At 64.9% G+C, this 55,781-nt stretch carries 55 protein-coding genes and 2 pseudogenes (1 of these 57 running past the window's edge); 27 read left to right on the top strand and 30 right to left on the bottom strand.

The annotated features are described in order from the left end of the window. The 4 genes from GCT19_RS33100 to GCT19_RS33085 form a co-directional block, all read right to left on the bottom strand. Positions 1-2,236, bottom strand: partial view of a DEAD/DEAH box helicase gene (locus GCT19_RS33100; protein ID WP_152854284.1) — the 5' portion only. The gene continues 1,280 nt to the left of window position 1, outside the view; 2,236 of the gene's 3,516 nt are visible here — the first part of the coding sequence; its start codon is at positions 2,234-2,236; its stop codon lies beyond the left edge, outside the window. Positions 2,237-2,455: 219 nt separating this feature from the next. After that, the gene (locus tag GCT19_RS33095; protein ID WP_152854283.1) at positions 2,456-2,995 is read right to left on the bottom strand and encodes a cytochrome b; all 540 of its coding nucleotides are present in this window, start codon (positions 2,993-2,995) and stop codon (positions 2,456-2,458) included. After that, entirely contained in the window at positions 2,992-4,101 is a 1,110-nt protein-coding gene (locus tag GCT19_RS33090) for a catalase family peroxidase (protein ID WP_321576909.1), read from the bottom strand. The genes GCT19_RS33095 and GCT19_RS33090 overlap by 4 nt, the downstream gene beginning before the upstream one ends. A 115-nt stretch (positions 4,102-4,216) precedes the next feature. Then, entirely contained in the window at positions 4,217-4,489 is a 273-nt protein-coding gene (locus GCT19_RS33085; RefSeq protein ID WP_152854282.1) for a DUF4148 domain-containing protein, read from the bottom strand. A gap of 166 nt (positions 4,490-4,655) precedes the next feature. On the opposite strand from GCT19_RS33085, the gene GCT19_RS33080 reads away from it, so the two are divergent. The 3 genes from GCT19_RS33080 (at position 4,656) to GCT19_RS33070 (ending at position 6,915) form a co-directional block, all read left to right on the top strand. Then, a complete protein-coding gene (locus GCT19_RS33080; RefSeq protein ID WP_152854281.1) occupies positions 4,656-5,381 on the top strand; it encodes an anti-sigma factor family protein in 726 nt (241 codons plus the stop codon). A gap of 158 nt (positions 5,382-5,539) precedes the next feature. Then, positions 5,540-6,058 carry a sigma-70 family RNA polymerase sigma factor gene (locus tag GCT19_RS33075; RefSeq protein ID WP_013091604.1) on the top strand — a complete coding sequence of 173 codons (519 nt, stop codon included), beginning with the start codon at positions 5,540-5,542 and terminating at the stop codon, positions 6,056-6,058. Continuing rightward, complete coding sequence (locus GCT19_RS33070) at positions 6,055-6,915, top strand: anti-sigma factor family protein (RefSeq protein WP_152854280.1); 861 nt, start codon at positions 6,055-6,057, stop codon at positions 6,913-6,915. The genes GCT19_RS33075 and GCT19_RS33070 overlap by 4 nt, the downstream gene beginning before the upstream one ends. A gap of 42 nt (positions 6,916-6,957) precedes the next feature. Here GCT19_RS33070 and GCT19_RS33065 read toward each other — a convergent pair whose 3' ends face one another. Continuing rightward, complete coding sequence (locus tag GCT19_RS33065) at positions 6,958-7,869, bottom strand: AraC family transcriptional regulator (RefSeq protein WP_152854279.1); 912 nt, start codon at positions 7,867-7,869, stop codon at positions 6,958-6,960. Between the two features lie 238 nt (positions 7,870-8,107). Between GCT19_RS33065 and GCT19_RS33060 the strand changes: the two genes are divergently transcribed. Both GCT19_RS33060 and GCT19_RS33055 read left to right on the top strand, forming a co-directional pair. Continuing rightward, positions 8,108-9,016, top strand: coding sequence for an NmrA family NAD(P)-binding protein (locus GCT19_RS33060; RefSeq protein ID WP_321576908.1), 909 nt, complete (start codon positions 8,108-8,110; stop codon positions 9,014-9,016). Further along, positions 9,013-9,192 (top strand): hypothetical protein, encoded by a 180-nt coding sequence (locus GCT19_RS33055; protein WP_013091600.1) that lies wholly within the window; start codon positions 9,013-9,015, stop codon positions 9,190-9,192. The genes GCT19_RS33060 and GCT19_RS33055 overlap by 4 nt, the downstream gene beginning before the upstream one ends. 17 nt (positions 9,193-9,209) lie before the next feature. On the opposite strand, the gene ribA is transcribed toward GCT19_RS33055, so the two are convergent. Then, positions 9,210-9,860: a GTP cyclohydrolase II gene (ribA, locus tag GCT19_RS33050; protein WP_026228235.1), complete on the bottom strand. Its 651-nt coding sequence runs from the start codon at positions 9,858-9,860 to the stop codon at positions 9,210-9,212. 336 nt (positions 9,861-10,196) lie between these two features. On the opposite strand from ribA, the gene GCT19_RS33045 reads away from it, so the two are divergent. Next, positions 10,197-10,640 (top strand): CBS domain-containing protein, encoded by a 444-nt coding sequence (locus GCT19_RS33045; protein ID WP_018433186.1) that lies wholly within the window; start codon positions 10,197-10,199, stop codon positions 10,638-10,640. Between the two features lie 273 nt (positions 10,641-10,913). On the opposite strand, the gene GCT19_RS33040 is transcribed toward GCT19_RS33045, so the two are convergent. Together GCT19_RS33040 and GCT19_RS33035 are read right to left on the bottom strand one after the other, a co-directional pair. Next, complete coding sequence (locus GCT19_RS33040) at positions 10,914-11,261, bottom strand: DUF4148 domain-containing protein (RefSeq protein WP_152854277.1); 348 nt, start codon at positions 11,259-11,261, stop codon at positions 10,914-10,916. Positions 11,262-11,479: 218 nt separating this feature from the next. Next, entirely contained in the window at positions 11,480-12,109 is a 630-nt protein-coding gene (locus GCT19_RS33035) for a DNA-3-methyladenine glycosylase (protein WP_026228234.1), read from the bottom strand. Between the two features lie 326 nt (positions 12,110-12,435). Here GCT19_RS33035 and GCT19_RS33030 point away from each other — a divergent pair, with 326 nt between their 5' ends. Both GCT19_RS33030 and GCT19_RS33025 read left to right on the top strand, forming a co-directional pair. Further along, entirely contained in the window at positions 12,436-12,795 is a 360-nt protein-coding gene (locus tag GCT19_RS33030) for a BON domain-containing protein (protein ID WP_018433182.1), read from the top strand. A gap of 295 nt (positions 12,796-13,090) precedes the next feature. Further along, positions 13,091-14,173, top strand: coding sequence for a calcium:proton antiporter (locus GCT19_RS33025; RefSeq protein WP_152854276.1), 1,083 nt, complete (start codon positions 13,091-13,093; stop codon positions 14,171-14,173). Between the two features lie 36 nt (positions 14,174-14,209). Here the strand turns inward: GCT19_RS33025 and GCT19_RS33020 are convergent, their stop codons facing one another. Further along, entirely contained in the window at positions 14,210-15,103 is an 894-nt protein-coding gene (locus tag GCT19_RS33020; RefSeq protein WP_152854275.1) for a LysR substrate-binding domain-containing protein, read from the bottom strand. A 490-nt stretch (positions 15,104-15,593) separates the two neighbouring features. Here GCT19_RS33020 and GCT19_RS33015 point away from each other — a divergent pair, with 490 nt between their 5' ends. The 8 genes from GCT19_RS33015 (at position 15,594) to GCT19_RS32980 (ending at position 22,771) form a co-directional block, all read left to right on the top strand. After that, positions 15,594-16,688 carry an ABC transporter substrate-binding protein gene (locus GCT19_RS33015; RefSeq protein ID WP_018433179.1) on the top strand — a complete coding sequence of 365 codons (1,095 nt, stop codon included), beginning with the start codon at positions 15,594-15,596 and terminating at the stop codon, positions 16,686-16,688. A gap of 5 nt (positions 16,689-16,693) precedes the next feature. Continuing rightward, the gene (locus tag GCT19_RS33010) at positions 16,694-17,677 is read left to right on the top strand and encodes an ABC transporter permease (protein ID WP_152854293.1); all 984 of its coding nucleotides are present in this window, start codon (positions 16,694-16,696) and stop codon (positions 17,675-17,677) included. After that, entirely contained in the window at positions 17,674-18,567 is an 894-nt protein-coding gene (locus GCT19_RS33005; protein ID WP_152854274.1) for an ABC transporter permease, read from the top strand. The genes GCT19_RS33010 and GCT19_RS33005 overlap by 4 nt, the downstream gene beginning before the upstream one ends. Before the next feature lie 25 nt (positions 18,568-18,592). Then, positions 18,593-19,687: an ABC transporter ATP-binding protein gene (locus tag GCT19_RS33000; protein WP_018433176.1), complete on the top strand. Its 1,095-nt coding sequence runs from the start codon at positions 18,593-18,595 to the stop codon at positions 19,685-19,687. A 62-nt stretch (positions 19,688-19,749) separates the two neighbouring features. Beyond that, a complete protein-coding gene (locus GCT19_RS32995; protein WP_152854292.1) occupies positions 19,750-20,562 on the top strand; it encodes a transporter substrate-binding domain-containing protein in 813 nt (270 codons plus the stop codon). A 62-nt stretch (positions 20,563-20,624) separates the two neighbouring features. Then, positions 20,625-21,398, top strand: coding sequence for an amino acid ABC transporter permease (locus GCT19_RS32990; protein ID WP_018433174.1), 774 nt, complete (start codon positions 20,625-20,627; stop codon positions 21,396-21,398). Positions 21,399-21,400: 2 nt separating this feature from the next. Then, a complete protein-coding gene (locus tag GCT19_RS32985) occupies positions 21,401-22,057 on the top strand; it encodes an amino acid ABC transporter permease (protein ID WP_152854273.1) in 657 nt (218 codons plus the stop codon). A 123-nt stretch (positions 22,058-22,180) separates the two neighbouring features. After that, positions 22,181-22,771: a winged helix-turn-helix transcriptional regulator gene (locus GCT19_RS32980; protein WP_152854272.1), complete on the top strand. Its 591-nt coding sequence runs from the start codon at positions 22,181-22,183 to the stop codon at positions 22,769-22,771. A gap of 43 nt (positions 22,772-22,814) precedes the next feature. Here GCT19_RS32980 and GCT19_RS32975 read toward each other — a convergent pair whose 3' ends face one another. The 4 genes from GCT19_RS32975 to GCT19_RS32960 all read right to left on the bottom strand — a co-directional run bounded on the left by GCT19_RS32975 (position 22,815) and on the right by GCT19_RS32960 (position 24,858). Beyond that, positions 22,815-23,273, bottom strand: a complete 459-nt coding sequence (locus tag GCT19_RS32975; protein WP_018433170.1) for a MarR family winged helix-turn-helix transcriptional regulator — start codon at positions 23,271-23,273, stop codon at positions 22,815-22,817. Between the two features lie 267 nt (positions 23,274-23,540). After that, on the bottom strand, positions 23,541-23,813 hold the full coding sequence (locus GCT19_RS32970; RefSeq protein ID WP_018433169.1) for a hypothetical protein: 273 nt from the start codon (positions 23,811-23,813) through the stop codon (positions 23,541-23,543). Positions 23,814-23,882: 69 nt separating this feature from the next. Further along, positions 23,883-24,329, bottom strand: a complete 447-nt coding sequence (locus tag GCT19_RS32965; RefSeq protein WP_152854271.1) for an OsmC family protein — start codon at positions 24,327-24,329, stop codon at positions 23,883-23,885. Positions 24,330-24,411: 82 nt separating this feature from the next. Next, on the bottom strand, positions 24,412-24,858 hold the full coding sequence (locus GCT19_RS32960) for an Ohr family peroxiredoxin (protein ID WP_018433167.1): 447 nt from the start codon (positions 24,856-24,858) through the stop codon (positions 24,412-24,414). Positions 24,859-25,257: 399 nt separating this feature from the next. Between GCT19_RS32960 and GCT19_RS32955 the strand changes: the two genes are divergently transcribed. Beyond that, positions 25,258-25,962, top strand: coding sequence for an SDR family oxidoreductase (locus GCT19_RS32955; protein WP_152854270.1), 705 nt, complete (start codon positions 25,258-25,260; stop codon positions 25,960-25,962). An 88-nt stretch (positions 25,963-26,050) separates the two neighbouring features. On the opposite strand, the gene GCT19_RS32950 is transcribed toward GCT19_RS32955, so the two are convergent. Genes GCT19_RS32950 through GCT19_RS32940 form a run of 3 tightly spaced genes read right to left on the bottom strand, consistent with a single transcriptional unit; the run spans position 26,051 to position 30,082 of the window. After that, positions 26,051-27,355, bottom strand: coding sequence for a c-type cytochrome (locus tag GCT19_RS32950; RefSeq protein WP_152854269.1), 1,305 nt, complete (start codon positions 27,353-27,355; stop codon positions 26,051-26,053). Positions 27,356-27,372: 17 nt separating this feature from the next. Continuing rightward, entirely contained in the window at positions 27,373-29,625 is a 2,253-nt protein-coding gene (locus GCT19_RS32945; protein WP_152854268.1) for a xanthine dehydrogenase family protein molybdopterin-binding subunit, read from the bottom strand. Between the two features lies 1 nt (position 29,626). Beyond that, positions 29,627-30,082, bottom strand: a complete 456-nt coding sequence (locus GCT19_RS32940; RefSeq protein WP_152854267.1) for a (2Fe-2S)-binding protein — start codon at positions 30,080-30,082, stop codon at positions 29,627-29,629. Between the two features lie 361 nt (positions 30,083-30,443). On the opposite strand from GCT19_RS32940, the gene GCT19_RS32935 reads away from it, so the two are divergent. Then, positions 30,444-30,842 carry a hypothetical protein gene (locus GCT19_RS32935; protein ID WP_013091576.1) on the top strand — a complete coding sequence of 133 codons (399 nt, stop codon included), beginning with the start codon at positions 30,444-30,446 and terminating at the stop codon, positions 30,840-30,842. Positions 30,843-31,093: 251 nt separating this feature from the next. Here GCT19_RS32935 and GCT19_RS32930 read toward each other — a convergent pair whose 3' ends face one another. Further along, on the bottom strand, positions 31,094-32,041 hold the full coding sequence (locus tag GCT19_RS32930) for a peptidoglycan DD-metalloendopeptidase family protein (RefSeq protein ID WP_152854266.1): 948 nt from the start codon (positions 32,039-32,041) through the stop codon (positions 31,094-31,096). A 428-nt stretch (positions 32,042-32,469) separates the two neighbouring features. Then, the gene (locus GCT19_RS32925) at positions 32,470-33,648 is read right to left on the bottom strand and encodes a porin (protein ID WP_152854265.1); all 1,179 of its coding nucleotides are present in this window, start codon (positions 33,646-33,648) and stop codon (positions 32,470-32,472) included. A gap of 527 nt (positions 33,649-34,175) precedes the next feature. On the opposite strand from GCT19_RS32925, the gene GCT19_RS32920 reads away from it, so the two are divergent. Next, complete coding sequence (locus GCT19_RS32920; protein ID WP_152854264.1) at positions 34,176-35,288, top strand: OpgC domain-containing protein; 1,113 nt, start codon at positions 34,176-34,178, stop codon at positions 35,286-35,288. A gap of 122 nt (positions 35,289-35,410) precedes the next feature. Next, on the top strand, positions 35,411-36,283 hold the full coding sequence (locus tag GCT19_RS32915) for an alpha/beta hydrolase (protein WP_018433158.1): 873 nt from the start codon (positions 35,411-35,413) through the stop codon (positions 36,281-36,283). 7 nt (positions 36,284-36,290) lie between these two features. On the opposite strand, the gene GCT19_RS32910 is transcribed toward GCT19_RS32915, so the two are convergent. Next, the gene (locus GCT19_RS32910; protein ID WP_018433157.1) at positions 36,291-37,385 is read right to left on the bottom strand and encodes an AI-2E family transporter; all 1,095 of its coding nucleotides are present in this window, start codon (positions 37,383-37,385) and stop codon (positions 36,291-36,293) included. A gap of 342 nt (positions 37,386-37,727) precedes the next feature. Between GCT19_RS32910 and GCT19_RS32905 the strand changes: the two genes are divergently transcribed. After that, positions 37,728-38,015: a DUF3331 domain-containing protein gene (locus tag GCT19_RS32905; protein WP_013091570.1), complete on the top strand. Its 288-nt coding sequence runs from the start codon at positions 37,728-37,730 to the stop codon at positions 38,013-38,015. A gap of 284 nt (positions 38,016-38,299) precedes the next feature. Further along, complete coding sequence (locus GCT19_RS32900) at positions 38,300-40,885, top strand: adenosylcobalamin-dependent ribonucleoside-diphosphate reductase (RefSeq protein ID WP_152854263.1); 2,586 nt, start codon at positions 38,300-38,302, stop codon at positions 40,883-40,885. A gap of 517 nt (positions 40,886-41,402) precedes the next feature. Here the strand turns inward: GCT19_RS32900 and GCT19_RS32895 are convergent. From GCT19_RS32895 to GCT19_RS32865, 7 genes and pseudogenes are all read right to left on the bottom strand, one after another. Beyond that, a complete protein-coding gene (locus GCT19_RS32895) occupies positions 41,403-41,780 on the bottom strand; it encodes a hypothetical protein (protein ID WP_152854262.1) in 378 nt (125 codons plus the stop codon). A 794-nt stretch (positions 41,781-42,574) separates the two neighbouring features. Then, positions 42,575-43,288, bottom strand: a pseudogene (locus tag GCT19_RS32890) (dimethyl sulfoxide reductase anchor subunit family protein); the annotation flags it as partial. Next, positions 43,281-43,490: pseudogene (locus GCT19_RS32885) on the bottom strand (hypothetical protein); the annotation flags it as partial. The pseudogenes GCT19_RS32890 and GCT19_RS32885, both read right to left, overlap by 8 nt. A 131-nt stretch (positions 43,491-43,621) precedes the next feature. Beyond that, positions 43,622-44,620: an Ldh family oxidoreductase gene (locus GCT19_RS32880; RefSeq protein ID WP_152854261.1), complete on the bottom strand. Its 999-nt coding sequence runs from the start codon at positions 44,618-44,620 to the stop codon at positions 43,622-43,624. A gap of 344 nt (positions 44,621-44,964) precedes the next feature. After that, positions 44,965-45,192, bottom strand: a complete 228-nt coding sequence (locus GCT19_RS32875) for a cation:dicarboxylate symporter family transporter (RefSeq protein ID WP_311548584.1) — start codon at positions 45,190-45,192, stop codon at positions 44,965-44,967. Positions 45,193-45,371: 179 nt separating this feature from the next. Continuing rightward, positions 45,372-46,547 (bottom strand): UxaA family hydrolase, encoded by a 1,176-nt coding sequence (locus GCT19_RS32870; protein WP_152854259.1) that lies wholly within the window; start codon positions 46,545-46,547, stop codon positions 45,372-45,374. A 100-nt stretch (positions 46,548-46,647) separates the two neighbouring features. Next, on the bottom strand, positions 46,648-46,989 hold the full coding sequence (locus GCT19_RS32865) for a UxaA family hydrolase (RefSeq protein WP_193727474.1): 342 nt from the start codon (positions 46,987-46,989) through the stop codon (positions 46,648-46,650). A 270-nt stretch (positions 46,990-47,259) separates the two neighbouring features. Here GCT19_RS32865 and GCT19_RS32860 point away from each other — a divergent pair, with 270 nt between their 5' ends. Further along, positions 47,260-48,018: a GntR family transcriptional regulator gene (locus GCT19_RS32860; protein ID WP_152854258.1), complete on the top strand. Its 759-nt coding sequence runs from the start codon at positions 47,260-47,262 to the stop codon at positions 48,016-48,018. Between the two features lie 115 nt (positions 48,019-48,133). After that, on the top strand, positions 48,134-49,612 hold the full coding sequence (locus GCT19_RS32855; protein WP_152854257.1) for a sensor domain-containing diguanylate cyclase: 1,479 nt from the start codon (positions 48,134-48,136) through the stop codon (positions 49,610-49,612). 86 nt (positions 49,613-49,698) lie between these two features. Here the strand turns inward: GCT19_RS32855 and GCT19_RS32850 are convergent, their stop codons facing one another. The 3 genes from GCT19_RS32850 to GCT19_RS32840 form a co-directional block, all read right to left on the bottom strand. Further along, on the bottom strand, positions 49,699-50,001 hold the full coding sequence (locus GCT19_RS32850) for a putative quinol monooxygenase (RefSeq protein WP_013091562.1): 303 nt from the start codon (positions 49,999-50,001) through the stop codon (positions 49,699-49,701). 102 nt (positions 50,002-50,103) lie between these two features. Next, a complete protein-coding gene (locus tag GCT19_RS32845; RefSeq protein ID WP_152854256.1) occupies positions 50,104-51,504 on the bottom strand; it encodes a heavy metal sensor histidine kinase in 1,401 nt (466 codons plus the stop codon). Next, positions 51,501-52,172 (bottom strand): heavy metal response regulator transcription factor, encoded by a 672-nt coding sequence (locus GCT19_RS32840; protein WP_013091560.1) that lies wholly within the window; start codon positions 52,170-52,172, stop codon positions 51,501-51,503. The genes GCT19_RS32845 and GCT19_RS32840 overlap by 4 nt, the downstream gene beginning before the upstream one ends. A gap of 247 nt (positions 52,173-52,419) precedes the next feature. On the opposite strand from GCT19_RS32840, the gene GCT19_RS32835 reads away from it, so the two are divergent. The 3 genes from GCT19_RS32835 to GCT19_RS32825 are packed head-to-tail and all read left to right on the top strand — an operon-like array spanning position 52,420 to position 54,546. After that, entirely contained in the window at positions 52,420-53,049 is a 630-nt protein-coding gene (locus GCT19_RS32835; RefSeq protein WP_375791994.1) for a hypothetical protein, read from the top strand. Positions 53,050-53,092: 43 nt separating this feature from the next. Further along, positions 53,093-53,743, top strand: a complete 651-nt coding sequence (locus GCT19_RS32830; RefSeq protein ID WP_152854254.1) for a cytochrome b/b6 domain-containing protein — start codon at positions 53,093-53,095, stop codon at positions 53,741-53,743. After that, positions 53,740-54,546 (top strand): molybdopterin-dependent oxidoreductase, encoded by an 807-nt coding sequence (locus GCT19_RS32825; protein WP_152854253.1) that lies wholly within the window; start codon positions 53,740-53,742, stop codon positions 54,544-54,546. Before GCT19_RS32830 ends, GCT19_RS32825 begins: the two co-directional genes overlap by 4 nt. Here the strand turns inward: GCT19_RS32825 and GCT19_RS32820 are convergent. After that, positions 54,543-55,511, bottom strand: coding sequence for an AraC family transcriptional regulator (locus tag GCT19_RS32820; protein ID WP_152854252.1), 969 nt, complete (start codon positions 55,509-55,511; stop codon positions 54,543-54,545). The two genes, GCT19_RS32825 and GCT19_RS32820, sit on opposite strands and share 4 nt — an antisense overlap. Between the last annotated feature and the right edge of the window lie 270 nt (positions 55,512-55,781).

The raw sequence follows: 55,781 nt of genomic DNA, 5'->3' as shown, positions 1-55,781 counted from the left end.
CGATCAGCGCGGGCTGCGTAAGTCGTCCCGCTTCCTTCTCCGCGAGAATATGCGCGAGTGTCTGCACGGTTTTGCCGAGCCCCATGTCGTCGGCGAGCACGCCGGCCAGATCCTGTTCGCGCAGGAACTGCATCCAGTTCAGGCCCTGGTGCTGATACGCGCGCAGCTCCGCCTTCAGACCACGCGGCACCGGCACTTCGCGCAAGCCCGGTCCGGCTTGCAGACGGCGCGCGAGGTCGCGGATCGAAGCGTCGCCGCTGAACTGCCAGCGGCCGGTGTCGTGCAGCGCATCGAGACGGCCGGCATCGACCGCGGGCACGCGCAGCGGCGCGCCTTCGGCAAGCGCGCCGCCGAGCGAATCGAACAGATCGACCAGCACCCGCACCACCGGCTTCAGACGATCGGCGCGCAACCGCAGACGCTTGTTCTCCTCGGTCTTCAGCTCGATCGGCTCGTCGTCGCGGATGCTCTCCAGCGCGCCAGACAGCCAGCGCCGGTCGCGCCGGAACAGATCGGCAAGCAGCGGCTCGAGCCGCACGTTGCGCTCGCCGACGCGGATGCCCATCTCCAGATCGAACCAGCCGTCGCCGGCTTGCTGCGCGGTGCCGTCGATCGCGTCGATCTCGATCACGTTGTAGCGGAACTCGGGCGCCATCGTCACGCGCCAGCCCTTCGCGACCAGATCCGGTACCGCGTCGTTGACGAACTCGGACCACGCGTCGCTGTCGGGCAGACCGAGCATCGTGTCAGGCAACAGACGCGCCGCCTGCATATTGCGCGTCGGCACCTTCTGCAGACCGGTCTTGCGCAATTCCAGCAAGCGCTTTTTCTCGGCGTCGTAGCGCCGGCGGATGTGAATCACGTCGCCGCCCGGCAGCGGCACGAGCGTCACGCTGCTGTCGGCGTTGATGCTGACGCCGTCGTAGTCGAAGCTCGCCGCGGCCAGCTCGACCGCGGCGGACTTGCGCTCCGCGGCTTTTGCTGCCTTCGCGGTTTTTGCGGTCTTCGCCGCTTTCATGCCCTTCGCCGTGCCTGGCAGCGCGTGGCTGTTCAGTGTCAGCACCGGCACCGGCTCGACATCGATCACGCGAATCGCGGGCGCGTCATGGGTCGGCGGCAGCGGCAGCTCGGGCGCGATCTCGCGCAGCACCGACGCGACGAGCGGCGCCTCGGCGAGCGAGATCGGCGGCATCGCGAGGTAGTCGGGCAATTGCTGGAACGGCAGCGACAGCGGTACGACGCCCGCCTCGTTGGCGACGCCGTCCACGTACCAGACCGGCTCGGTCGGCAGCACCATGCTCGCGCGCGGTTCGGTGCGCAGCACCGGGCGCAGACGCTCGTCGGCGAGCGGCTCCCATTCGATGCGCCCGGGCCGGTCGGCGGCGCGCGCGAGCGGTGTCGGCCCAGCTTGGCCCGGCGCGGTCCTGAAGTCGAAGAACAGGCGCCCGGTCGCGATCAGCTTTTGCAGCGTTTCCGCGCCACTCGTGCCGCGCAGCACGAACTGGCCCAGGTCCTCGCGCGAGCGGCCGAGCCACAGGCCGCGCAGAATCGACAGGTCTTCGTCGGACACGAAGCGCGGCTGCCTGAGCAGCGCGCCTTCGACGTCGCCCCAGCTGTCGCCGACTTCGACGATCACGCCGTCCGCGTCGCAACGCGCGCGATGCAGCACGACTTCGTGGCGCAGATGAAAACGCGACCAGTTGAGCCGATAGGCGAGCGTCTCCTTGCTCGGGGCCTCCACCTTGCGGGCGGCATTTTTTTCGGCGGCGGCGTCGGCCGCGCGGGCGCGCGCGCGAAAACGTTCGAGCCAGCTGACCAGTTCCGGCCGCACGCCCGGAGATGAAGATGGAGATGGCGCCGGCGGCGGCGCGCCCGGGACCGTGATCCGTCGCGCGACGAACACCTCCGACGTGGCCGGATCGCTGTCTTCCTCGACCTGCGTGATGTGATCCATCTCGTCGTGGTAGTCGAGTTCCGCGAGCAGCAACGCCGCGACGTGCTTGCAATTGCGCCCGACCGGGCACGTGCATTCGCCTTCGGCCCACGGCGACCCGCCATCGGTCCGAAAGCGGACCCGTGTGCGGTAAGGCTGTGGCTGCGAGCCCTGCACGTCGCCCGACAGCGTCTCGCCCTGCCATTTGACGTTGCTGATCGCGCCCACCGAGCGCGCCTTGGCGACGGTCCGCTCACCGAGCCATTCGGCAATGCTGTCCCGATCGAAGAAAACTGACGACATCCGCGTGCATTCCTTTTCAAACCGGCGAAGGCAAACGCGCGCGGACCGAACCAGTGCACCGGGCGACGCTCGCTCGCGACGCCCGGCCGATTCTGTCCAGTTGCGATTTGCCTGTGGTAACCGGCCATTTTACGCGTTGGACGAAAATCGCTGGGCCGGCCGATCCGGTCAGTTTGGGAACGGCCCAAGCGAGCCGCGGCCCGGCCGATTCGGCCGGTATCAGCGTCCTCCGCGGGCCATGCTGCCCCATACGCCGTCGCGCAGAATCAGCCCATGCAACAGCGCCGCGGCCAGATGCAGCAGCACCGTCGCGAACAACGCGAACGCAAGCCACGTATGCAGCGCGCGCAGCAGCGCGAACAGCGCGACGTCGTGCGGCGCGATCGGCGGCAGATGCAGCGGACCGAACAGCGTGACCGGATAGCCGGCCGCCGACAACATCGCCCAGCCGATCAGCGGCATCGCCAGCATCAGCCCGTACAGCACGAGGTGCGACGCATGCGCCGCGATTCGCTGCGGCTTCGACATCCGCTCGGGCAATGGCGGACTGCCGCGCATCATGCGCACCGCGAGCCGCACCAGCACGAGCAGCAGCAACGCGATGCCGAGCGGCCGATGCAACGCGACCAACGCATCATGGGCACGCGATACCGTCGCGACCATGCCCACGCCGATAAACAGCATCGCGACGATCAGCGGCGCCATCGTCCAGTGCAGCAGCCGCGCGAGCGGACTGAAGTGAGTGCGGTCGCGGCTCATGAGTGCTCTCCGTTTGGCTGGGTTCGGTGGACCTCGGGATGCAGCGCCTCCTCGCGGGTGCGGCGTTGGAACGACTGCGCGTAGGCCGCCGAGCGCGCGGCGAGCAGCGGGTCATCCGATGGCGCGATGCCGGCGGGCACGATCGTCGGATCGAAGTTGATGTCGCGGCAGGTGCCGTCTTCCTGCGACGTCGTGCGTTCGATCACGAGCGTCCCCGCGTCGATGTGCTGACGGTCGTCGGGCCATTGCAGCGTCGCGTCGTTCGTCGGGTCGCCAGGCTGCGCGACTGTCAATATCAGATGCCAACGCAAAGGGCCGTGTTGCAGACGCTCGTCGAGATCGGCGGCGAGGAAGTTCTTCTCGGCCTGCTGCGCGGCGGTGAACGGCGCGTACGGCGTGTCGGGCACGACGGCCCAGCGCACCGCGCGCGTCGTGCCGTGGGCTTCGGTAAACAGGAACGCGTCGATGCCGTAGTACGCGGCGTTCGCGAGGCTCGACGACGGTGCGTGCGACTTGACCCAGCGCTGGAACGGCTGCGTCTCGGGATTGGCCGCGTAGAACGCCTTCAGCTTCGCGGGGTCCGGTTTGCCGGTCGCGGGGTCGGGCTTCGAGGCCAGCAACTGCTGATAAAACTGCGCGGGCGTATGCACCGCGAATACCGGCGTCGAGTTCATGCCGGTACGCCACTGTTCGCCATCGTGAAGCCGGAACTGCAGCGCGAGACTGCGCACCGGCGAGCTCGTATCGGGCGCGGACGGATTGCCGCCGGGCACCGCGAAGCGGCCCGACACCGGCGTGCGGCCCGGCGCGAACACTGCCGCGTGCGACAGCGCCACGCCATTGCCGTTGCTGTCGAAATAGCCGTCGACGCATAGGCCTTTGGCGTGATTGCGTCGATAGCCGGGATGCTGGCCCGCGACTGCTTCGAACGTATCGATGATGCGCGGCGCGGTCAGCCGCGCGGGCGTGAGCCAGCCCGCGGTGTACGCGAAGCCGCCCGCAAGCGCGAGCACGACAGCGCCGATCGCGGCGAGCCGGCATGGCACACAGATCGGCCGCGGGTCGGAGCCGGCGGGATGGGGTTTGGGTCGGTAGGGTTGTGTCACGGAAACTCCTTGCCGGATGGATACCAACGTACGGGCAAACACCCCGCGCTACGATGTATTCCATCCGGCACCGGCGCGCCCGTTCAAACCCATTCGCGCGCCGGTGGCCGATGCTTCACCGGGTGCCAACGGCCGGCGCGCCCGCGTTCGCGACGTGGCTCGCGGCGGCCGCCGCTTGCGCGGCAATCGCGATCTTGTGCTGCTCGACCTGACGTGCGAACACGGGGCTGACGTCGGGGTACGACGCGTCGGTGATGTAATCGAGACCGTTCTGCTGGGCCTCGATCAATTCCTGATACACCTGAGCGCGTGTCTTGGCCTGCGCAAACGCGCTCGACGAAGCGGCGAGAACGACGAACGACAAAGCGATGAACGAAAGCTTTTTCATGATCGACTCCAGTGAGTGTTGTGCGGGTTCGCACCAGGGAGAACCACGAGTCGGCGGCGTTTATTCCTGAATTCGCCGCATGAGAAAAACATCGCCGGCGCGGGGAATAAACGGGCAAGCGCCGGTGTTTGTCCTCGGAGAGCAGTAATCAACACCGCGCATCACCATGACCTCGACTCATCGCCCGTCCGGCACTCCTCCGTCCGAAGACGACATCCAGGCTTACGCCGACGGCACGCTGACGCCCGAGCGTGCCGCGGCTCTGCGCGACTATCTCGGCAAGCATCCGGCGGAAGCACGGCGCGTCGCCTTTTACGACCGCTTGAACGCACAGATCCAGGCGACGTTTCAGACCACCGACGAGCCCGCGCATGAGCACCTGCGCGAATCGCGCCGGCTTCGCATGCGCGTGCAACCGACCGGCCCTTGGCGCCGAACGCTCGTCGCGTTCGTAGCCCTCGCGCTGATGCTGATCGCCGTCAGCGGCTGGATCGCGGCGGCTCAGGTGTCGGCACAAGCACTCGACAACGCCGCCGTGATGGCGCTCGCCGAAGCCAGCGCGCAACCCTTTTCGTCGGCATCGCCGACGCGCGTCGATCCCGCCGCGCCGGATCTCGGCGCGATCGGCCTGCGCCTCGTCGAGCAACGCGTGCTGCGGCTCGGGCTATTGCAGCGCGTGGACGAGCTCGTCTATCTGAACGGCGATCAGCAGCCGGTGGTGGTGCTGTCGGCGGCGGCGCCGTTTGCGCGCGAAGAGCCGCAGTGGGCCGCGCGCCGCATCGGCGAGCTGCGGCTGTTGACGTGGACCGCGCGGCGCCAGCGTTTCGTCGTCGCGGGCGATGCGCGCACCCACGGCCTGATGCGCGCCGCCGACGTGATGACCGCGCGCTGACACCGAGGCGCGCGGCCCTCACGGAATAAAATGCGCTGAAAGGTGTTTGCAGTACGAACGCATCGTGCGACGGAAGCCTCCGCGACCGGCCCGGCGCGTATCGATACCGACGCGAGTGAAGCCGATGCCACCCCCACGCCCCCTGAACGGGATCGACCATGGATGTCCGTGACGAGCTGATCGAGCACGTGCCGCGTCTGCGGCGCTATGCGCGGGCGCTGATCAACAATCGCGAACTCGCCGACGACCTCGTGCAGGACACGCTCGAGCGCGCGCTCGGCCGCACCCGTCTGTTCCAGCCGGGCACCGATCTGCGCGCATGGCTGTTCACGATCATGCACAACGTGTTCGCGAATCAGGCGCGCAAGGCGGCGGCGCGCGCGGTCCACGTCGCAGTCGACGACGACAGCATCGCCGAAAGCGAGCTCGCGGTGCCGTCGGGCCAGACGCGTTCGCTCGAAATGCGCGATCTCGACTACGCGCTGCAGCGGCTGCCGGTCGAGCAGCGCGAGGTGGTGCTGCTGGTCGGTCTCGAGGAGATGAGCTATGCCGATGTCGCGCTCGCGCTGAACATTCCGATCGGTACGGTGATGTCGCGGCTGTCGCGCGGACGCGAACGGCTGCGAGCTTTGATGGCGGGCGCCCAGCCCGGTGCGAAATTACAGGTGGTGCGATGAGCGAGCCGCAAATGCCGATCGGCGAAGAAGACTTGCACGCGTACGTGGACGGCACGCTGTCCGGCGAGCGGCGTGACGAGGTCGAGCGCGCGCTCGAACAGAACCCGGAGCTGGCCGCGCGCGTCAGCGATTACTTTTCCCTCAATGGGCTGCTTCACGATCGCTACGACCGCGTGCTCAGCGAGCCCGTGCCAACGCGTCTGCAGAGCGGCGCGCCGCGCCGCGCGCGGGCGGCCGCGAACTGGCCGCGTTATGCCGCGCAGTTCGCGGGAATGGCGGCCGCGCTCGTGCTCGGCCTGGGCATCGGCATGCACAGGAACGATCTGATTCCACCCGTTGCGATCGATCGAACCGACACGGGGGCCGATACTCAAGCCGGCAATCGTGCGGTCAGCGCGGACAGCGCGGACAGCGCCGAGAGCTTCGCGCGCCGGGCGGCGGTCGCGCACGTGGTCTACATGCCGGCGATCGACCGGCCGAGCGACATGAGCGCCGATCACGAGCAGGACTTCGTGCAATGGCTCGCGAACCGGCTCGGCACCGAGGTCCATCCGCCGATGCTGTCGAAGAGCGGTTTCATGCTGTCGGGCGGGCGCCTGCTGCCCGGCGACGATGGCCCAACCGCGCAGTTCATGTATCGCGGACCGAACGGCGAGCGCGTCACGCTGTGCATCTCGCATCGTCGCGAGAACGCGAATACGACGGCGTTCAAGCTGTATCAGGCGGGGCCCGTCAACGTGTTCTATTGGATCGACGGCGATTTTGGCTATGCGGTGTCGGGCGGGATCGATCGCAAGCAGCTGTTGCAGATCGCGCATGATGTCTATGCGCAGTTGACGGGCGCGGTACCTGGTTGAAGCGGATGCGTTGCGCGCCGCGCGGTTCGCGCATCAACGGCATCAACGTAGTGTCTTCTGCTGCCCCGGCGTCGCCGCGTCATCGCGCGCGGCGCCGCGCAGTTCACGCGGCGTTGCACCCAGCAAACGCGACATCCAGTGCGCCATATGGCTCTGATGCGCAAAGCCCGTTTCGAGCGCGATCTGACTTGCGCTGAGGCGTCCTTGCAGCAGCAGCGTTCGCGCGCGCTCTACCCTGCGCTGTACCACGTACTGATGCACGGGCACGCCGAGCGTGTCGCGAAACAGCGCCTTGAAATGCGGCACGCTCAGTTGCGCTTGCATGGCGAGCTCGTCGAGCGTCAGACGCTGATCGAGATGCGCGTCGATGAACTCGATCACGCGCGCGGCCGTGCGCGGCGCGAGCGTGCGCCGCCGGTTCGAGACATTCGGTTCGACGCCGATCAGACGCACCAGCATCGCCGTGCACAGGCTTTCGGCGTACAGCGGATCGGATGCATCGTCCGCTTCGAGCTCCGCGCGCAGCGCCCACGCGAGATGCTGAAAGCGCGGATCGCGCATCTGGAAGCGCGGACGCAGCTGCGCATCGGCCGATTTCAATGCGAGTTGCTCGACGGTCCGTCGCGCAAAGTCCTCGGTAAACCAGACGCTGAAAATCGTGCAGGCGGCGTCATCGTTCCACTGACCTTCGACCCCCGCGGGGATCACGTCCACGTCGCCGTGCGCCTGAATCCGCGTGTGGCGGCGCGCATCGCACAGACAGCGCGCGGTCACCGGCGCGCCGACATGCACGCCCACACGGTGATGGACGAATGCCGCCATCCGATGCAGACCGGCCGACACGTTGACCAGCTCCGCACCGAAGCCTTGCCAGCCGAGCGCCCTGCTCGTGCGCACGGCGATGCGCGAGCCGCTGTGCGGCGCAGGCGCGGGAATCGGGGTGACGGCGTTCATCGCTTGTCTCCTGAATGACCTGAATGACGGCGCGAAGCCTGCATTGTGCGACGTTTTCGGCGGCTTCGCCGGCGTGACGGAATTTCGTAGCTCGCCAACCGCCAACGCGATTCGCGCGGCCTGCGCGGCAGCGCCACAAAAAATCATCCATATCTGCGCAAAGTCATCCGGATCTGAGCGCCTCGCGGGCACCCCGTCCGTACCATCGCGCCATAGCGATCCTCAAACGGAGCACAACGTGTTCGTCATTTTCGGAGCGAGCGGTCACGTGGGACAGGCGAGCGCAACCGCCTTGCGTCGCGCGGGCCATCAAGTACGCGCGGTGGTGCGCGACGCAGCACAAACTGAAGCGCTCGCGGCAATCGGCTGCGAGATCGCGCTCGCCGACCTGAACGATGCGGAGTCGGTCGCGCGCGCGATCGACGGCGCACAGGCGGTGCAATGGCTGTGTCCAGTGCCGCGGGCGCATGACGACCCTGCAGCCGCCATGCGACACATCATCGATGCGGGCGTCGACGCCTTGCGCATGACCACGCCGCCGCGGCTCCTCGCGCTATCCGACTACGGCGCCGAACACCCGGACGGCACCGGCATCACGACGCTGTTCCACTACCTCGAAACGCAGTTGCTGCGCAACGTCGCATCTTCGCTGATTTTGCTGCGCGCCGCCGAGCACATGCAGAACTGGGCGCGCGTGCTACCGGTCGCGCTCGGCCGTGGTGTGCTGCCGAGTCTGCATGATCCGCTCGACAAGCTGTTTCCGACCGTCGCCGCCGAGGACGTCGGCAAACTTGCCGCGCAGTTGCTGCTCGATGAAGCGCCGGCGCGCACGACGCCGCGGGTGGTCAGTATCGAAGGGAAAGAGCGGGTCAGCGCGCTCGACGTCGCGCGCACCCTGGCGGAACTGTCGGGGCGGCCGGTAATCGCCCAGCGGGTGCCGCGCGACGAATGGAGTGCCGTGCTGCGCGGCGCCGGGCTCGGCGAGCGTCACGCGCAACTGATCGTCGATCTGTACGACGCGCACAACGCTGGCCGCATCGACGTGGAGGCGAACGTCAGCGAGCGACGCTTCGGCGCCACGACGTTGCGACAGGTATTGGAGGCGCTGCTATCGCGCGTGGGCGGGATGGAAGCCGCGGCGCGATGAGCCACGTGGACATTCGGCAAACCGACGGCGTGGCGCGAGCAGCGGTGAGCCCAAGCTCACGCGCCGAGTGCTGGCTGCGCGCAGCGATGAAGCTTTCCAGCCTGATCGGCTGCCACGCGCTCGCGAACCTGCTCGCCGCGATTCCCGACAGCAACGACGATTTCGGCGTGTTCTAGGCTGCTGGCGTTCCGGCTTACTCGTTCTCGTCGAAGTAATGCCCGAACTTCAGCTGCTTGGTGCGGATATAGCGCTCGTTTTCCTCGCGCATCGGAATCGCGAGCGCGACACGCTCGCACACCGGAATGCCGTGCTTCGACAACGTGTCGAACTTCTCGGGATTGTTGCTCATCAGCCGCACCGACGTGACCTTCAGCGTACGCAGGATGCCCGCGGCCGAATCGTATTCGCGTGAATCGTCGGGCAGGCCGAGATCGAGGTTGGCCTCGACGGTATCGCGCCCCTGCTCCTGCAGCGCATACGCGCGGATCTTGTTCGACAGGCCGATGCCGCGTCCTTCGTGGCCGCGCAGATACAACAGCACGCCGCAACCCTCAGCCGCGATATAGCGCAGCGCGAGATCGAGCTGCTCGCCGCAGTCGCAGCGATAGGAGCCGAGCACGTCGCCCGTCAGACATTCCGAATGCAGGCGCGTCAGCACGGACGACTGGTTGGCGACATCGCCCATCACGAGCGCGAGATGTTCGGCGCCGCTGTCGACCACGCGAAACACATAGGAAGTGAACGTGCCGTAGCGCGTGGGCAGCGTGGCGGTGGCGTCGAGCACGACGCATTCGCTGGTGACGGCGCCGTCCGCTGCGGGCGATGAATCCTGAGACGTGAGCATGGCGTTGAACAATAGTGCTGGCATGAACCCGGTCGAGCCGGGGATAAGGGTTGGACTGCGAGTTTACCGCTAATCCGCACGCAGCACGTGGATGCCCCTTCGCAGCCGCTGGAAGCTGCGCCGCGACCACCGCCTCGAAGCACCCGCGCGACACAAGACCCGCCACACGCGACAGAAGACAAGCCCGCGCGAACCGCGCGGATTCAGCGCGCGTCGTCCGGCGCGCCCCAGATATTCCTGGTGTACCGCGGGCGCACGTCGCGCCTATACTGGAATCGCCTGTCCCTCACGACAGCGCGCCACTTCGGCGTGCTGCATTGCGAAACGGAGCGCTCCATGACAAGCGTTGCACAGCTTCTTAAAACGAAACCGAACCCCTCCGAGGTCTACACGATCGGCGCCGACGATTCCGTCTACGAGGCAATCCGGTTGATGGCCGAGAAAGGCATCGGCGCGCTGGTGGTGACGGACGGCGACAGCATCGCCGGCATCGTCACGGAGCGCGACTACGCACGCAAGATAGTGCTGATGGACCGCTCGTCGAAGGCGACACCGGTGCGCGACATCATGAGCAAGGCGGTGCGCTTCGTTCGTCCGGACCAGACGACCGAAGACTGCATGGCGCTGATGACCGAGCGGCGTATGCGTCACCTGCCGGTCATCGAGAACGGGCGGCTGATCGGCATGGTGTCGATTGGGGACCTCGTGAAGGACATCATCGCGGAGCAGCAGTTCACGATCCAGCAACTCGAGTTCTATATTCACGGCGAACGGCTCTGACAGGCAGCACGGCTTTCGCTGGGCGAACGCGCATCGATCATCCGCGCGGGACCTGAAGCAAAAAAGGCCCAAACCTCGAAAAGCTTGGGCCAAGCTACCTTGCGGCAGCGGAGGTTCCTTCGGAAAGAGGAACGCAACGCGCGCACGGATGACGCGCGCACGGGCGCATGGGTGCGGCGCGCTCGATTGAAACAGTACCTGGTGTGAAGCGCTGTGCGCCCGCGAAAGCGGCGCACAGCGTAGCTCTGCGTGCGTGCTTGCCCGTTTGCGAAATCAGTTACCGAAATACACGCTCTTCGGGCCGCTCGTCGGCTGCGGCTGCGTCGGGCGACCCGCTTGCGTCGCTCCGCTCATCGGCGCGCCGTAACCGCTGGTATTAGCGGCCGGCTGGGTTTGCGCGACGGCCGGATTCTGCGCTTGCACGCGCTGTTCCGCGGCCTGGACGTCTGCCGGATATTCCGCGTCGTTCGAGGTCGACGGGTTGTAGCCCGCGCGCTCCAACTGGATCAGTTCGCTGCGAACCTGGGCGCGGGTGATCGGCTGCTGGCTCGATTGCGCGAACGAGACGATCGGCGCGGCGACAACGGCTGCAATGGCAACTGCCTTGATAAGCGATTTCATGATGACTTCCCTCCAATGTGGTTTTATCTGCATCGCCGACACCGTGGTGTGCAGCGAATAAGTTCAGTCTAGTCACCACATGAACAAGGGAAAACCCTTAATTGCGAGATATAAAATTGTTCCGTTCGCAACAATGCCATGGGATATCGTGGGGTCGATTCGCCCCGCACGATGTTCCGGGCAACAATTGTCCGGAACGTCCCGGCGCGGCCGGAATGTCATGCGCCCGAATGCGGAATCGTCAGTAGCTTGCGCGGGCCGCTGACGAACGCGCTGCCCGGCTCGAAAAATCGCAGCGGCCGGTGCATCTCGCGCGACAGGCCAATGCGCGTCGTCACGCCGATCGGTGCGTCGCCGGTCTCGATCACGCCGATCCATAGCCCCCGCCCGGCACACAGATCGTGGCCGTCGAACGCCTGGCCGATGCCGAACGCCACCGTCAGCCGGCCGGGTCCGCGGGCGAGATCGCGCAGCGGCACGCCGGGACGGCGCGCTTCCATCAGCGCGAGTCCTTCGAGCGGTTCGATCGCGCGCAGCAGGATGCCGGCGCCGACCCCCTCCGCTTCGGACGACATGTTCAACATGTACGAGACGCCGTAGGTCAGCCGCACATAAGCGTGACCGCGCGCGAGGAACATCGACCCGTTGTACGGACGACGTCCGATAAACGCATGGCTCGTCGAATCGCCGAGCGGATAGGCCTCGGTCTCGACGATGCGTCCGCTCAGGCGTCCTTCGGGCAGATCGTGAACGAGATATTTGCCGACCATGAAGCGCGCGAGCTCGACGGTGTCGAGCGGCAGATCGTTGCGGCGTAACGGCCGGATCGGAAGAGCTTCGTTTCGCATGCGCTGGATGTCCTTTAAGCCGGTGCTGAAATCCCACGTCATCGACCGGTTGCGATCGGCAAATTCGTTGTACCGACGCCTCATTTTCTGCGTCAGCAGGTCAACATGGCACCAATTGCTGTATCGTGTGCTTCCGGCCGGTCACACGGCCGTTTGCATGTTTTGCGCGCGCTTCGCGGCGCGCGGAAAACATGCGTATCGGCTGAAAGTGTTCGCATGGCTGCTGTACCTGTTTCATTCGCATTGAATCCCGCTGTACCCGCTGATGTAAAAAAAATCGACCCCATCCGGGGGATCGACGTTCTACGACAACAGGAGATGGTTGAATGAAAGCATTCTCGGCAATCAAGGTGATCAGCGGCGCGCTGGTCGTTCTCGCTTCCCTCAACGCGTACGCGCAAAGCAGCGATGCGGCCGCGACCGCAGCGCCGGCGGCAGCGGCACCGACCACCAAGGAGGTTAAACAGGCCAATCGCGCTCTGCAGAAGAAGGTCCGCGCGAAGCTCGCACGTACGAAGGGCCTGACCGTCGGCAACATCACCGTGCGCGCACGCAGCGGCGCCGTCACGCTGGAAGGTTCGGTGCCGGAGCAGGCTCAAATCGAAATCGCGACGAACGCCGCTCAAGGCGTGGAAGGCGTGACGTCGGTGAAGAGCGCACTGTCGATCCGCGCAATCGGCCAGTAAGCCGGTCAAACTGCCGAAGAAGTTGCAGTAAAGCAGCAAGCTGGCGTCGACGGCGGAAGGCTCCGTCGCGACGCCAATTTCCCCTCCGATCCATCGCTCGACACGATTGCCCCCGGTGCGCCCCTCGCACCATCCGACGCGGCGATTTTCCCCGCCCTCAGAACCGCAATATTTTGAGCGCACCACTCCGCGAAGTGCCGGTTTATCTCAGCAATTTCCCCTTATGATTTAATAGCTTAACAACACCTGTTAAGATATTACTCCAAGTTTCCACACGCACCGAAAGGAAGGCCGCATGACTTCGCCCGCGACCGTCTTGCCCCGTTGGACCCTCTTCGCGCCGATCATTAGCTGGATCGTGCTCGGTGCCGCCTATGCGATGCCGGGCAACGCGCTGCTGCTCGCGCTGGTCGGCGTGTCGCTGTGCGCGGCCGTGTTTGCCGCCGTCCATCATGCCGAAGTGGTCGCGCATCGTGTCGGCGAGCCGTTTGGCACGCTGGTGCTCGCGGTCGCCGTCACGGTGATCGAAGTGGCGCTGATCGTCTCGGTGATGCTGACGTCCGGTCCCGAGAAAGCCGGCCTCGCGCGCGATACGGTATTCGCGGCCGTGATGATCGTCTGCAACGGGCTCGTCGGGCTATGTCTGCTGGCCGGTGGCATCCGCCATCTGGAACAGGACTTCCAGAGCCGCGGCGCGGCGGCCGCGCTGGCGGTGCTCGCATCGCTGTCGGTGCTGACGCTCGTGATGCCGAACTTCACGACGACCAGCCCCGGGCCGGTCCTGTCGCCGTCGCAGCTCGCGTTTGCCGGTGTATCGTCGCTGGTGCTGTACTGCGTGTTCGTGTTCGTGCAGACGGTGCGCCATCGCGACTACTTCCTCGCCGGCGTGGCCGACGAAGACGTCCATGCCGAGCCGCCGGGCGCGCGCCTCGCGGCCATTAGCGGCGTGCTGCTGCTGGTCAGTCTGGTCGCGGTCGTGCTGCTCGCGAAAGTGCTGTCGCCAGTGGTCGAATCCGCGGTGCTGGGCGCGGGCGCGCCGCCGGCGGTGGTCGGGATCGTGATTGCGTCGCTAGTGCTGTTGCCGGAAGGACTCGCGGCACTGCGCGCGGCGCGCGCCGATCGTCTGCAGACCAGCCTGAACCTCGCGCTCGGCTCGGCGCTGGCGAGTATCGGCCTGACCATTCCCACCGTCGCCGGCGTGTTCCTTTATATCGGTCAGCCCATCGTGCTCGGCATCAACGGCAAGGACATGGTGCTGCTCGCGCTCACGCTGGTGGTCGCCACGCTGACCCTGAGCACCGGACGCACGACGATTCTGCAAGGCGCCGTGCATCTATCGCTATTCGCGGCTTATCTGTTCTTGTCGTTCGCGCCTTGAACTGATGTCCTATCCGACGCTGGGGCGGACGGTGACTCACTCGTCCCAGTGCTCGACCATCCAGTCGCGGAACAGATTCAGCTTCTGCTGTTGCGCGACCGATTCCGGATACACGAAGTAATAGCGCCAGCCGGTCTTCAGCACGGTGTCGAACGGCCGGATCAGGCGCCGCGCCGCGACGTCCTCGTCGATCAGCGCGAGATCGCTGATCGCGATGCCGAAGCCCTGCGCGGCGGCATTGGTCGCCATGTCGAGCGTATCGAAGCTGGGGCCGAGTTCCGCGTCGATCGTGGCGGCACCCGTCGCATCGGTCTCCGCGACTTTCGCGAGCCACATCTTCCAGTCGCGGTGATCGCGCGTCGGATGCAGCAGCGTGTGCCGCGCGAGATCGGCCACCTGCGCGAGCGGCTTGTCCTTCAGCAGCTCGGGCGTGCAGACCGGCGTCAGACGCTCCTCGAACAGCGACACTGCCTGCACGTCCGCACCGGGCGACGAACCGTAGATGATCGCCGCGTCGAACGGCTCGCTCTGGAAATCGACGTCGTGCTGCCAGGTGGTCGTGATCTGCACGTGCAGATCGGGATACTCGGACTGGAAGCGCATGATCTTCGGCAGCATCCAGCGCATCACGCAGGTCGGCACCTTCAGCGCGAGATCGGTGCGCTGTCGCGTCAGGCGCAGCGACATTTCCTCGATCCGCGCGAAGCTCTCCTTGACCGTCGGCAGCAGCATTTCGCCCTCGGCGGTCAGCGTCAGCCCCTTGGCGTGACGCTTGAACAGCGGAAACTTGTAGTACTCCTCGAGCGCGATGATTTGCCGGCTGACCGCGCCTTGCGTCAGGCACAGATGGTCCGCGGCACGCGTGAAGCTGCGATGCCGCGCGACAGTTTCGAAAATCTGCAGCGCGTTGAGCGGCGGTAGGCGTCGCATCGGATGTCGTCCTGGATCAGAAAAAATCATTGCGCGGCTGCGGCAGCGCGCGTCGCCGCCATGCCCGTTATGCCCACAGCATACGCGATTGGCGGCGCGCGCACGAGCCGGCGCGCGGGCGAACCCGTATGCGTTCGGCTCATGGCGCGCGAAAATGCGCGTTCCGGCCGATGTCGCACCGCCGTGGTGCGAAAGACCTGCGGCACCCGCACCAGAACCGAGCTTTCCTCATACCTCGGTGCACCTTGTATTCACCGGTCAAAGATGGACGTTAACCCGCATGCACCGTCGCCCGTAGTCTCCTGTCGCGTCGCTGAACCGCACGCCGCCGCGCCCGCGCACCGCGAGCCATGAGCGCAGGTCATGCCACCCATGCGCATTTTTCGATTGTTGCGTGATTTTGGCAAACCTACAGTGCCTCCACGCACGGTTCATCCGGCAGCGGTCATAGCGATTCATGGGCAACGGGCGTTCATCACAGGAGACCGTCATGCAGCAGATCAAACGCGGTAGAAGGCAGGCCATCAAGACGATCGGTACGGCGCTCGCGGCATCCGCTCTGCCGATGCCGTTCCTCAATCTGCGCGCACAGGAGCACAACTTCAGCGGCAAGACGCTGCGCATCCTGACATGGTCCGACGATACCGGCACGGCCGCGCTGCGCAACATCGCCGCGACCTTCACCGCGAAGACCGGCGCGAAGGTGATCGCCGATCGCGCCGACGGCACCTCCGGCATGGTCGCGAAAGTCAAGGCGGCGGGCGAGCGCCCGACCTACGACGTGATCACGCTCGCCGGCGTCGGCGCGGCCGGCCTCGCCGACGCGAACCTGCTGATGAAGCCCGAGCTCGACCGCCTGCCGAACCTGAAAGACGTCGCGCCGCAATACCGCACCGGCGCGAACGGCTTCGGCGTCGGCTATCTGTTGTGGTCCGACGGCCTCATCTACAACACCGCGACGGTCAAGACGCCGCCTTCGTCTTACGAGGCACTGTGGGACCCGAAATACGGCGGTCGCGTATTCCTGCCGCCGCCCGAGTGGGCCGAAGCGGTCGATCTCGCGATCATCGCCGCGAAGATGAACGGCGGCTCGCAGCAGAACATCGAGCCCGGCTTCAGGAAGCTCGCGCAACTGAAAGACCATGTGATGACGCTCGGCGAGAACCCGAACCAGGTGGCCGACCTGTTCCGCACCGGCTCGCTCGACATCGGCGGCATCTACTCGCCGGCGTTTTTTCCGGACCAGATCCGCAAGCCCGAGTACAAGATGGGCGTCACCTACGGCATGAAGGAAGGCTTCGCGACGCAGCTGATGTTCACGGTGATCCCGAAAGCGCATCCGGGCGACAGCGACCTGATCCACGCGTTCATCAATCATTCGCTCGACGCCGGCGTGCAAGGCCGCATGGCCGCCGACGTGCTGAACGGCCCGGTCAATTCGAAAGCGATGATTCCGGCCGAGAGCCGCGCGTTCGTGCCGAGCCCGCAGCAGATCGCCGAGAAAGCCGTGCTGCATGACGACAAGGCGCTCGCCGTCGTGCAGCCGGCGTGGATCAAGCGCTACACCGAAATCTTCTCGGCGTAACCACGATGCTCGCGCGCTTCCCGCGGCGTGCCGCGATGATGCCGGACGAAGCGGCGCCGGGTCCGACGCCCGGCGGCGCTGCCTGCGCTTCCGTAATCGTCGAGACTGCCTTGACCGCCCCCGCTGGTGGCGCAACGACGCTCGCGAAAGCCCGGCCGTGGCTGCTGCTCGCGCCGATCCTGGTGTTTCTGGCGATCCTCGGCGCGGCCGCGCTGGTCGTGCTGCGCATGAGCTTCGGCACGTCAGGCAACGAATGGCGCAGCTTCACGCTGCAGAACTACGCGGACCTGCTCGACGGCTACTTCCTGAAGTCGTTGTGGCTGACGCTGCGGCTCGCGTTCCAGAGCATGCTGTGCGCGGTCGTGCTCGCGATTCCGGTTGCGCTCGCGATGGCGCGCACGACCTCGCGGCTCGCGCGCCGGCTGCTGCTCGCGGGTGTGCTGCTGCCGCTGCTGGTCAATCTGCTGCTGCAAGGCTATGGCTGGCTGGTGATCCTCGGCCCGGCGGGCCTGCTCAATCACGCGTTGCTCGCGAGCGGGTTCGTCGAGCGTCCGGTCATGTGGCTGTATCGCGAGCATGGCGTACTGCTGGGGCTGATCCAGACCGCGTTTCCGCTCGCCGTTCTGCCGCTGTCCAGCGCGATGCGTGCGGTGTCGATCTCGTACGAGGAAGCCGCCGCGACGCTCGGCGCAACGCGTTGGCAAACGCTGCGCCACGTGCTGTTGCCGCTCGCGATGCCGGGCCTCGTGTCGGGTGCGCTGCTGGTGTTCGCGTATAACGCGAGCGCGTTTGCGGTGCCGCTGCTGCTCGGCGGCCGGCGCGTGCCGATGCTCGCCGTGCTCGTGCACGATCAGGTCGCACCGCTGTTGAACTGGCCGGCGGCCTCCGCTTCGGGCGTCGTGCTGATGGTCGCGACGCTCGCCGTGATGGCGCTCTCGCAACGGCTCGTGCGCCGCACCCAACGTCTGACCGGGGAGCCTCACTCATGAGCACGCCGCTGCCAGCTTCGCGCCTGCCGCGCACCGAACCTCGTTCGCCGCGCTTCCCGCGCCTGCCCGATACGATGCCCGGCCAGCTCCGCCGCGCAACCGCGCTCGTGGCCGGCGTCGTGCTGTTTCTCGCCGCGCTGCCGATCCTGACGATGATCGCGATGTCGTTCAGCGCGGCCGACACGCTCGAATTCCCGCCGCACGCGTACAGCCTGCACTGGTATCGCGCGGCGTGGCACAGCTTCGTGTCGCCGGACGCGACCGATACGCTGTCGATGGGCGCCGCGCTGATCACGAGCCTCATCGTCGCGCTATCGACGATGCTGATGGCGACGCTGGTCTCCGTGCCCGCCGCGTATGCACTGTCGCGCTACCGTTTTCGCGGCAAGCCGGCGGTCGAGCAGCTGGTCGCGCTGCCGCTCGTCTATCCGCTCGTGATGCTCGGCCTGTCGCTGCTGCTGGTGTTCAACGTGCTGCCGGTCGAGCTGGGCGTCGGCCGGCTGATCATCGCGCATGTGATCCTGGCGCTGCCGTTCACGGTGAAGAACTGCGCGGCGTCGGTCGCATCGATCGGCCCCGAGTTCGAGGAAGCCGCGCTCGTGATGGGCGCGAACCCCAGCCGCGCGCTCGTCGACGTGGTGCTGCCGCTGATGCGCCCCGGCATTCTCGCCGGCATGCTGTTCGCGTTCATCGTGTCGTTCAACGAGTTCACGGTTACGTTCTTCCTGTATAGCATCGACACGATGACGCTACCCGTGTGGCTCTATAGCCGCACGGTGTCGTCGCTCGATCCGACCGTGTTCTGTTTCGCGGTGGTCATCGTTGCGATCGACTTCGCGCTGATCTGGCTATTGGAAAAGCTGATCGGCGACGAAGGCGTCGCGCTGTGAACCCGCCACCTTGCTGGAGCCTGCGATGACCCATCTGACCTTGCAAGCCGTCACGCGGCGCTTCGGCGCCGTGCATGCCGTCGACGACGTCGACCTGAGCGTGCCCGACGGCAAGCTCGTCTGCTTCCTCGGCCCGTCAGGCTGCGGCAAGACCACGCTGCTGCGGATGATCGCCGGGCTCGAAACGCCGAGCTCGGGCAGCATCCATTTCGCCGGCCGCGACATCACGTGGCTGCCGGCCAACCGGCGCGACTTCGGCATGGTGTTCCAGTCGCTCGCGCTGTTTCCGCACATGACGGTCGCGCAGAACGTCGCGTATCCGCTGAAGCTGCGCAAGGTCGCAAGAGAGAAGCAAACGCGCCGCGTCGCCGAACTGCTCGAACTGATCCGGCTGCCGCACATGGCGAACCGGCCGGTCACGCAGTTGTCGGGCGGACAGCGTCAGCGCGTCGCGATCGCGCGCGCGATTGCTTCGGAGCCTCAACTGCTGCTGCTCGACGAACCGCTGTCCGCGCTCGACGCCAAGCTGCGCGAAGCGATGCAGGTCGAAATCCGCTTGCTGCAGCAACGCCTCGGCATAACGACGATCATGGTCACGCACGACCAGCGCGAAGCGATGACGATGGCCGACGAGATCGTCGTGATGGAGAAAGGCCGCATCGCGCAGGTCGGCAAGCCCCTCGACATCTACCGCGATCCCGTCAGCGAGTTCGTCGCCGACTTCATCGGGCTCGGCAATATCCTGCCGGTGCAGTACGACGGCGCGGGCGTCGTGAGCCTGCCGGGCGGACGGCGCATCGCGGTGACGCCGAGCCCGAGCGCGCCGCTCGCCGATGCGCGGCAGCCGGTTGCGAGCGGCGACGCGATCCGCCTGTTGATCCGCCCCGAGGACATCTGCGTGAAGGCGGCCACGGAGACACCGGACGCGAACCGGCTGCCCGGCACCGTCATATTCATTCGCGACGTCGGCGCCTCGCTCGAAGCGACGATCGATTGCGCGGGCTTCACGCTGACCGCCGCGACCACGCCGCGCGAAACGCCCGGGCTCGCGCTCGGCATGCCGGTGCTCGCCGAGCTGCCGCCGCACGCCTGCAAGCTGATCGCAGCGCGCACCGCCTGATACCCGAACCCATCCCACACGCTTCGCTTTGATAAAACCGCATGACGACAGAGGACCAGATGATGAACCAGCGCCCCGCTCTCCAATCGACCCGCCGCGTATTCGCGACCCTCGCCGCGACGCTCGCAATCACCGCACTCGCCGCGCTGCCATCGGCCGCGCATGCCGACGCGCTCGACGACATCGCGAAGTCCGGCACCGTGCGCATCGGCGTGTTTGAAGACTATCCGCCGTTCGGCTCGATCGGTCCGGACATGAAGCCGGTCGGGTACGACATCGACGTCGCCAATCTGATCGGCAAGGCGCTCAACGCGAAGGTCGAACTGGTACCGGTGACTGGCGACAACCGCATGGCCTTCCTCGCCGATCGCAAGGCCGACATGCTGCTGTCGGTCGGCCAGACGCCAGAGCGCGAAAAAGTAATCGATTTCTCGCAACCGTACGCGCCGTACTACCTCGCGGTGTTCGGCCCGAAGTCGCTGCCGGTGAAGAACGCCGCCGATCTCGGCGGCAAGTCGATCTCGGTCGCGCGCGGCACGCTCGAAGACCTGAGCGTCACGAAGATCGCGCCGCCGTCGGCGAACATCAAACGTTTCGACGATCCGAACGGCGCTATTTCGGCGTTTCTTTCTGGTCAGGTACAGTTGATGGTGGTCGGCAACGACGTCGGCGCGACGATTCTCGCGCGGCATCCGGCGAACGATCCGGAGCAGAAGTTCGCGCTGTTCAGCTCGCCCGATCACGTCGGTCTGAACAAGAACGAGCCGCGCCTGAAGGCGAAGGTCGACGAAACGATTGCCAAAGCCCGCAAGGACGGCACGATGAACGCGATCTCGCAGAAGTGGCTGCGCGCGCCGCTGCCGGCCGATCTCTGAAACCCGTGGCGCGGTGCTGTGAAGTCCGCGCCGCAAACTGATCCTACGATGGGCACGAGGCCATGACTTACGCGTTCGATTTCACCGGCTTCGGCCTCTATGCGGGGATGCTCGCGCGCGGCGCCGCCGTGACGCTCGGTCTCACCGCCGTGTCGACCCTGGCGGGCGGGCTCGTCGGCATCGCCGGCGCGAGCATTGCGGCGGCGGGGCCGAAGTGGGCGCGCTGGCTGGTCGCGAGCTACGTCGAACTGATCCGCAACACGCCGTTTCTCGTGCAGCTGTTCTTCGTGTTCTTCGGCCTGCCGAGCCTGGGCATTCATATCGACGAGGTTCAGGCGGCGATTCTCGCGATGAGCGTCAATCTCGGCGCGTATGCGACCGAGATCGTGCGCGCCGGCATCGATTCGATTTCGCGCGGCCAGGTGCAGGCCGCCCAGGCGCTCGGCCTGCAGGGACGCCAGGTGTTCCGCTACGTCGTGCTGCCGCAGGCGCTCGCCAACGTGTTTCCCGCGCTGCTCGGCCAGGTGCTGATCGTGATGCTCGGCTCGGCCGTCGTGTCGCAGATTTCGGTGCCCGACCTGACCTATGCCGCGAACTTCATCCAGTCGCGCAACTTCCGCTCGTTCGAGAGCTACGTGATCATCACGGCGACCTATCTGCTGATGTCGATCGTGCTGCGGCAGCTGTTGAACCGCTTCGGGCGCGGGCTGTTCGCGGGCCGCGCGGTCCGTGGCCACAGCGGTAGTAACAACAGTAGCGGCAACGACGGCTTGCCGCGCAACTGGCGCAGCCGCCTGATGTGGCGCGGCGCGCGCACCCTGCCGACGGAGCGCTGATCATGGTCGAATTCACGCTGTGGGATATCGCCCGCAATCTGCTGCTCGCCGCGCGCTGGACGGTGCTGCTGTCGCTGATCGCGTTCGTCGGCGGTGGGGTTGTCGGGCTCGTGCTGCTCGCGATGCGCGTGTCGCCGATCGCGTGGCTGCGCCGCATCGTCGTGCTGTACGTCGAGGTGTTTCAGGGCACGCCGCTCTTGATGCAGCTCTTTCTCGCGTTCTTCGGTTTGCCGCTCATCGGCATCGACGTGTCGCCGTGGGCCGCCGCGGCCGTCACGTTAACGCTCTATACGAGCGCTTATCTGGTCGACATCTGGCGCGGCTGCGTCGAAGCGGTGCCGCGCGGTCAGTGGGCGGCCGGCGCGAGCCTCGGCATGACGTTCGGCCAGCAGTTGCGCTATATCGTGTGGCCGCAGGCACTGAAAATCGCGGTCGCGCCGACCGTCGGTTTTCTCGTGCAGGTGGTGAAGAGCACTGCGCTCGCGTCGATCATCGGCTTTATCGAACTGACGAAGACCGGCACGATGATCACGAATGCCGCGTTCCGGCCGTTTCCGATTTACGGCATGGTCGCGATGATCTACTTCGCGATGTGTTTTCCGCTGACGTGGTATGCGCGCGTGCTAGAGAAGCGGCAGAAGGTAGGGCAGCATCGCTGAGGTGATAGGGAGTCTATGTGCGGCGCCGGCGTGCGCCGCACGACTGCGTTCAGGGCGCAAACCCCCGCCGATATTGCTATGATTATCATACTGACAATCGTGGCAATTTCGATGGAGGTTTGAATGAGTGCATTGCCCGACAAGAGCGATACGCTTTGCCCGATCGCGTTGTCTCAGGCTGTCATCGGCGATCGCTGGGCTGTTCTGATCCTGCGCGAACTGTTTATGGGCAATCGAAGATTCGACAGTCTGGTGGCACAGTCGCAAGCGACGCCTCAGATGCTCTCGTCCCGGCTCAAACGGCTCGAAGCGGACGGCATGATCGAGCGCAGGCGCTACATGACAACGCCCCCACGTTACGAATACGAACTCACCGAAATGGGCCGAGCGTTCTACCCGGTCATGCTGGCGCTTCGCGAATGGGGCGAAAAGTGGCACAAATCGCAGGGCGACGACGTCGCGGTACGCTTCACGCATGTCACCTGTGGCAACGATGCCGGCATTGGCACTGTTTGCCAGGCCTGCGGCGAACCATTGCGGCGCGAAGATCTGAAGACTGAACTGAGCCCTTCCTACGCGCAGGAGCGCGCGACGCGACAGGACGCAGCAAAGACCGGCAAGTCCGCAACTGATCGCACTCGCTCGCCTAAAACAGGTCCCCGCGAGGTTCGATCGACCGTGAAGTCTCCCGTGAGGCGCCCAAAAGTCCGTTGAATGTCCGACTTAGGCGACCCTGCAATGCGCGACCGTTAAGCGTTCATTCGTCGTTCCGGACTGACTTGATAAGGTTGTTCCGCAACGTCACCACCGACGCCTGAACTTTTGCGAACTCGTCGGACGCAAGGCCCGTGTCGACCGGGTTCATCTTCAGTGCTTTTTCGCGCAACCGCCGGCCGCTCTTCGTGAGACTGATCCGCACCTGGCGCTCATCGCCGGGATCGCGTTGCCTTTCCACATAACCCATCGCCTCAAGCTTCTTCAACATTGGCGTAAGCGTGTTGGACTCGAGAAACAGCTTGGCGCCAAGACCGCTGACGGTCTGGTTGTCCTCCTCCCACAACGCAATGATCGCGATGTATTGCGGGTAGGTAAGTCCGAGTTCCTCGAGTATCGGCTTGTATGCCTTGCCGAAAGCCAGGTTCGCGGAGTACACCGCAAAGCACAGGTAATCGGAAAGCATCAGATTTTCGGGTGCCAGTTGATCCCTGGATTTCATGTGTAGCCTCCTTCGCTGGAGCCTGACGTTTCACGAGATATACATCGCATACGATTATATCGCGCTACAACATATGGCGCATCGCGGCCGGAAGACCACAACCCACCGTGAAGGTCTCGCGGCGAAGAGCGCGCAGTACCGCATCGTAGAACCGCTCTGAGCGCTGCTTCTTTCTCCGTGGCGAACTCATCGACCGTCCGATTGCCGTGACCGGCGCGCAGCAGCAACGAGGATGCGCGACGGCCGAGCGACGGAGGGATGGACGATCTAGTGGTGTGCGAAGAGGTTGTCACGCGACGTCGCGGCGACATGACTGCCTGATTCCGACAGCCCGGAAATCGCACCGCCATACGCCTTCTCCCGTGTAGCTTCGTCCGCGCGTTCCGCCGCGACGGTTCGCAGGCTCTGACCGCTTTGCGATGCCGGTGCGCCCACCGAGGGCTTGTAGAACGGGGCCGGTCCATAGCCGCTGGCGAACGCGGGTGCGGTGACGGACGCGGAAACTGCGACGAGCAGTGCAACGATGAGCTTGGTCTTCATGATGAGAATTCCTTCAAAGATGTTCAGTGAAGGGCACCTGCTCCTGGCAGAGACACGTGCCCTGACGTATTACGCCGTGACGATGTTGGTACTGACCTCGATGTTGCCGCGCACCGACTTCGAGTACGGGCAGATCTGATGGGCCAGGTGCGCGATTTTCTCGACGACTTCCCTTTCCACTCCGGGCACGCGGATGTCGAACTCGGCGCCGAGGAGCCACGCCGCACCGGTCTGCCCGATGTTCACCCGGATGTCGACCGAATAGTCGGGCGGCAGCGTGACCTTCTTCAGTTGGGCCGCCATGCCGAACACGGTGGTGTAGCAGGCCGACCAGGCGCCCGCAAACAGCTGCTCGGCTCTCGGGTGGGGCTCGGTGCCGATGTAGTCGAGGGTCTCGACACCTGGCGCGGTCAGCTTCAGGTCGTAGACGCCGTACTCGCCGCGCTGGGCTGCGGGGTCGCGATTGACCGTGGCGTGGGAGTTACCTGCAGCGAGGACGTTTTCGATCTTTTCCATGATGGATTCCTGTGTGTTTGGGGTATTAAGCGGCTATCAAACGTATTTCACTCTCGCGCGATTACATCGCGTACGATATATATCACGCCGTGACGACGTTCAGGCTGACCTCGATGTTGCCGTGCACGGCCTTCGAGTACGGGCAGATCTGGTGGGCGCGGTTCGCGATCGCCTCGACGACTTCCGCTGCCAGACCCGGCGCGCGGATGGTGAACTGCGCGCCGAGACAGAACCCGTTGCCGACCGTGCCGATACTGACGTTGATATCAACGGAATAGTCGGACGGCAGCGTGACCTTCCTCAGCGAGGCCGCAATCCCGAAGGCGCTGATGTAACAGGCTGACCACGCCCCGGCAAACATCTGCTCGGCTCGCGGGTGCAGTTCGGTGGCAATGAAATCGCGGCTTTCACCGTTGAGCGCCGAGAGCTTCAGGTCGAGCACGCCGTGCTCACCGCGCTGGAGCTCGGGGTCGTGATTGACCGTGGCGTGGGAGTTGCCTGAGAAGAGGACTTGATCGATTCGGGCCATGATGTGTTCCTGTGTAAATAAAGGGGTTAAGCGTCTTAGATCGCATGCGATGTAATCGCTTGCGTCGAATAATGGACAAAGACGCGACCGTTGTCAATCGCAAAAGATTTAATCGTATGCGCTATATCGATAGGACGAGCGAATACTTGCCCTGCCGCCTCGCCGCACTTGACGGTATGAATATCATAGTTATATGCTGCGCCCATTGTCATTGCGAAGCGTGAGAGCTCACGAATCGTCCGACAAAAGCCATCCGGCGCCGGCTGCGCGACGCGATCAGCTGCTGCGCGGAAAGGCGCAGCGCAACGGCTCGGTTAGCGAATGCAGCCTCGTTTCCACCGCATCTCACGCGCACCGCGAGCCGGCGCGCATGCGATACACCATGTGAAAGGAAGGACTATGAAGATCGAAGATGCTGTCGTTTTCGTGACGGGCGCGAACCGCGGGCTTGGCCTCGAGTTCGCGAAACAGGCGCTCGAACGAGGGGCGCGAAAGATTTATGCGGGCGCCCGCAATCCGGCCAGCGTGACATTGCCGGGAGTCGTCCCCGTCAAGCTCGACGTGACCGATCCGGCGGCCGTGGCCGCGGCTGCCGATGCGGCTCGCGACGTCACGCTGCTGATCAACAACGCCGGCATCGCGCGACTCGGCAGCCTGACGGACGACGGCGCGCTCGACGCGTTGCGCGATCACTTCGAAACCAATGTCTTCGGCATCTTGGCGATGTCGCGTGCGTTCGCGGGGAGCCTCGCCGCGAACGGCGGCGGTGCGATCCTGAACGTGCTGTCGGTCGCGAGCTGGGTGAACCGGCCGATTCTGTCTGCCTACGGCGTGTCGAAGTCGGCCGCGTGGGCGCTGACCAACGGCCTGCGCCAATCGCTGCGCGAGCAGCGCACGCAGGTCGTCGGGCTGCATGCAGGCTTTATCGATACGGATCTGGTGCGCGACCTGGAAGTGCCGAAGGCAACGCCGGCCGACGTCGTGCGCCAGGCGTACGAAGCTATCGAGGCCGGCTCGGAGGAAGTGTCCACCGACGAATTCACGCGGCAGGTGAAGGCTGGACTGTCGGCAGGGATCTATCTGAACGACTCGACGCCACGCTGATCGCGCCGAAGCGCTCCCGCCAAAAAAAAGCGGCAACCCTGCGCTGCATGGGTTGCCGCTTTTGCGTTCCGCCGCACTTACCTCTCGATCACCGCCCCGCTTGCGTCGACTGGCGCAACTTCGCCACCTCCGCCGCAGCAACGGCCGGCGCGCCGTTGTTCCATCCCGCGCGCACGAAGCTCAGCACGTCGGCGATCTGCTTGTCGTCGAGCACCGCCGCAAAGCCGGGCATCGGAAACGGCGACGGCACGCCGTTGATCACGAGATCGCCGGTGCCGTTCAGCGTCACGTTGATCAGCGACGAAGCGTCCTTCGCGAGCACGTTCGGATTGCCGGCAAGCGGCGCGAGCATCGGCGCGAAGCCGCGTCCGTCGACACCGTGGCAATGCATGCAATACGCGGTATAGACGCGCGCGCCGGCATCGTTCGCGGGGCGATCGAGCGACACCTTCGTCGCCTGCGGATCGTACGTATAGGCGGGCGCGCCGTTGCCGCCGACCGGTGGCAGCGACTTCAGATACTTCGACACCGCCGCCACGTCCTGATCGTTCAGCGCTTGCGTGCTGTTGTTGATCACGCTCGTCATCGCGCCGAACGCCGACGCATGGCGATTCGCGCCGGTCTTCAGGAACGTGCGCAGATCCTCGTCGCTCCAGCGGCCGAGCCCGGTGTTGTGCTCGCCGGTCAGGTTCGACGCGAACCAGCCGTCGAGCAGCGCGCCGCTCAGGAACGCGCTGCCGCTTTCGTCGAGCGCGCTTTCCTGGAACCCAACGCCGCGCGGCGTGTGACACGACCCGCAATGTCCGAGCCCCTGCACCAGATACGCGCCGCGATTCCATGCGACGTCCTTGCCCGGCTTGTCGCGGTACGGACCCTTCTCCAGAAACGCCATGTTCCAGAACATCAGCGGCCAGCGCATGTTCAGCGGCCACTTGATGTCGGACTCGCGATTCGCCTGCTGCACCGGTGCGACGCCGTGCATGAAGAACGCGTACAGCGCCTTCACGTCGCCGTCGTTGACCTTCGCGTAGGACGGATACGGCATCGCCGGATACAGGTTGTGGCCGTCTTTCGCGACGCCCTCACGCAGCGCCCGCGCGAAGTCCGCCTCCGTATAGCCGCCGATGCCGGTCTGCGCATCGGGCGTGATGTTGGTCACGTAGATGCGGCCCATCGGCGTATTCATCGGCAGGCCGCCGGCGAACGGTTTGCCTTTCGGCGCGGTGTGGCAGGCAGCGCAATCGCCGAGTTGAGCGAGATAGGCGCCGCGTTGCACGAGCGCCTGATCGGCTGCGCCGGCACCCGCCGGAGTTGCGGCACCGGCAGGCGCTTGCGCGAGAAACGGCAACGCGACGCACAATGCCGCGCCAAGACCCTTCAGCATGTTTTTCATGTCGGTCTCCTTTCGCTTCACGCGCTGTGCAGTTGACGGCCAACCGGCAATTGCCGCAGCCGCGTGCCGGTGGCCGCATAGATCGCATTGGTCAGCGCGGGCGCGAGCGCGGCGGTGCCCGGTTCGCCGATGCCGCCGGGCGCCTCGCCGCTCTTGACGAGATGCACGTCGATCGGCGGCGTCTCGTTGATGCGCAAAATCCGGTAGTCGGTGAAGTTGTTCTGCTCGACGCGGCCATCCTTGATCGTGATCTCGCTGTACAGCGCAGCCGTGATGCCGAAGATGATGCCGCCCTGCACCTGCGCCTCGATCGTGTTCGGATTGACGTACATCCCGCAATCGACCGCGCAGTTGACGCGCTTGACCGTGACCTCGCCCTGCTCGACCGCGACCTCGACGACGATCGCGAAGAAGCTGCCGAACGCGTGCATCACCGAGATGCCGCGCCCTTGCCCCTTCGGCAGCGCACTGCCCCAGTTGCCGGCTTGCGCGGCCACGTTCAGCACGTTCAGCGCGCGCGGCGATTTGCCGAGCAGATTGCGCCGGTACTGCACCGGATCGATCTTCGCGTGCGCGGCGAGCTCGTCGATGAAGCTCTCGACGACGAATGTGCCGCGCGTCGGCCCGACGCCGCGCCAGAACGCGGTGGGCACCGCGTGCGGTTCCACGCGCACGTAGTCGACCAGCTGGTTCGGCAGGTCGTACGGCAGATCGGCGGCGACTTCCACCGCGTCGGGATCGAGCCCGTTCTTGAACGCGGGCGGCGCAAAGCGCGCCATGATCGACGAACCGGCAATGCGATGCTGCCACGCGATCGGTTTGCCGTTCGCGTCGAGCCCGGCCGAGATCGTGTCGTAGTAGTACGGCCGGTACATGTCGTGCTGGATGTCTTCCTCGCGCGTCCACAGCACCTTGACCGGCGTCGACACCTGTTTGCCGACCTTCACGGCCTGCGTGACCATGTCGATTTCGAGGCGCCGCCCGAAGCCGCCGCCGAGCAGATGGTTGTGCACGATGATCTTGTCGGCAGGCAAGCCGGTGACCGCGGCCGCCGCATCGACGACGCGCGTCGGCACCTGCGAGCCCAGCCAGATTTCGCACGCGTCGCCGCGCACGTGAACCGTGGCGTTGACCGGCTCCATCGTCGCGTGCGCGAGGAACGGCTGCTGGTAGATCGCGTCCACGCGCGACTTCGCATCACCGAACGCGCGGCCGACGTCGCCGTCCTTGCGCGCCACCGCGCCGCCATGTTGCGAGGCCGCCGCGAGATCGTCGACGATGCGCTTCATCGATACCTGCGCGCCCGCGCCTTCGTTCCACTTGATATCGAGCGCCTGCAAGCCGCGCTTCGCGGCCCACGTGTGGTCACCGATCACCGCGACCGCGTTGTCGAGCTTGATGACTTCGCGCACGCCGGGGATCTTCTTCGCATGCGTAGCGTCGACGCTCGCGAGCGTGCCGCCGAACACCGGACAGTTCGCGATCGCCGCGTAGACCATGCCGGGCAAGCGCACGTCGAGGCCAAACTGCGCGGTGCCGTCGACTTTCTCCGGCGAATCGAGACGCTTCGCCGGCGTGCCGATCAGCTTGAAATTCTTCGGGTCTTTCAACGGCACGTTCTGCGGCGCGGGCAGCGCGGCGGCGGCCTGCGCGAGCTGGCCATAGCTCGCGCTGCGATTGCTGGCCGCGTGGATCACCTGCCCGCCTTGCGCATGGCAACTGGCCGGATCGACCTGCCACTGCTGCGCGGCCGCGTTGATCAGCATCACGCGCGCAGTCGCGCCTGCGCGGCGCATCGGCTCCCACGCGAAGCGAATCGACGTCGAGCCGCCGGTCAACTGGCCGCCGAGCAGCGGGTCCATGAAGAGCTTTTCGTTGGGCGGCGCGTGATCGAGCGTGACCGAGTCGAGCGGGACTTCGAGTTCTTCGGCGATCAGCATCGGAATCGATGTATAGACGCCCTGACCCATCTCGACCTTCGGTATCACTAGCGTGACCTTGCCGGCGGTGTCGATCTGGATGAACGCGTTCGGCGCGAACACGCCGCTTTGCGGCGCCTCGTTCGCATCGCCGCCGATCACGCTCTTGCCCGCCTTCTGATCCTGGCTCGCGGCCGGCATGCTGAAGCCGAGCAGCAGACCGCCGCCGGCCGCGGCGCCGACCGTCACGCCGAACTTGAGGAACGTGCGCCGCGAGATGCCGCGCGCACGCGGCGTGTCGGTGTCGGACGGCTGTGCGCCGTTCTGTGCATCGAGCAATCCCTGGGACATGTCAGGCCCCCTTCGCGGCTTGCTTGATCGCCGCGCGCACGCGGTGATAGGTGCCGCAGCGGCAGATGTTGCCCGCCATCGCGGCGTCGATGTCGGCGTCGCTCGGATTGGGATTGCGCGCGAGCAGCGATGCCGCCGACATCACCTGCCCGGACTGACAGTAGCCGCATTGCACGACGTCGAGCTCACGCCAGGCCTGCTGCACTTTCTGGCCGGTGGGCGTCGCGCCGACCGCTTCGATCGTGATGATCTTGCGCTCGCCCACCGCCGCCGCCGGAAACACGCACGACCGCACCGCGACGCCATCGACATGCACGGTGCATGCGCCGCACTGCGCGATGCCGCAGCCGAACTTGGTGCCGGTCAGCCCGACGAGATCGCGCAGCACCCACAGCAGGGGCATGTCGGGCGGGGCATCGACGGTATGGGTTTCGCCGTTGATATTGAGCGTTGTCATGAGCGGCTCCGGTGGGGGATGTTGTTGTGGTCACGCGATTTAGATCGCGACGCCGCACCAGACCGCGAACATGCACCGGTTTTGTTCGGCATGTCGCGCTAATTCGCGATGAAATGCGGTCTGTGATCGAGCGGGTGTCGCCAGAAAACCGGCCGATTGTAGTCGTGTCGAAAGAACTTCGCTTTGGCGGTGCCAGGCGGCACGTCGCATGCTATGCGGGCTGCATCGCATGTGTCGGCGGGGGCGATGCGTTACCATCGATGGATCGATCCGTTAGCGTGATCGCGCGACCCGCTGCATCGCACCGAGTGGTGTTGCGACGCGCGATTCCGTCGAGTCACCTCAGCCGCTGGAGCCGCCGATGAACGACCCGCAATGCACTCAATTCCTCACGGATATTCGCCGACCATTGCTTGCGCTGCACAAGGCGATTCTCGATCACGAACGCGCCGTATACGAAAAGGAGTTCGGCCCGGTGACGCCGGCGGCATTCCTGCAGGTGCTGATCAACGGTTCGGGGTTTCGCTGGCTGACGCCGCTATCGACGGTGATCGCGAGCGTCGACGAAATTCTCGACGACGCGGAAGCGGAGGCCGGCGACCGTCTCGCGACCGCCGAGGCCGTGATCGGACTGTTCTCTCCCGACCAACCGAACAACCACTTCCTGCCGCGTTATCTGCCGCTGTTGCAGGCCGATCCGGCGATCCTGCATTACCACGGCGAGGTAGCGCGATTGCTGCGCGGCGTGCAAACGACGTAACAGCGATTCGCGCAGAGCACGGCGGCGGCGCGTGCGCTGCTTGCCGGCTCCTGCATTTCCTCACCGTTGATGAGCGGCCGCGGGTCGCGCCCGCATCGTCGATGGTCGGTACTTTTGCGTGAATCGAGCGGAATGCGCTGACGTGAAGGTACTTTCGCAGCGATTTATCGACCGCCCAGCGTGAGCGGCCGATCGAATTACCTGGGTTAGCTGAATTAATTCAAGGTGAGCTTTTGCGGGAACGCCGAAGCTCAACTGCGCCCTTGCGGCAGATAGCGCAGCGGATCGACCGGTTTGCCGTCGTGCCGCACTTCGAACCCGACCGACACACGCGAGTTGTTCTCGTCACCCATCTCCGCGATCTGCTGTCCCTTTCGAACGATGTCGCCCATCTTGACCAGCAGCTTGCGGTTGTGCGAATACGCGGTCAGAAAATCCTTGTTGTGTTCGACGATGATCAGGCTGCCATAGCTGTTCAGTCCGGTGCCCGCGTACATGACCTTGCCGTCGGCGGCGGCTCGCACCGGATCGCCCGCTTTGCCGCCGATTTCGATGCCGCGTGTTTCGCCCGGCTGGAACGCTTCGACGACGCTGCCCGCGGCAGGCCACGCGAGTGTCACGCTGCTCGCATGCCGGCGGGTTTCCTGCGTGACCTGGCGGACTTCGGCGGCATCCAGAGCGGGGGCTGCGGACGGCGTCGAAGATTGCGCCGAGGTTTGCGTTGTCGCTTGTGAAGCACCCGGCGCCGCGGCTCGCGCCGCCGCCTTCGCGGCGGCCGCCGCATTGGCCGCCTTCACCGCGCGCACCGTCTCCGGCGACGCGACGTGCAGCACTTGCCCCGGCTTCAGCCGCGCCGACGCCTTCAGCCCATTCCATGCCTGCAACTGCTTGACGCTGATGCGATGATGCTGCGCGACCCGCGCGAGCGTGTCGCCGCGCCTGACCCGATACACGAGCGGCGGCGACTTTTTCAGCGACGCATTATCGCTGGCATCGATCGACAGCGGCGCGGCTGCCGCAGCATCGCCAGACGCTGTTGCCATCGCATTCGCCGCCGGCACGCCGGACGCTGCGTTGGTGCTGTTTGCCACTCCGTTCTGCGCATTCGGCTGCCCGACGTTCGCGCAACCGCTGACCGCCAGCGCGACCCATGCGCCGGCGAGACCGGCCAGGATCGTTCTGTCGAAACGCTTTCTCATTCTGTCCGACTCCTGCTGTATTAGATGCGCAAGCCGGATACGCCGATGCCGCTGACAAGGCGCGCGATCTTCGGCCACGCAGCCTTCCCGACGACACGGCGAAGCTGCCTCGTACGGCGCTCATTCCGTGCCTGCTTGCCGATCAAATTTCTGGCGGAATTCTAAAGTGCCGTTTAATCAAAACGCCCCGCGCCACACACTCTGATACAGACGTTACGAGCCGTATTTCCGCGTTACGACGGCACGTGTTTTGGCACGCCAACGACGCACACATCACCGCTTCGCCGCGGCGCGTTCAGGCTCGTTGACATTCGACTTATCGGCAGACGCGAGGGGAACTTGAATAGTCATGCGCCGAGGCGCAGAGCGCAAAAAAGCCAGCCTTCGAAATTCGAAGGCCGGACGATCTGTATCAGATGAGCGGCGAACTAGAACTTATGCCGGATCGCCGCGCGCACGACGACCTGCTTCGACGTCGACGACGGCGACTGCGTGCCGGGGATGAATGCGAAGTCGAGGATCGACAGTGTGGAATCGCCGGCGACCTGTTGATAGGCGCCCTGCAGATAGAGGTCGGTGCGCTTGGACAGGTTGTAATCGGCCATCAGACCGAACGTATGGATGCGCGGCTTCACACCGCCGTTCGATGCGTCGTAGGTTTCCATCGTGTACACGTACTGCGCGCCGACGAACAGCACCGGCGAGATCTGATACTTGCCGTTGATCTCGAAGTTCTGATACTTGAGCGAGTTCAGCAGCACGCCCGGCGGCGTGACGGGCACGAGCGGCACCAGCGGTTCGATGCCGAGATAGCCGTTTGCGGTCGGCTCCAGATAGTTCGAGTTGCTATAGACGAAACCCGCCGTCGCCGGTCCGAACGTATAGGTGATGCCGCCGCCGAACACGCGCATGCGCGTCGCGACGAAGCCGGCGTCGTTCGTGGCGACCGCGCCGTTCGCGCTGCCGCCCGGATGGTCTGCCTGCAGATAAGCCGCGGCAACCAGCAGCCCGCCATAGGTGTACTGGCCGCCGAAGCTGTACGCGCGATTGTTGGCGAAGCCCGTGTCGTTGCTGAAGCTGTAAGTGCCGCCGAACTGGAAGCCCGAGATCGACGGGCTCGAATACTTGACGGTATTGTTGAGGCGGAACGTGTTGTCGGTGTTGTCGTTGTCGAATGGATGCGAGAACAGCTCGCCGCCCCAATTGCCGTTGGCCGTGGTCTGCGCCAGATAATCGACGACCGAATCGTATTGTCGGCCAAACGTCAGCGTGCCGTACGCCTGCGAGCTGAGTCCGACGAAAGCCTGCCGACCGAACAGGCGAGCGCCCTGTCCGAGCCGCCCGGAATTCAGATCGAAACCATTCTCGAGCTGGAAGATCGCCTTCAGTCCACCACCGAGATCTTCGGAGCCCTTCAGGCCCCAGCGGCTCCCCTGTGCAAGCCCGCTGGCGAGTTCATAAACATGGCCGTGGCCGACGTTGTTCGTATAGTTGATGCCTTCGTCGATCACGCCATACAGCGTGACGCTAGTCTGCGCGGCGGCAGGCACGGCAAGAACGGCAGACGCAGCAATGGAGGCAGCCAGCGCGAACACTTGCTTGTTCATGATGATCTCCCTGCACCTCGAGTGATAGGACAACTCGATCCGGCCGCTTTGTTCTCTTTGCTTTTTATTCTCGTCACTTTCCCAGCAGTTCTGAAGGCTGCTCCCAATGGCTGCGCTTTCCAGAAATCCTCACACGACATCGTCCGGCCGTCCATGAGTGGATGCGCCAAGCATCGGGAATGTTGCTAATTCTCCACTGCGCGTCGTTTCCTCTTTTTTCGTAACGTCGCTTCAGGTAAACGGCAGTCGCTGCTGCCGATCTCGCTGCGTGATTGTCATGAAAGGAAATATAATCCCGTGCCTCTGCTGCTGTGCAACGGAACTCGATGCCGCAGCGAAGGTCATCTTTACAGCCCGCTGACGCGCCGCCTCGAAAAGGCAGCCGAAGTCGGCGACGCGGACCACAGGTGACGCCAGCCCGGATCGCCTTCCCGCCGCAGCACCCAATCCCATATTAAAAAGCCTTGTGAGACGCCCGCCGCGCTGGATCAGCGCGCCGTCGCACGGGGCTGCTTTTGACTCGAACAATGCCTAACAAGCCCTCCTCCCGCCTGATCGAGCTGGACTTTTTCCGCGGACTGGTTCTGCTGATCATCGTCGTCGATCATATTGGCGGCAGCATTCTGTCGCGCGTGACGCTGCACGCGTATGCGCTGTGCGATGCCGCCGAAGTGTTCGTGTTCCTCGGCGGCTTCGCGACCGCCACCGCCTATGCGACGCTCGCCGAGCGGCGCAACGAGACGATCGCGCGTGGCCGCTTCGTGCGCCGCTCGTTCGAGATCTATCGCGCGTTCCTGGTCACCGCCGGGCTGATGCTGCTGGTCAGCGCGGTACTCACCGCATTCAGCATCGACGGGCCGAATCTCGCCACGACCGATCTCGACGACCTGATCGACACGCCGCTTGCCGCGCTGCGCGACATCGTGCTGCTGCGCCGGCAACCGTACCTCGCGTCGGTGCTGCCGATGTACGCGTTCTTCGCGCTGCTGGTCCCCGCAATCCTGCCGCTTGCGCGCAGCAAGCCGTGGCTGCTGGTCGCCGGCAGTGTCGCGCTGTGGGCCGGCGCGCCGGCGATCAGCAAGTACCTGCCCGCCGCGCCCGACATGCACTGGGACTTCAACCCGTTCGCGTGGCAACTGATGTTCGTGCTCGGCGTGCTCACACGCTGCCAGCCGGTGTATCAACGCACCAGCGCGCATCGGTCGGGCTGGCTCGTCAGCGTGCTGGCGTTCGCGGTGGTCGTGGGCGCCGCGTACTACAAGCTCGTGCTGCTGCATGCGCCGCTTGCCGCAAGCTTCAAGGAGAACCTGTCCTACCTGCGCGCGGGCAACTTCCTCGCGATCGCATGGCTCGTCGCCAATCTGATCGAGCTCGGCTGGGCGAAGAAGGTCGCGCGGCGGCTGCCGTGGGTCGGCTTGATCGGCCGTCAGGGCCTGCTGTGCTTCATTGCCGGCGCGGTGATTTCGCTGGTGATCGACTCGGTGCTCTACGCGGCCACCGATGGTTACCTGAACTATCCGCTCGGACTGCTCGCCGACGCGGCCGCGGTCGGCGCGCTGTTCGCCGTCGCGCTGGGCGTGGAACCGCTGAAGCGGATCGTCGGGCGGTTCGTTGACGGACGGCTGCGGACGTCGGGCTGAAGAACTTTGCGCGCATAAAGCGACGTCCGTCCGTCCGCCACTTTCCATCTCAACTCTGGCGTCAATGCTGATAGGATGACGGCCGCGCGCGAATCCCGCGCCAGCCGGCCATCTTCACTGACATGCGTCGATTCTTCAGTTTCGCCCTCGCACTGCTTGCCTTCACCGTCGGCGCGCCCGCGTTCGCGAGCACGGTCGCGAGCCGCAGCTTCCATTCCGATGCGCTCGGCCGCGACTGGAACTACACGGTCTACCTGCCGGCGGGCTATCGCGCGGATGGTCCGCGCCTGCCGGTGCTCTACCTGCTCCACGGCAATAACGGCGACGCCAACGACTGGCTCACGCAAGGTCATCTGCAAAGTACCGCCGACACGCTGATCGAGCGCAAGGAGATCGCGCCGGTCGTCATCGTGATGCCTCAAGGCGGCACGGACTGGTACGTCGACCGGAAGGAAAAGATGGAGAGCGCGTTCTTCGGCGATCTGCTGCCCGAGATTGAAACGCACTACGCGGTCGCGACGCAGCGCGGCGGACGGATGATCGGCGGCGTGTCGATGGGCGGCTTCGGCGCGCTGCGCTATGCGCTGACGCAGCCCGAGATGTTTTGCGGCGCGCTGCTGCTGAGTCCCGCAATCTACGCAAACGAGCCGCCGCGCGCGTCGGCGGCGCGGCGCGTCGGCGTGTTCGGCGAGCACCAGTTCGATCCGCGCATATGGCACGAGCTCAACTATCCGGCGCAGTGGGACCGCTACATGAGCCAGCCGTATCGCCTGCCGATGTTCATCGCATCCGGCGACGACGACCTCGACATCCAGGCCGATGCGTCGCTGCTATACACGCATCTGCGGCTCGCGGGCAATCCGGCGGCGCTGCGGATCATCGACGGCGGCCACACGTGGGACGTATGGAGCGCACTGCTGCCCGCAGCGCTCAAATACACGCTCGGCTGCGTGAAGCCGCCGGCGCAGGAGCATCCGTCGAATCAGCGGCCTTGAGACAGCGCTATTCCACGAGATCGGTCCACAGCACCATCAGCACCGTCATCAACGCGGGCCCGATGAAAATCCCCAGCAGCCCGAACGTCTCCGCGCCGCCGAGAATGCCGAACAGCACGAGCAGAAACGGCAGGCGCGTCGAGTTGCCGATCAGCACCGGCCGCACGAAGTGCTCGGCGACGAACACGACGACCGCGCCGAATACCAGCAGCCCGGCCGCCGCGACCATCGAGCCCTGCACGAGCAGCCACAGCGCGGCGAGACCGAACACGATCGGCGCGCAGAACGGCAGCATCGCCGCGATCGCCGTAACGAAGCCGAGCAGCGCCGCATGCGGCACGCCGGTCACGAAGTACGCGACGCCAAGCAGCAGGCCCTCGCCGACGCCGACCACGATCAGCCCCGACACGGTGCCGCGCACCGCGGTCCCCATATGCGCGACGAGGTCCGCGCCGCTATCGCCGAAACCGCGTCGCGCGGCCTTCAGCAGCGAGCCGGACAGCCGTGGCCCCGCCTGAAAAATCACGAACAGCGTGACCAGCATGAACGCGAACACCATCGCCGCATGCGCGGCGCGCGCGCCGAAATGCCGGCCGAGTGTCATCACCGTTTCGCTGTGCAAGCCTTTCATCGCCGCCGAGCCGCGCAGCGGCTGAGCGAGATTGGCCTGCCACCACGAGCTGATCTGCTGCACACCGAACGGCAGACGGTTGATGAAGTCCGGCAACGGAATGCCATTTTCCTGCGCGCTGCGGAACCACTCGTTCAGATCGTGCGCCTCGCGCAACGCCTGCGCGATGCCGAGCCCGACCGGCAGCAGCACGAGCACGGCGATCACCAGCGTGAAGACGGTCGCGAGCAAGGTCGTGCGTCCCCTGAACCACTGGCTGCTCGCCACCTTGTGCAGCAGCGGCCACAGCGCAATCGCGACGACCGCCGCCCACGCCACCACCACGATGAAATCGCGCACCACCCACAAAGCGAGCAGCACGAGCCCGATATAGAGCGCGACCGATGCGGCCCTCTGCTTTTTCTGGCGCTCGGCGGCGACGGACGACGCTTCGGAAGAGTTGGGCGGAACTGCGGGAGGGCGTGGAATCATGTGAACTCTTGTGTTCTTGAACAGTGTGCGCGCGAGCCGACCTGAAAAATTCAAACCCGCTACACTGACGGCTCAGTTCGCCGCCCGACACTCAACATCTTAAAGGAAGCGTTGCCGCCCTCTTCCGGCCGCCACCCTCGTCGCGTAACAGGCAACACAGCGTTGCAAAAACGCACATTATTAAAAACTCACATAAAAAATGCTTGCGACGCCCGCCATTTCAGCCACTCGGAAATGTCAAGTGTGATTATTGCGGATTCCGGAACGGTGTTTCAACGATGACACAATGGCTATCCGGCGCGCACAGGACTAAATTCGGCACTCCACAATACGGAGTCGATGATGACCCTGGAGTCCATCCCCCTCGACGGTAGCAATGGTGTACGCATCGAAATTCTCGAGAGCTCCGACACGACGCTGGTGATCCGCTGGGTCGAGCCGGGCCGCTGCCACTACGGTGAGCAGCGCTGGCGGCGCCGCTCGGCGCATTCTTCCGGTACTTGCGCGGTGTCGCGCCGCAAAATCCGTCGCGGTGACCCGGTGTTCAAGCCGGCCGAGCGCCCGGCGCCGTCGAATGCGTCCGCGATGATCTGCGCGGAAATTCTCGAACCGCTGCTCGAAGCGGCCTGACGCACGGAACGTTCCCGAGTCCCGCGAGCGGAACGCAAGTTTCGATCCGTTGCCCTCGCGGTCGATCTCCCTCCTGCCCACACGCCTTTAACGATCGCGTGCCCGGCCGCCGCGGCATCGTATGATGCGCCGCCGCGCCGGCCCCGCTCCCGGTTGCCGCCCCGCGCCTCGTGCGTTAAGGTGGATTCGTTGCGCCCGCCCGACCGCCGGCTCGCTATCCGGCGCAGGCTGCGCGCCTTCCACCACCGCGCCGCGCCCGCCGCGACGCCGTTTGAGGGCCGATCATGGCAGAAGACACGCCGCAAACCCGCGCGGCCACCGCCGCTTCCACGCCTCCCGCTTCCCCTGCTCCTCCCGCTTCGCTGATCCCGCCGCAGCAGTTCGCGCTCGACGTGCTGCTCGAAAAGTACGCGAAAGGCGACGAGCAATCAGCCGACGATGTATACCGCCGCGTCGCGCGCGGCGTCGCCGAGGCCGAGCCGCCCGAGTTGCGCGCGTCGGTCGAGGAACAGTTCGTCGACAATATGCGCCACGGTGCGCTCGGCGCGGGCCGCATCATGAGCGCGGCGGGCAGCGGCATCGCCGCGACGCTGATCAACTGCTTCGTGCAGCCGGTCGGCGATTCGATCCAGGGCGTCGATGAACAGGGTTTGCCGGGCATCTACGTGGCGCTGCTGCAGGCGGCCGAGACGATGCGCCGCGGCGGCGGTGTCGGCTACAACTTCTCCGCGATCCGGCCGAAAGGCGCGCGGGTTCACACGACCAGCTCGGCCGCCTCGGGCCCGTGCAGCTACATGGACGTGTTCGACGCATCGTGCCGCACCGTCGAAAGCGCGGGCTCGCGGCGCGGCGCGCAGATGGCGGTGCTCGACTGCAATCATCCCGACCTGCTCGAATTCATCGAGGCCAAGCACTCGAAGGGGCGCTGGAACAACTTCAACGTATCGGTCGGCGTCACCGACGAATTCATGCGCGCGGTCGAGAACGAGGAGCCGTGGCAACTGGTCCATCGCGCCGAGCCGTCGCCGGCGCTGCGCGCGGCCGGCGACGTGCGGCAGCGCGAGGACGGCCTGTGGGTCTATAGCGAACATCCGGCGCGCGCGATCTGGGACCGCATCATGCGCTCGACGTACGACGTCGCCGAGCCCGGCATCGTGTTCATCTCGCGGATGAACGAGGACAACAATCTGCGCGCGGTCGAAACGATCCGCGCGACCAATCCGTGCGGCGAGCAGCCGCTGCCCGCCTACGGCTGCTGCAACCTGGGGCCGCTCAATCTGACGCGCTTCGTCGTCGATCCGTTCGCGCAGTTGCAGGGCCGTCAACCGTCGTTCGACTGGGACGCCCTCGCACGCCGCACCCGCACGCAGGTGCGCTTTCTCGACGACGTGCTCGACGTCACGCTGTGGCCGCTGCCCGAGCAATACGCCGAATCGCGCGCGAAGCGGCGCATCGGCGTCGGCTTTACCGGCCTCGGCGATACGCTCGTGATGATGGGCCTGCGCTACAACTCGCAGGAAGGCCGCGATTTCGCGGTGCGCATCGCGCGGTTGATGCGCGACGAAGCGTATCGCGCGTCGGTCGAACTCGCGAAGGAGCGCGGCGCGTTCGAGCTGTTCGACGCCGCGCGTTACCTGGAAGCCGGCACGTTCGCGTCGCGTCTGCCCGACGACCTCAAGCAGGCGATCCGCCGCGACGGCATCCGCAATAGCCATCTGCTGTCGATCGCGCCGACCGGCACCGTCAGCCTCGCGTTCGCGGACAACGCGTCGAACGGCATCGAGCCGGCGTTCTCGTGGACCTATACGCGCATGAAGGTGATGGCCGACGGCGGCCGCGAATCGTTCGACGTCGAGGACTACGCGTACCGGCTTTATCGCGAGCTCGGCGGCGATGTGACCAGGCTACCGGACTATTTCGTCAGCGCGCTGCAGATGTCCGCGCGCGACCATCTCGACATGATGGCGGCCGTGCAGCCGTACGTCGACACGTCGATCTCGAAGACCGTCAACGTGCCCGCCGACTATCCGTTCGACGCGTTCGAAAGCCTCTACTTCGATGCATGGAAAAGCGGGCTGAAGGGCCTTGCCACCTATCGGCCGAACGACACGCTCGGCGCAGTGCTGAGCGTGTCGTCCGCACAGACCGACGACACGCTCGCCGAGATGGACCAGGACCCGCTGCGTATCGCGATCGATCATCGGCCGAGGGGCGAATTGCCGGCGATCATCGAGAAGGTCGAGTATCTGACGCAGGCCGGCAAGAAGTCCTTGTATGTCGCGGTGTCGTTCATCGAGGTGACGGGGCGGCTCGGCGGCGAGGACGTGACGATCGAGCGGCCGATCGAGTTCTTCATTCCGGTCGGTCAGCGCGACGAGTCGCAGCAATGGATCACCGCGACGATGCGTTCGCTGTCGCTGGCCGCGCGCGGCGGCTTCGTCGCGCGCAATCTGCAGGATATGCGCAAGGTGTCGTGGGATCGCGGACAGGTGCGGCTCGGCGACGTGCAGCGTCTCGACGGTCATCGCGCGCCGCGCTGGCACGATTCCGAAGTGGCGGCGCTCGCGTTCGCGATCCAGCAGATCCTGTATCGGCGCGGCTTTCTCGACGCCGAGGGCAACCAGGTCGCGTCGCGGATGCTCGCGCGTTTGCCGCGTGGGCAAATGAAAACCGACTTGGCGCTGTCCGCCGATTTCGGGCTCCGTGCGAATCCCGCCGATAGCGCTGACACGTTGCTGCAGCCGAATGGCACGCAAGGGCTGCACACGATGCTCGGACGCAAATGCGCTTCATGTGGCGCGAATGCGGTGATTCGCAAGGACGGCTGCGATTTTTGTACCGCGTGCGGGGAGGTGGGGGCGTGCGGGTAGTGTGAGGTTGGGAGCGAGCGGCGTGGATGTGAGTACCCCCATAAGGTCGCAAAGCGACCGTGGCAACTAGTCTAGGCCGCGAGGTCCGAAAAGGTCGCACTCAGCCGCCGCGTCGACCCGGGCTAAAACGATGCGACTGCTGTTCCCCTCGCCGAGATGAATGCAGGATTTTGGCTCGACGACGTGCAGGATAGTTGCCCTGCCGCGTCGGGCCGCGTTGTACGATGGATTCGGCAGCAAACTCTTTTGGGCTTGTCGTTTCGGTATCTGGTTCGCTCATTTTATGGTTATGACGCGGACTGAAGATTTAACTGGAATTTTGTCGAGTGGGCGCTCGCGCATATGGTCGCGAACAAGGTTGATGTGGCCTATCACAAGACTGACCTGCTCGAACAGCGCTGCCCGATGAAGGAAGAGTCGGCGGCGCATGTATCCGGCATGGGGGGTTGATTGTAGAAGCGGTCGAAGAGAGGGGCACAAAAAAGCCGACTTGTGAGGGGCGGCATATTCGTCTCCACTATGCATGTTCCCGGATGATGAACGAATCGAACTCTATAGCGATCGCAAAGCCGGCCGTCGGATGCAGATAGACAATGTGTTGAGCTGTTCTTTTACCCGGCAATGAGCACTTCAACAGATCGCGTGCAAGTGCTTCAACTTGCGTGTTCGGCCGTGCCCTCTCCATCGACAGAACGATATTGACTGTACCGCCGTTCTCGAGGCCTAGACGAGTCACTCCTTGAAAGGTGGCTGTGACTCGACGCGCACCGAGTTTGAGACCCAGAATCAATGTGTCAGGACAAGTCAAGTCAGATTCATTTTGTAGCACGATGCTTTCGACATGCCAGTCATGGAAGTAATCATACGCGTGGAGCGTTGCGTCAATATCTGTCACAGTTTGCCTCACTAAGGGAGAATTGAAACGGGCCAACCTTGATCGCGCACGTTGCCATCCCAGTTATGTGCATGCGGATTAGGCTGCCCGTGGTGGGAATCAAAGTCTATGTCAACCGCTGCCGAGCCATTAGAATCAAACATGCGCCATTGCTTCTTCATACCGGGGCCGCTTTCAATCCAAGAGTTCGGATTACCGGTCATGTTAGGAATGCCAGCAACTTCAAATGTATCGCCATGGGCGGAATGCGGCTGAAAGCGGAACGGCTGCGCATCGCCGAGCAGCGCTGATGCGGCTCTATCGCGAGTTCTGGCTGCGCGCGCAGCGTTCAGCCGGGTTTGCCAGGTGGCTGGATCGTACTTAGAGACTCAACAACCCCGCCAGCGCGTGCAATTGATCGATGCGAATAACAGCAGTGTCGGGAGTCGCGGATCCCTCTGCGCTGAAGAGTGCAGAAAATCAGCCACGACGCCTCATCACGTTGCCGTCCTCGTCGATGCAAGCAAGCACGGCGGCGCGCTCGGCTTTGTGCGTCTTCTGGAATTCCACTTGCGCATCCCCGCCGACGCTCGGGCCCCGTCAACACTTCCATCACTTCTTGCTTGTTGTTAGTCAAAAACACAGCCTTATGCCTACCCGCTATTTCAAGTGGAACACTGTGTCCGGCGATTCGGGGGCCGCTCCATAGGGAACCGGAAAACTTGCTGTGCAAGCACCGTTCCTCCCGCTGCTGCCATTTCAGCTTATGCGTCAAGCCACAGTGGAAGTCCGGCGCGCTCATTGAAGGCTACGCTTCACCCCACCCTCGCGTAATACAGATTCTGCGGATGCTTCGCTTCCGCGAAGAAAAACCAGCGCTCCGCCACGAGCCCCGCATACTGCACGAGACAGGCCGCGGCCAGCAAGCCGAACGACGCGCCAAGCGAACGCAGGCCCGCGCCGAGCACGATCAACACGACCGGCACGACAAACGCGCCCACGAGAAAGCCCCATTTGACACCACGCAACGTCCGCGCCGATTTGCCGTGAAAGAACTCGCGCAGATTGAACGCGCCGGCGGTGAAGCCTCGTGACACTTGCATGAGGTTCGGGTTGCGGATGCCGGTCGCACTCTGCACCGTCGATTTCGGCCGCAAGCGCGCATTGCGCAGCAGCGACGCCGAGCGGCTCGCGCAGCCGGCGAGCGTCAGCATGCACGCGCAGATCGCCAGTCCCATCGTCAGCTCGGGCGCGAACCAGGCACTCAACGCGGTCGCGAGCGTCGCGCCCGATGGGCAGCCGAGCAGCACGAAGTTCACCAGCGTCAGCGGCGTCGCCCACTCCTGCAGAAAGCGCAGGCACGCATAGATCATCGCGGTGCAGACGAACAGCGCGGCGCTAGCGAGCACGCCGAGCCAGCCGAGCGCGAGTGACCACGGCGAGCCGAGCCAGTGCGCGACGCCATTCAGGAACGCGCAGGCGAGAAACGCCGGCAGGCACAGGCATTCGCGCGACAGCCACGAGGTGCGCGGGCGAGTACTGCTTCATGATGCCGGAGGCACCCTTCGCGCAGATGACGCCTTGATTCAGCGGATGCTCCGGATTGCCGTCGATATAGCGCACCTCGCCGTCGCGCAGATGCACGCGGATGCCGCAGCGGCATGCACACATATAGCAGGCGGTGGTCTTGATATCGAGCCGTTCGTTCTGCGTGCGGGCGTGATGGTCCATGGCCATCTCCGTCGCTGCTTCCAGTGGGCCGAAGCGCGGGTCATATAGTTTCGGTTTCGCTTTCAGCTATGCGCTTCTTTCGTTCCCGTGTCCAGTTGCATCGGACTGGTTGCGTACGCTGGGACGCTTGTTCAAGCGCAGCCCTCCAGTTGCGCGATCAGCGCATCCGGAATGTCGACGCCGTCCTCGTATGCCGCCTGCGCAAGCTGCTCTCTTCGATAACCAGGCAAGCGCACGTCATCGTCCATCAGCATCATCTCGATCAGCGCCTCGACGCGCGACAGATACGCGTCGTCGCCGGCCAACGCGCCCGGATCGATCGCCCAGAACAGATGGCCGATGCGCGAGCGCTCCCCCTCCTCGGTCAGGAACGAGCCCGCTTCGTAGCCGAAGTTCGCGCCGGTCAGCGCGGCGGCCAGCAGCTCGACCACCAGCGCCAGCATCGCGCCTTTCGCGCCGCCGAACGGCAGCATCATGCCGTCGAGCGCGGCGCGCGCATCGGTGGTCGGCAGACCGTCTCGCGAGGTCGCCCAGCCTTCGGGGATCGGCTCGCCATCGCGCGCCGCCAGCGCGATCTTGCCGCGCGCGATCTGCGATAGCGCGAGGTCGATGACGAGCGGCGCGCCGTTGCGGCGCGGAAACACGGCGGCGATCGGGTTGGTGCCAAAGAGCGCGCGGCGGCCGCCCCACGCGGGCATCGCGGCCGGCGAATTGCTGAACGCGAGCGCGACCATGCCGGCTTCGCCGAGCGCGGCCAGATGCGCCGCGCCAACGCCGAAATGATGGCTGCGGCAGATGCCCGCGACCGCGCTGCCGTACTGCCGGGCGCGTTCGGCGAGCGTCGCGACCGCCAGATCGCAGGCCGGATAAGCGAGGCCGTCCGCGCCGTCGATCAACACGGCCGCGCCGCGATCCGCGACGATGACGGCTTGCGCGGCCGGATCGACGCGACCGTTGCGCAACTGCGCGCAGTACATCGGCAGACGCGATACGCCGTGCGAAGACAGGCCGCGCACATCGGCATAGACCAGCGCGCGCGCCGTCGATTCGGCGGTCGCCGGCGACGCGTCCGCGCGGCGCAACGCGCCAATCGCCAGCGCGGTGAGCGCGTCGGGAAACAGTCGGGCCATCGGGTATTCCTTTCCTTGGTTCTATTGTCGGCAGCGCATCACTTTGTCATTACCGCGGTGAAGCATCAAGTCCGGCATTGCCGTCGATGCCGCTGCGACGCGATCCTCTTCGCCGCCTTTTCGTACAACCCCGTTGCACGAGGCCGGTTGGATTCTTCCTCGCGCGCCTGCTCCGCTTGCGCCGCCTGCGGCTTGCGCACCGGCTGCGCCAATGCCTGCCACCAGCGTCGCGACGAGGTTGCCGATCATAGCGAAGCGGGATCGATATTGAGCCCAGCGCACGGACGCAGCAAGTTCGCGACGACGAGGCCGAGCACCAGCGCGATGCTGGTGACGATCTCGAACTACAGCAGCGTCTTGAAGCCGACGCGGCCCGCCTGCTTCAGGCTTTCCATGCGCGCGATGCCAACGGAAACCGTGCAGAAGACCACCAGCGTGATCAGCATCTTGATGAGGCGAATGAAGGTGTCGCCGAGCGGTTTCATCTGCACGCCGAACACGGGCGCGAAATGACCGACGAGAATGCCAGCCGCAAGTCCGATCAGGACCTGCACGTGGAGATGTTTGAGCACGCGCAAGATGGTGTCTCCTCCACTAGCTGCTGCCAGATATCGAGCCGGCGCCACTGCCGCATGAGCTGCCGGTCACGGGGAGCATTGTTGGCCGCTTCTGCCGTGCCGGCACGCGCCGGGAAGGTGGTGACCGCGGCGCGCGAGCCGTGAGGCTCGCCGCGGCGGCCGGGCCGTGCGCGTCAGGCGCTTTCGAACAGACGCGTCAGGACGAACTCGCGATGACCAAGCGCTTCGGCTGCGGTGAAACGGCCGTTGATCGTGGCCATCATGCATTGGAGCAGTTTGTCGCCGCTCTGATCGAGGTTTTGCTCGCGCTGCAGAATGCCGGTCACATCGACGTCGATATGCTCGCCCATCGTGCGGACCGTGCGCGGATTCGCGCAGATCTTGATGACCGGCACGATCGGATTGCCGATCACGTTGCCCTGCCCCGTCGGAAAGAAATGCACGACGAAGCCCGATGCCGCGCACAAGGTCACCATCTCGGCCGCGGCCGACGACGAATCCATGAACCACAGTCCCGAATGCGTCGGCTCCTCGGCTTTGTCGAGCACGCCGTCGACCATGCACTTCTTGCCGATCTTCTGGATGTTGCCGAGCGCCTTTTCCTCGATCGTCGTCAGGCCGCCCGCGATATTGCCCTTGGTCGGCTGCGACTCGGACAGGTCGTCGGTTTTCCAGCGATTGATCATGTCCTGATAGCGGTCGAACATGAACTGGAAGCGCTCGCGCACGCCGTCGTTCGCGCAGCGCGCGGCGACGATCTGCTCACCGCCCGTGAGCTCCGAGGTCTCGCCGAACACGAGCGTGGTGCCGAGGCCGTACAGCTTGTCGAACGCATTGCCGACGGTCGGGTTCGAGCCGCAGCCCGACGTGGTGTCCGACTCGCCGCACTTGGTCGACACCCATAGCTCCGAGATCGGGCACGCCTCGCGATCGAGCGACGTCGCGTACTGCACCATGTCCTTCGCGGCCTTCGACGCGCGCATGATCGTGTCGTGATCGCCATGCAGTTCGATGCCGAAGCCCATCACCGGTTTGCCGGTCTTCGCAATCCCATCGACGACACGCTTGGTCCAGCCCTCCTCGATACCGATTACCACCACCGCCGCGACGTTCGGATTGCTGCCTGCGCCGATCAGCGTGCGGAAATGCAGTTCGAGGTCGGCGCCGAATTGCAGCCGCCCATACGGATGCGGCAGCGCCATGGTCCCCTTGATGTTGTGTTCGACCGCTTGCGCCGCGGCATTGGACAGATCGTCGACCGGCAGAATGATCACGTGGTTGCGTACGCCCACGCGGCCATTGTCGCGACGATAGCCGCGAAAAGTCGTATCCAGGTCAATCACGCTCATGGTGTCTCTCTCGTTCGGGTTGATGCCAGTGAGGGGCGGCTCGATGCCGCGAACAGAAAATGCCGCAAAACCGGCGGGAAAACGCGCGGCGCTGCTCTGCCTACCAGCGTTTCGTCTTGATGTTGTGCACGTGCGCGTGCTCGCCGGCCTTGATCGGCGCGACCACCTTGCCGATATCGACGCCGTACTTGAACACCGTGTCGCCGACGGCCATGTCCTTCAGCGCGACCTTGTGACCGATCGGAATGTCCTGCTTCGCCGGCACTGTGACGATTTCGTCGTCGTCCATGATCCATGCGTTGAGCTGCATGCCCGCCTTGATGCCCTCGACCACCGCCACACCGACCGTGTCTTTCGCCTCGTGCAGCACGAGGTGGATCGTTCTGCGTGGCGCGGACGCGCCCGCCGCGGTGTCGTTGATATCTGCCGTGGGATTGCTCATGAGCGTCTCCATTCCTAGTTTGAATGCGGTGAGGGTGCCGCCGGGGCAGCGCAGCCAGGTGCGCCGCGGTGAATCGATACTAGGCGCCCACTTACTCAATGTCAACTAGGTCATATATATGTGTTAGAAGACTGAGAGAGTACGAGCCGGCTGTCGCGCTTCGCCGACAACATACGATTCATCCAGATGTAATGGATGACCTGGTCGTTTAGAATCAGGGCAGGTTCACCCCCCTGCGAGCGGTACGACTCGCGTATCCCAGAGGTTTTCATGAGCACGCTCGCGATCAATGCGCCCGCGCTGGGCGCCACACGGTACAAAGAGGTCAAGAGCGCGATTCTCGCGGCGCTCGCGGCCGGCGAATGGAAAGGCGGCGAATGCATTCCTTCGGAAAAGCGTCTCGCCGAACGCTTCGGCGTGTCGATCGGCACGCTGCGCAAAGCCATCGACGAACTGTGCACCGAGAACATTCTGATCCGTCAGCAGGGGCTCGGCACGTTCGTTTCGATGCATCAGCGCGACCGGCACTTCTTCCGCTTCTTCCGCATCGTGCGGCGCGACGGCGACAAGGCCTATCCGGTCGTCACGCTGATCGGATTCAAGAAGGCGCGTGCATCGCGCGAGGCGGCTGCCGCGCTCGGCATCGACAGCGGCGCGCGCGTGCTGCAGTTCGTCAACGGGCTCGCGCTGCACGGCAAGACCGTGCTGATCGAACATATCACCGTGCCCGAAGCGCTGTTTCCCGGCTTGACGGAAAGCAAGCTGCGCAACCGGCCGAACACGCTGTACAACTTCTATCAGGACGGTTTCGGCATCAACGTGGTCGAGACCGATGAGCGTGTGAGCGTTGCGCTCGCCAATGAGCTCGAAAGCGCGCAGCTTGGCGTCGAAGTTGGCGCGCCGTTACTCGAGATTCGGCGCATCGCGTACTCGTATCACCGCAGCGCCGTGGAACTGCGCATTTCACGGCTCAATACCGAGGAGTACGAGTACATCGGCACGCGCGCGGCGCGCGACGATCAGAAATAACGGACCACGGTCACTCGCCACGCACATCTGCGCAAAAACGACAGGCCAATCGCCTTTCATTTTCGGCCGGCGCCAACCTGTCTAAAATAGCCGCACTTCCGATTCCGAGAACCCCATGCTGGATACCCTCACGAGCGGCGCCGCGCCCATCAACGACGACTCCGGAATGTTCGAACTCGCGCCGGTGTCGCTGTGGCTCGAAGATTTCAGCGGCGTGCGCGCGTTGTTCGATGAATGGCGAGCCGCGGGCGTGACCGATCTGCGCGCCCATTTCGCCGAAGACCCGCGCCGCGTTGCCGAATGCGCTCACCGCATCCGCGTGATCAAGGTCAATCGGCAGACGCTCACGCAATTCGAGGCCGCCGATTTCGACACGCTGACGAGCAATCTCGCGTCGGTCTTCCGCGACGACATGCTGAAAACGCACCTCGAAGAGCTGTGCCAGCTCTGGGACGGACAGTCGAACTTCACGAGCCACACGGTCAACTACACGCTCGGCGGACGGCGCCTCGACGTGCTGCTCAAGGGCTCGGTGCTGCCCGGTCACGAGCAACGCTGGGACCGCGTGCTGGTGTCGACCGAAGACATCACCGAGCTCGAAGGCGCGCGGCGCCGTGTCGTGCAAGCGGAGGAATACGCGCGCGGGCTCTTCGAACATTCGCCGGTATCGCTGTGGGTCGAGGATTTCAGCGCGGTCAAACGCCTGCTCGACGGCGCGCGCGCGGCCGGCATCAACGACTTCCGCGTGTTTACCGACGTCCATCCCGAGTTCGTCGAACGCTGCATGGCGGAAATCCACGTGCTCGACGTCAACCATCACACGCTCGGGATGTTCGGCGCGAAGGACAAGAAGACGCTGCTCGCGCGCCTCGCCGACGTGTTCCGCGACGATATGCGTCCGCATTTCCGCGAGCAGTTGATCGACCTGTGGGACAACAAGCTGTTTCAGCAGCGCGAGGTGCTCAACTATTCACTCGACGGCAACGAGGTTCACGTACACCTGCAATTCTCGGTGCTGCCCGGCCACGAGCGGGACTGGGACCTCGTGCTCGTCGCGCTGACCGACATCACCGCGCGCAAGAAGGCCGAGGCCTACCTCGAATTCCTCGGCAAGCACGACGTGCTGACCAAGCTGCGCAACCGCTCGTTCTACGTCGACGAACTGAACCGGCTGGAACGCAAGGGACCGTGGCCCGTCACGATCATCATGGCCGATCTGAACGGCCTGAAGCGCGTGAACGATCAGCTCGGCCACGCGGCCGGCGACGCACTGCTGCGGCGCGCCGGCGAAGTGCTCGCGAAGGCGATGGAGTCGCCTTTCCACGCGGCGCGGATCGGCGGCGACGAGTTCGCGATCCTGATGCCCGATACCGACGAGCGCGGCGGCGCGGCGATGATCGACGCGATCCGCCAGCTGGTCGAGATGAACAACCAGTTCTATCCGGGCTCGCCGCTGAGCTTCTCGATGGGCGCGGCGACCTGCCAGCGCGGCGACCGGCTGGAAGCGGGCGTGCAGCGCGCCGACCTGCTGATGTACGAGGAAAAGCGCGCGCACTACGACGCGCAGCCGGCCGCGGACGCGGCGGCGAAATAACGGCCAAGGGCGTCAGACGTTCGCCACGCCGGCGCAACGCTCGACGCTCGACGCTCGACGCTCGACGCTCGACGCTCAACCCTCACTCAGCCCGGCAGCTTGGCCGCCAGCACATCCAGCTTGACGATGCTCGGCGGCGACGCGAATAGCTCGCCCGCCTTCTCCATCAACGCGGCCGCGACCTTGCCGTTCAGATGTGCGTTGCGACCGGCTTCGTCGTCGAACGCATCGAAAATGGCGTACGTCGACGGACCGAGCTTCAGACCGAACCACGCTGCGGTGGCCGGCTCCTGCTCGACGAGCGGCAGGCCGCCGAGCAGAAACGCCTCGACTTCCTTTTCCTTGCCGGGCTTGGCTTCCAGACGGACATACAAAGCGAGCTTGACCATGACGCGACTCCTGGTGAGTTCGGCAGCGAACGGTCCTTTCAAAGCGCTTTGAAAAGTATAGGCGGCGTCGGCTGAAGCGGTGCCGAACCTAACGCGAGCAAGTCACGCGCCCGGAAAGCGCAGCTCGAAACGCACGACGCCCGGCAGCGGACACACAACGCGCGCGCTGCCGCCATGCAGATGCATGATCGCCTTCACGATCGCGAGCCCGAGTCCGTTCGATTCGGTGAACGCGCTGCGCGCCGCGTCGCCGCGATAGAAGCGATCGAACAGCCGGTCGAGTTGCGCGGCCGGAATCGGCTCGCCCTCGTTTTCGACCGTCACCAGCGCGCCCGCCTGGTCCTGCGCGCCGCGCAGGCGCACGATGGTGTCGCCCGCGCCGTAACGCACCGCGTTGACGACCAGATTGTTGATCGCGCGGCGGCACAGCATCGGATTGGCCGACGCGATGCCCGCCGCGTCGACTTCGAAACGCATGCCGCGCTCATCGGCCAGGCCTTCGAAATAATCGGCGATTCTGACGAGTTCGCCATGCAGATCGACCGGCTGCCGTTCGATCGACAACGCCGCATGATCCGCATGCGCGAGAAACAGAATGTTCTCCGCGATATGGCTCAGGCGATTCAACTCCTCCAGATTCGATTCGAGCAGTTGCTGATACTCGTCGGGTTCGCGCGGCTGCGCGAGCGCCACCTGGGTCTGGCCGACCAGCGCGCCGACCGGCGTGCGAATCTCGTGCGCGAGATCGGCGGAAAACTGCTGCAGACGTTGATAGCCGTCGGCGAGACGATCGAGCATCGCATTGAACGCGTGCGTAAGCTGACGCAGTTCCACCGGCGCCGCTTCGTCGTCGAGCCGCACCGCCAGGTTCGTCGGGCTGATTTGCGCGGCGCGTGCGGCGATCTCGCGCACCGGGCGCAGCGCGCGGCGCAGCACGCAGTAAGCGAGCAGCGTCGCCGCCAGCATGCCGGTCAACGTCGCCAGCACGATGCGGTTGCGGTACTCGGCCAACATGCGCATTTCGTGCGTCATCGGATGGCCGGCGATCACCTCGACTTCGGCGCCATCCTCGCGCGCCGTCGCGGTCGCGATCGCCCAATGCACCGGCACGCCGTCGGGTAGGCGCGTCCGCAGGATGTCGGTGGCGCGCGGCGGATTGCCTGCCGGGGCGACCGGCAGATCAGGCACCGCGAGCCCGCCCGGATTCACGTCGACGAACGGCGCTTCACCCGGCCGGCGGAAGATCAGCACGTCCTCTTCCGCGCCGAGCATCGTCTCGAACAGCAGCGGACGCTTTTTCAATTCGCTGACCGAGTAAAGGTCGTGCACGATGCGGCTGAAATGCTCGACGCGGCCGCTCAGCACGACATCGGCGCGGCGTTGCAGCGCGACTTCGGCGGAATGATAGAAATACGCGCCGAGCGAACCGATCACCGCGCAGGCGATCAGCGCGAACAGCAACGTGGTGCGGGCGATCAGCGAGCGTTCGGTCCAGAGTTTCATGCGCTGTCGCCGAACGTGTAGCCGATGCTGCGCACGGTGTGAATCAGCTTCTTCTCGAACGGGTGATCGACCTTCGCGCGCAGGCGCTTGATCGCCACGTCGACCACGTTGGTGTCGCTATCGAAGTTCATGTCCCACACTTCCGACGCGATCTGCGAGCGCGACAGCGCTTCGCCCTCGCGGCGCACCAGCAGATGCAGCAGCATGAACTCCTTGTTGGTCAGCGGAATGTCGACGCCCTCGCGCGTGACCCGACGGCGCAACACGTCGAGCTTCAAGTCGGCGACTTCGAACACGTCGCTTTCGCGGATCACGCCACGGCGCAGCAACGTGCGAATGCGCAGCACCAGCTCGGTAAACGAAAACGGTTTGACCAGATAGTCGTCGGCGCCGAGTTCCAGACCGCGAATGCGGTCGCTGACCTGATCGCGCGCGGTCAGGAAAATCACCCGCAGATCGCGTCGCGCGCGCAACGCCCGCATGATTTCCCAACCGTCGATGCCGGGCAGCATCACGTCGAGCACCACCAGTTCGTAGTCGTGCTCGAGCGCCAGATGCAGGCCGTCCGTGCCGGTGCGCGCGAGGTCGACCGCGTAGCCGTTCTCCCGCAAGCCCTTCTTCAGATAGTCGCCGGTTTTCGGATCGTCTTCGATAACCAGAATGCTCATGATGCTCGCCGCTCCTGCGCACGATTCGACCCGCAAGGCCGCGCTCGCGCGCGCAATAAACGCCTGACGGGAGCGCTCGAAAAAACCTGCGACGCTCCCCCGGCGGCCATTCTACGTGGCCGCCGTCGGCCATTGATGACGTTTTTGTCATCCTCCCGTCACCTTGATGAGCCGATGTGGCGGCTAGTCTGATAGCACCATCCACCACGCTGCATGCCTTTCCTGGAGTTGCCTGATGAAGACCCGCATGAACACTGTCCGCGCACGCACGCTGCGCGCCCTCGCCGTCCCCGCACTCGCCGCCGCGCTGTTCGCGACGACGTTCGCGGCTTCGGCCCAGACTGCCGCGCCGACCGGCGTGCGCGGCACGGTCACGTCGCTGTCGGGCGATCTGCTCAAAGTCCACACGCGCGACGGCCAGGACGTCGACGTGAAACTCGCCGCCGACACGCCGATTCGTGGCGTCACGCTCGCCAACGTCGCCGACATCAAGCCGGACAGCTACGTCGGCACCGCCGCGATTCCGCAGTCCGACGGCACGCTGAAAGCGCTCGAAGTGCATGTATTCCCGCCGAGCATGCGCGGTTCGGGCGAAGGTCATCGGCCGTGGGATCTCGGCGCGAACAGCACGATGACGAACGGCACGGTCGGCTCGCTGGTGGTCAGCAACGGCCGCACGATCACCGTCAAGTACAAGGATGGCGAGAAGAAGATCGTGATTCCGCAGGACGTGCCCATCGTCAGTCTGGAGCCGGGCAGCCGCGCGCTGCTGACGCCCGGCGCGAAGGTCGTGCTGTTTGCGCACAAGGAGGCGGACGGCTCCATGGCGGCGAATTTCATTTCGGCCGGTGAGCATGGCGTGACGCCGCCGATGTAAAGCGGCATGTGGTTCGTCTTCAACCCTCTCGTTTTTGAAGCCAATGCCCGACTCGCAAGCAGCTCTGATCGTTCATCCTCTCCTGGTTCGTGTGACGCACTGGGTCAACGCGTTCGCGATGGTCTGCATGATGATGAGCGGCTGGGCGATCTATAACGCGTCGCCAATCTTTCCGTTCCGGTTTCCCGTATGGGCGACGGTCGGCGGATGGCTCGGCGGCTCGATCGCATGGCACTTCGCGGCGATGTGGCTGCTATGCGTGAACGGGCTGCTCTATCTCGTGTATGGCGTCGCGAGTGGCCATTTGCGTCGCAAGCTGCTGCCGGTGCGTGCCCGCGATGTGGCGCGCGATGCGGCGCTCGCATTGCGCTTCAGACTGCCGCACGAGACCGGCCGCTACAACGCCGTGCAGCGCGCGCTGTATCTGCTGGTGCTGCTGCTTGGCGTGCTGCTCGTCGCATCGGGACTGTCGATCTGGAAGCCGGTGCAATTCTCGTGGCTGACCGCGCTGTTCGGCGGCTTCGATTTTGCGCGGCGCGTGCATTTCGTCGCGATGGCCGGCGTGGTCGGCTTCGTCGTCGTGCATCTGCTGCTGGTGCTGCTGGTGCCGCGCACCTTGCCGCCGATGTTCACCGGACGCACGCGGCACGGCACGCACCGGATCGATCAAGCCCCTCAGAGGACTCGCGCATGAGCGCCCCGCAACGAACCGACACGGCGAACGATACGCACGCCAATCCAGAAGACGCGCGCCGCGCACGCATCGTGCTTGCCGAGCACCGGCCGCAAATCGAGCAATTGCAACGCCGTCTATTTCTGCGCTCGTCGCTATCGATCGGCGCGCTCGCGATGCTGTCCGGCTGCAACCTGCAGGACAACGATTCGGTCGACAAGGTGCTATGGGCGATGTCGCGCTGGAACGATCGCGTGCAGGCGTGGCTGTTCAATCGCAACAAACTCGCGCCGACCTATGCGGCGCGCGATATCACCGATCCGTTTCCGTTCAACGCGTTCTATCCCGAGTTCGATGCACCCGATATCGACGGCTCGAGCTTTCGGCTCGAAGTGTCGGGGCTCGTCGCGGACAAACGCAGCTGGAGTCTCGAGCAGCTGCGCACATTGCCGCAGGTTTCGCAGATCACGCGTCACGTGTGCATCGAAGGGTGGAGCGCGATCGGACAATGGAGCGGTGTGCCGTTTCGCACGTTTCTGCAACTGATCGGCGCCGATCTGAGCGCGCGCTACGTGGGTTTCAAATGCGCGGACCGCTATTACTCGAGCCTCGACATGGCGACCGCGCTGCATCCGCAAACACAATTGACGCTCGATTTCCGCAACGCGCCGCTGCCGGCCAAATACGGTTATCCGCTGAAGCTGCGCGTGCCGACCAAACTCGGCTTCAAGAACCCGAAGCATATCGCCGCGATCTTCGTGACCAACACGAACCCGGGCGGCTATTGGGAAGATCAGGGCTACAACTGGTTCAGCGGGCTTTAGACCGCGGTCACGTACCGCGGCACCGGCTTGTGCGCGCGCGGCAGCGGCGCATCGTGAGCGGCGCGCATGCGCTTGACCTCGTCGCCGGGACTCAGGCCGAATAGCCGTTTGAACTCGCGGCTGAACTGCGACGCGCTTTCGTAGCCGACCCGCGCGGCAGCCGCGCCCGCATTCAAGCCATCCTGCACCATCAACAGACGCGCGTGATGCAGACGCGTGGTCTTCACGTACTGCATCGGCGACGTCGCGGTGACCGCCTTGAATTGCGCATGAAACACCGCGAGGCTCATGCCGGCCTCGGCCGCGAGCGTATCGACATCGAGCGAGCCGTGGTAGTCCGCATGGATGCGCCGCAGCGCCTTCGCGATGCGGCCAAAGTGATTCTGATGCGTGAGCGCCGCGCGAATCGCGCCGCCCTGCTCGCCGGTCAGCACGCGATAACAGATTTCCCGCACGATGCCGGGCGCGAGGATGCGCGCGTCGAGCGGCGATGCGAGTGCTTCCATCAGACGCTTCACTGCGCCGCTCAGCGCGGGATCGAGCGGCGTCGAGTAGATGCCGGCCGGTTCGTGCTGCGCGATACCTTGGGTCTCGTTGAGCGCCATCAGCAACTCGGCGACCATCGTCAGATCGACGCGCACGGAAATGCCGAGAAAAGGCTCCTGTTCGCTCGCCTCGGTCTCGCATTCGAACGGCAGCGGCACCGACAACACCAGGTACTGCTGCGCGTCGTACTGGAATACCTGATCGCCGATAAAGCCACGCTTGCGTCCCTGGCAGACGATCACGATACTCGGCTCGTACATCACCGGCCTGCGCGCCATCGGCTGATTCGCGCGCAGCAGGTCGACGCCTTCGAGGCTCGAACGCGTGATGCCGGCATTCGGCGCGAGCAGATTGAACAGTTCGAGCACGCGGCGCTGGGCCGCATCGTTCGTAACGGAATCGACAGCTTGAGTGGACATGACGATATGGTGACAGCCAGGAGAATAATGCCTGGAATTTAGCACCAAACAGTCTATCGCGCTGCCCTTCCAGAGTTTTAGGCAAATCTTCAAGACAATCAGGTATTCCGCGACGGGTGCCGGACTCCTAATATGGGAACCCTGCCGGATCGCCCTTCTCGCCGCGTGCAGCGTGCTGCGGTCATTGGCCAACGCGAATGTTGGTCACCGATGCCCGCTCCCCGATTCCGGTTCATGCTGCGGCCCGCCGCATCCGCAACCTGGTGTTGC

Source organism: Paraburkholderia atlantica (assembly GCF_009362785.1).
Lineage (GTDB): Bacteria > Pseudomonadota > Gammaproteobacteria > Burkholderiales > Burkholderiaceae > Paraburkholderia > Paraburkholderia atlantica.
This window is presented reverse-complemented; position numbering and strand designations above follow the sequence as displayed.

Coding starts and splice junctions, on each gene's coding strand:
- GCT19_RS33095 (WP_152854283.1), bottom strand. CDS start 2,995: ATGAGCCGCGACCGCACTCACTTCAGTCCGCTCGCGCGGCTGCTGCAC.
- GCT19_RS33085 (WP_152854282.1), bottom strand. CDS start 4,489: ATGAAAAAGCTTTCGTTCATCGCTTTGTCGTTCGTCGTTCTCGCCGCT.
- GCT19_RS33080 (WP_152854281.1), top strand. CDS start 4,656: ATGACCTCGACTCATCGCCCGTCCGGCACTCCTCCGTCCGAAGACGAC.
- GCT19_RS33075 (WP_013091604.1), top strand. CDS start 5,540: ATGGATGTCCGTGACGAGCTGATCGAGCACGTGCCGCGTCTGCGGCGC.
- GCT19_RS33070 (WP_152854280.1), top strand. CDS start 6,055: ATGAGCGAGCCGCAAATGCCGATCGGCGAAGAAGACTTGCACGCGTAC.
- GCT19_RS33065 (WP_152854279.1), bottom strand. CDS start 7,869: ATGAACGCCGTCACCCCGATTCCCGCGCCTGCGCCGCACAGCGGCTCG.
- GCT19_RS33055 (WP_013091600.1), top strand. CDS start 9,013: ATGAGCCACGTGGACATTCGGCAAACCGACGGCGTGGCGCGAGCAGCG.
- ribA (WP_026228235.1), bottom strand. CDS start 9,860: ATGCTCACGTCTCAGGATTCATCGCCCGCAGCGGACGGCGCCGTCACC.
- GCT19_RS33045 (WP_018433186.1), top strand. CDS start 10,197: ATGACAAGCGTTGCACAGCTTCTTAAAACGAAACCGAACCCCTCCGAG.
- GCT19_RS33040 (WP_152854277.1), bottom strand. CDS start 11,261: ATGAAATCGCTTATCAAGGCAGTTGCCATTGCAGCCGTTGTCGCCGCG.
- GCT19_RS33035 (WP_026228234.1), bottom strand. CDS start 12,109: ATGCGAAACGAAGCTCTTCCGATCCGGCCGTTACGCCGCAACGATCTG.
- GCT19_RS33030 (WP_018433182.1), top strand. CDS start 12,436: ATGAAAGCATTCTCGGCAATCAAGGTGATCAGCGGCGCGCTGGTCGTT.
- GCT19_RS33025 (WP_152854276.1), top strand. CDS start 13,091: ATGACTTCGCCCGCGACCGTCTTGCCCCGTTGGACCCTCTTCGCGCCG.
- GCT19_RS33020 (WP_152854275.1), bottom strand. CDS start 15,103: ATGCGACGCCTACCGCCGCTCAACGCGCTGCAGATTTTCGAAACTGTC.
- GCT19_RS33015 (WP_018433179.1), top strand. CDS start 15,594: ATGCAGCAGATCAAACGCGGTAGAAGGCAGGCCATCAAGACGATCGGT.
- GCT19_RS33010 (WP_152854293.1), top strand. CDS start 16,694: ATGCTCGCGCGCTTCCCGCGGCGTGCCGCGATGATGCCGGACGAAGCG.
- GCT19_RS33005 (WP_152854274.1), top strand. CDS start 17,674: ATGAGCACGCCGCTGCCAGCTTCGCGCCTGCCGCGCACCGAACCTCGT.
- GCT19_RS33000 (WP_018433176.1), top strand. CDS start 18,593: ATGACCCATCTGACCTTGCAAGCCGTCACGCGGCGCTTCGGCGCCGTG.
- GCT19_RS32995 (WP_152854292.1), top strand. CDS start 19,750: ATGAACCAGCGCCCCGCTCTCCAATCGACCCGCCGCGTATTCGCGACC.
- GCT19_RS32990 (WP_018433174.1), top strand. CDS start 20,625: ATGACTTACGCGTTCGATTTCACCGGCTTCGGCCTCTATGCGGGGATG.
- GCT19_RS32985 (WP_152854273.1), top strand. CDS start 21,401: ATGGTCGAATTCACGCTGTGGGATATCGCCCGCAATCTGCTGCTCGCC.
- GCT19_RS32980 (WP_152854272.1), top strand. CDS start 22,181: ATGAGTGCATTGCCCGACAAGAGCGATACGCTTTGCCCGATCGCGTTG.
- GCT19_RS32975 (WP_018433170.1), bottom strand. CDS start 23,273: ATGAAATCCAGGGATCAACTGGCACCCGAAAATCTGATGCTTTCCGAT.
- GCT19_RS32970 (WP_018433169.1), bottom strand. CDS start 23,813: ATGAAGACCAAGCTCATCGTTGCACTGCTCGTCGCAGTTTCCGCGTCC.
- GCT19_RS32965 (WP_152854271.1), bottom strand. CDS start 24,329: ATGGAAAAGATCGAAAACGTCCTCGCTGCAGGTAACTCCCACGCCACG.
- GCT19_RS32960 (WP_018433167.1), bottom strand. CDS start 24,858: ATGGCCCGAATCGATCAAGTCCTCTTCTCAGGCAACTCCCACGCCACG.
- GCT19_RS32955 (WP_152854270.1), top strand. CDS start 25,258: ATGAAGATCGAAGATGCTGTCGTTTTCGTGACGGGCGCGAACCGCGGG.
- GCT19_RS32950 (WP_152854269.1), bottom strand. CDS start 27,355: ATGAAAAACATGCTGAAGGGTCTTGGCGCGGCATTGTGCGTCGCGTTG.
- GCT19_RS32945 (WP_152854268.1), bottom strand. CDS start 29,625: ATGTCCCAGGGATTGCTCGATGCACAGAACGGCGCACAGCCGTCCGAC.
- GCT19_RS32940 (WP_152854267.1), bottom strand. CDS start 30,082: ATGACAACGCTCAATATCAACGGCGAAACCCATACCGTCGATGCCCCG.
- GCT19_RS32935 (WP_013091576.1), top strand. CDS start 30,444: ATGAACGACCCGCAATGCACTCAATTCCTCACGGATATTCGCCGACCA.
- GCT19_RS32930 (WP_152854266.1), bottom strand. CDS start 32,041: ATGAGAAAGCGTTTCGACAGAACGATCCTGGCCGGTCTCGCCGGCGCA.
- GCT19_RS32925 (WP_152854265.1), bottom strand. CDS start 33,648: ATGAACAAGCAAGTGTTCGCGCTGGCTGCCTCCATTGCTGCGTCTGCC.
- GCT19_RS32920 (WP_152854264.1), top strand. CDS start 34,176: ATGCCTAACAAGCCCTCCTCCCGCCTGATCGAGCTGGACTTTTTCCGC.
- GCT19_RS32915 (WP_018433158.1), top strand. CDS start 35,411: ATGCGTCGATTCTTCAGTTTCGCCCTCGCACTGCTTGCCTTCACCGTC.
- GCT19_RS32910 (WP_018433157.1), bottom strand. CDS start 37,385: ATGATTCCACGCCCTCCCGCAGTTCCGCCCAACTCTTCCGAAGCGTCG.
- GCT19_RS32905 (WP_013091570.1), top strand. CDS start 37,728: ATGACCCTGGAGTCCATCCCCCTCGACGGTAGCAATGGTGTACGCATC.
- GCT19_RS32900 (WP_152854263.1), top strand. CDS start 38,300: ATGGCAGAAGACACGCCGCAAACCCGCGCGGCCACCGCCGCTTCCACG.
- GCT19_RS32880 (WP_152854261.1), bottom strand. CDS start 44,620: ATGGCCCGACTGTTTCCCGACGCGCTCACCGCGCTGGCGATTGGCGCG.
- GCT19_RS32870 (WP_152854259.1), bottom strand. CDS start 46,547: ATGAGCGTGATTGACCTGGATACGACTTTTCGCGGCTATCGTCGCGAC.
- GCT19_RS32865 (WP_193727474.1), bottom strand. CDS start 46,989: ATGAGCAATCCCACGGCAGATATCAACGACACCGCGGCGGGCGCGTCC.
- GCT19_RS32860 (WP_152854258.1), top strand. CDS start 47,260: ATGAGCACGCTCGCGATCAATGCGCCCGCGCTGGGCGCCACACGGTAC.
- GCT19_RS32855 (WP_152854257.1), top strand. CDS start 48,134: ATGCTGGATACCCTCACGAGCGGCGCCGCGCCCATCAACGACGACTCC.
- GCT19_RS32850 (WP_013091562.1), bottom strand. CDS start 50,001: ATGGTCAAGCTCGCTTTGTATGTCCGTCTGGAAGCCAAGCCCGGCAAG.
- GCT19_RS32845 (WP_152854256.1), bottom strand. CDS start 51,504: ATGAAACTCTGGACCGAACGCTCGCTGATCGCCCGCACCACGTTGCTG.
- GCT19_RS32840 (WP_013091560.1), bottom strand. CDS start 52,172: ATGAGCATTCTGGTTATCGAAGACGATCCGAAAACCGGCGACTATCTG.
- GCT19_RS32835 (WP_375791994.1), top strand. CDS start 52,420: ATGAACACTGTCCGCGCACGCACGCTGCGCGCCCTCGCCGTCCCCGCA.
- GCT19_RS32830 (WP_152854254.1), top strand. CDS start 53,093: ATGCCCGACTCGCAAGCAGCTCTGATCGTTCATCCTCTCCTGGTTCGT.
- GCT19_RS32825 (WP_152854253.1), top strand. CDS start 53,740: ATGAGCGCCCCGCAACGAACCGACACGGCGAACGATACGCACGCCAAT.
- GCT19_RS32820 (WP_152854252.1), bottom strand. CDS start 55,511: ATGTCCACTCAAGCTGTCGATTCCGTTACGAACGATGCGGCCCAGCGC.